At 70.2% G+C, this 56,187-nt stretch carries 57 protein-coding genes and 1 tRNA gene (2 of these 58 running past the window's edge); 24 read left to right on the plus strand and 34 right to left on the minus strand.

What is annotated here, in order from left to right; genetic code table 11:
* Both AB6V31_RS02550 and AB6V31_RS02555 read left to right on the plus strand, forming a co-directional pair.
* A protein-coding gene (locus AB6V31_RS02550) for an AMP-binding protein (RefSeq protein WP_369363842.1) crosses the window boundary here: on the plus strand, positions 1-883 show its 3' end. The gene continues 3,890 nt to the left of window position 1, outside the view; 883 of the gene's 4,773 nt are visible here — the last part of the coding sequence; the start codon falls outside the window, past its left edge; it ends in the stop codon at positions 881-883.
* A complete protein-coding gene (locus tag AB6V31_RS02555) occupies positions 880-1,581 on the plus strand; it encodes a 4'-phosphopantetheinyl transferase superfamily protein (protein WP_369363844.1) in 702 nt (233 codons plus the stop codon). Before AB6V31_RS02550 ends, AB6V31_RS02555 begins: the two co-directional genes overlap by 4 nt.
* Positions 1,582-1,666: 85 nt before the next feature.
* Here AB6V31_RS02555 and AB6V31_RS02560 read toward each other — a convergent pair whose 3' ends face one another.
* The gene (locus tag AB6V31_RS02560) at positions 1,667-2,929 is read right to left on the minus strand and encodes an acyltransferase (RefSeq protein WP_369363845.1); all 1,263 of its coding nucleotides are present in this window, start codon (positions 2,927-2,929) and stop codon (positions 1,667-1,669) included.
* 76 nt (positions 2,930-3,005) lie between these two features.
* Here AB6V31_RS02560 and AB6V31_RS02565 point away from each other — a divergent pair, with 76 nt between their 5' ends.
* The gene (locus tag AB6V31_RS02565) at positions 3,006-3,437 is read left to right on the plus strand and encodes an NUDIX hydrolase (RefSeq protein WP_074694506.1); all 432 of its coding nucleotides are present in this window, start codon (positions 3,006-3,008) and stop codon (positions 3,435-3,437) included.
* A 3-nt stretch (positions 3,438-3,440) separates the two neighbouring features.
* Here the strand turns inward: AB6V31_RS02565 and AB6V31_RS02570 are convergent, their stop codons facing one another.
* Positions 3,441-3,914, minus strand: coding sequence for an aminoacyl-tRNA deacylase (locus AB6V31_RS02570; RefSeq protein WP_369363847.1), 474 nt, complete (start codon positions 3,912-3,914; stop codon positions 3,441-3,443).
* Positions 3,911-4,483, minus strand: a complete 573-nt coding sequence (locus AB6V31_RS02575) for a hypothetical protein (RefSeq protein ID WP_056225083.1) — start codon at positions 4,481-4,483, stop codon at positions 3,911-3,913. The genes AB6V31_RS02570 and AB6V31_RS02575 overlap by 4 nt, the downstream gene beginning before the upstream one ends.
* 100 nt (positions 4,484-4,583) lie before the next feature.
* Here AB6V31_RS02575 and AB6V31_RS02580 point away from each other — a divergent pair, with 100 nt between their 5' ends.
* Positions 4,584-5,141 carry a peptidylprolyl isomerase gene (locus AB6V31_RS02580; protein WP_056225086.1) on the plus strand — a complete coding sequence of 186 codons (558 nt, stop codon included), beginning with the start codon at positions 4,584-4,586 and terminating at the stop codon, positions 5,139-5,141.
* A gap of 18 nt (positions 5,142-5,159) precedes the next feature.
* Positions 5,160-6,086, plus strand: a complete 927-nt coding sequence (locus AB6V31_RS02585; protein ID WP_369363850.1) for a rhomboid family intramembrane serine protease — start codon at positions 5,160-5,162, stop codon at positions 6,084-6,086.
* Between the two features lie 51 nt (positions 6,087-6,137).
* Here AB6V31_RS02585 and AB6V31_RS02590 read toward each other — a convergent pair whose 3' ends face one another.
* Entirely contained in the window at positions 6,138-6,377 is a 240-nt protein-coding gene (locus AB6V31_RS02590) for a cell division protein CrgA (RefSeq protein ID WP_094735171.1), read from the minus strand.
* Between the two features lie 54 nt (positions 6,378-6,431).
* Between AB6V31_RS02590 and AB6V31_RS02595 the strand changes: the two genes are divergently transcribed.
* From AB6V31_RS02595 to AB6V31_RS02605, 3 genes are read left to right on the plus strand one after another with little or no spacing between them, the layout of a single operon-like run.
* The gene (locus AB6V31_RS02595) at positions 6,432-7,226 is read left to right on the plus strand and encodes a class E sortase (protein WP_279365632.1); all 795 of its coding nucleotides are present in this window, start codon (positions 6,432-6,434) and stop codon (positions 7,224-7,226) included.
* On the plus strand, positions 7,226-7,381 hold the full coding sequence (locus AB6V31_RS02600; protein ID WP_164481586.1) for a hypothetical protein: 156 nt from the start codon (positions 7,226-7,228) through the stop codon (positions 7,379-7,381). Before AB6V31_RS02595 ends, AB6V31_RS02600 begins: the two co-directional genes overlap by 1 nt.
* The gene (locus AB6V31_RS02605; RefSeq protein WP_056225097.1) at positions 7,378-8,034 is read left to right on the plus strand and encodes an aminodeoxychorismate/anthranilate synthase component II; all 657 of its coding nucleotides are present in this window, start codon (positions 7,378-7,380) and stop codon (positions 8,032-8,034) included. The genes AB6V31_RS02600 and AB6V31_RS02605 overlap by 4 nt, the downstream gene beginning before the upstream one ends.
* Here the strand turns inward: AB6V31_RS02605 and pknB are convergent.
* Genes pknB through AB6V31_RS02640 form a run of 7 tightly spaced genes read right to left on the minus strand, consistent with a single transcriptional unit; the run spans position 8,006 to position 16,937 of the window.
* Positions 8,006-9,706, minus strand: coding sequence for a Stk1 family PASTA domain-containing Ser/Thr kinase (gene pknB / locus AB6V31_RS02610; protein WP_056225100.1), 1,701 nt, complete (start codon positions 9,704-9,706; stop codon positions 8,006-8,008). The genes AB6V31_RS02605 and pknB overlap by 29 nt on opposite strands.
* A gap of 30 nt (positions 9,707-9,736) precedes the next feature.
* Positions 9,737-11,515 carry a serine/threonine-protein kinase gene (locus AB6V31_RS02615; protein ID WP_369363853.1) on the minus strand — a complete coding sequence of 593 codons (1,779 nt, stop codon included), beginning with the start codon at positions 11,513-11,515 and terminating at the stop codon, positions 9,737-9,739.
* On the minus strand, positions 11,512-12,966 hold the full coding sequence (locus tag AB6V31_RS02620; protein WP_369363855.1) for a peptidoglycan D,D-transpeptidase FtsI family protein: 1,455 nt from the start codon (positions 12,964-12,966) through the stop codon (positions 11,512-11,514). The genes AB6V31_RS02615 and AB6V31_RS02620 overlap by 4 nt, the downstream gene beginning before the upstream one ends.
* A 49-nt stretch (positions 12,967-13,015) precedes the next feature.
* Positions 13,016-14,419: an FtsW/RodA/SpoVE family cell cycle protein gene (locus AB6V31_RS02625; RefSeq protein WP_144783604.1), complete on the minus strand. Its 1,404-nt coding sequence runs from the start codon at positions 14,417-14,419 to the stop codon at positions 13,016-13,018.
* The gene (locus AB6V31_RS02630) at positions 14,416-15,654 is read right to left on the minus strand and encodes a PP2C family serine/threonine-protein phosphatase (RefSeq protein WP_056225112.1); all 1,239 of its coding nucleotides are present in this window, start codon (positions 15,652-15,654) and stop codon (positions 14,416-14,418) included. Before AB6V31_RS02630 ends, AB6V31_RS02625 begins: the two co-directional genes overlap by 4 nt.
* 9 nt (positions 15,655-15,663) lie before the next feature.
* Positions 15,664-16,203: an FHA domain-containing protein gene (locus AB6V31_RS02635; RefSeq protein WP_056225115.1), complete on the minus strand. Its 540-nt coding sequence runs from the start codon at positions 16,201-16,203 to the stop codon at positions 15,664-15,666.
* The gene (locus AB6V31_RS02640) at positions 16,200-16,937 is read right to left on the minus strand and encodes an FhaA domain-containing protein (protein ID WP_369363858.1); all 738 of its coding nucleotides are present in this window, start codon (positions 16,935-16,937) and stop codon (positions 16,200-16,202) included. Before AB6V31_RS02640 ends, AB6V31_RS02635 begins: the two co-directional genes overlap by 4 nt.
* Positions 16,938-17,089: 152 nt before the next feature.
* Between AB6V31_RS02640 and AB6V31_RS02645 the strand changes: the two genes are divergently transcribed.
* A tRNA-Leu gene (locus tag AB6V31_RS02645) sits at positions 17,090-17,176 on the plus strand.
* Positions 17,177-17,244: 68 nt separating this feature from the next.
* On the opposite strand, the gene AB6V31_RS02650 is transcribed toward AB6V31_RS02645, so the two are convergent.
* Positions 17,245-18,168, minus strand: a complete 924-nt coding sequence (locus AB6V31_RS02650; protein WP_369363860.1) for a DUF368 domain-containing protein — start codon at positions 18,166-18,168, stop codon at positions 17,245-17,247.
* 176 nt (positions 18,169-18,344) lie between these two features.
* Between AB6V31_RS02650 and AB6V31_RS02655 the strand changes: the two genes are divergently transcribed.
* The gene (locus AB6V31_RS02655; protein ID WP_369363861.1) at positions 18,345-18,611 is read left to right on the plus strand and encodes a GlsB/YeaQ/YmgE family stress response membrane protein; all 267 of its coding nucleotides are present in this window, start codon (positions 18,345-18,347) and stop codon (positions 18,609-18,611) included.
* Between the two features lie 83 nt (positions 18,612-18,694).
* On the plus strand, positions 18,695-19,693 hold the full coding sequence (locus tag AB6V31_RS02660) for an endonuclease/exonuclease/phosphatase family protein (RefSeq protein WP_369363862.1): 999 nt from the start codon (positions 18,695-18,697) through the stop codon (positions 19,691-19,693).
* Between the two features lie 190 nt (positions 19,694-19,883).
* On the opposite strand, the gene AB6V31_RS02665 is transcribed toward AB6V31_RS02660, so the two are convergent.
* The 4 genes from AB6V31_RS02665 to AB6V31_RS02680 are packed head-to-tail and all read right to left on the minus strand — an operon-like array spanning position 19,884 to position 22,952.
* Complete coding sequence (locus AB6V31_RS02665; protein WP_056225133.1) at positions 19,884-20,561, minus strand: response regulator transcription factor; 678 nt, start codon at positions 20,559-20,561, stop codon at positions 19,884-19,886.
* On the minus strand, positions 20,558-21,862 hold the full coding sequence (locus AB6V31_RS02670; protein WP_369363864.1) for a sensor histidine kinase: 1,305 nt from the start codon (positions 21,860-21,862) through the stop codon (positions 20,558-20,560). The genes AB6V31_RS02665 and AB6V31_RS02670 overlap by 4 nt, the downstream gene beginning before the upstream one ends.
* Before the next feature lie 4 nt (positions 21,863-21,866).
* A complete protein-coding gene (locus AB6V31_RS02675; RefSeq protein WP_369363866.1) occupies positions 21,867-22,295 on the minus strand; it encodes a GNAT family N-acetyltransferase in 429 nt (142 codons plus the stop codon).
* A 48-nt stretch (positions 22,296-22,343) separates the two neighbouring features.
* Positions 22,344-22,952 (minus strand): GntR family transcriptional regulator, encoded by a 609-nt coding sequence (locus AB6V31_RS02680; RefSeq protein ID WP_369363868.1) that lies wholly within the window; start codon positions 22,950-22,952, stop codon positions 22,344-22,346.
* A 308-nt stretch (positions 22,953-23,260) separates the two neighbouring features.
* Between AB6V31_RS02680 and AB6V31_RS02685 the strand changes: the two genes are divergently transcribed.
* Positions 23,261-23,467 carry a cold-shock protein gene (locus tag AB6V31_RS02685; RefSeq protein ID WP_056225145.1) on the plus strand — a complete coding sequence of 69 codons (207 nt, stop codon included), beginning with the start codon at positions 23,261-23,263 and terminating at the stop codon, positions 23,465-23,467.
* 60 nt (positions 23,468-23,527) lie between these two features.
* Here AB6V31_RS02685 and AB6V31_RS02690 read toward each other — a convergent pair whose 3' ends face one another.
* The 5 genes from AB6V31_RS02690 to AB6V31_RS02710 form a co-directional block, all read right to left on the minus strand.
* Complete coding sequence (locus AB6V31_RS02690) at positions 23,528-25,591, minus strand: bifunctional lysylphosphatidylglycerol flippase/synthetase MprF (RefSeq protein WP_369363870.1); 2,064 nt, start codon at positions 25,589-25,591, stop codon at positions 23,528-23,530.
* A 61-nt stretch (positions 25,592-25,652) separates the two neighbouring features.
* Positions 25,653-26,849 (minus strand): hypothetical protein, encoded by a 1,197-nt coding sequence (locus AB6V31_RS02695; protein WP_369363872.1) that lies wholly within the window; start codon positions 26,847-26,849, stop codon positions 25,653-25,655.
* The gene (locus AB6V31_RS02700; protein WP_074694488.1) at positions 26,842-27,546 is read right to left on the minus strand and encodes an HAD hydrolase-like protein; all 705 of its coding nucleotides are present in this window, start codon (positions 27,544-27,546) and stop codon (positions 26,842-26,844) included. The genes AB6V31_RS02695 and AB6V31_RS02700 overlap by 8 nt, the downstream gene beginning before the upstream one ends.
* A 47-nt stretch (positions 27,547-27,593) precedes the next feature.
* Complete coding sequence (gene nucS, locus AB6V31_RS02705; protein ID WP_074694487.1) at positions 27,594-28,292, minus strand: endonuclease NucS; 699 nt, start codon at positions 28,290-28,292, stop codon at positions 27,594-27,596.
* A 9-nt stretch (positions 28,293-28,301) separates the two neighbouring features.
* A complete protein-coding gene (locus AB6V31_RS02710; protein WP_056225160.1) occupies positions 28,302-29,558 on the minus strand; it encodes a sugar MFS transporter in 1,257 nt (418 codons plus the stop codon).
* A 78-nt stretch (positions 29,559-29,636) separates the two neighbouring features.
* On the opposite strand from AB6V31_RS02710, the gene AB6V31_RS02715 reads away from it, so the two are divergent.
* The 7 genes from AB6V31_RS02715 to mnhG all read left to right on the plus strand — a co-directional run bounded on the left by AB6V31_RS02715 (position 29,637) and on the right by mnhG (position 37,106).
* Positions 29,637-30,686: a LacI family DNA-binding transcriptional regulator gene (locus AB6V31_RS02715; protein WP_074694486.1), complete on the plus strand. Its 1,050-nt coding sequence runs from the start codon at positions 29,637-29,639 to the stop codon at positions 30,684-30,686.
* A gap of 95 nt (positions 30,687-30,781) precedes the next feature.
* On the plus strand, positions 30,782-33,709 hold the full coding sequence (locus AB6V31_RS02720; RefSeq protein WP_369363875.1) for a Na+/H+ antiporter subunit A: 2,928 nt from the start codon (positions 30,782-30,784) through the stop codon (positions 33,707-33,709).
* Positions 33,706-34,299 carry a Na(+)/H(+) antiporter subunit C gene (locus tag AB6V31_RS02725; protein ID WP_074694484.1) on the plus strand — a complete coding sequence of 198 codons (594 nt, stop codon included), beginning with the start codon at positions 33,706-33,708 and terminating at the stop codon, positions 34,297-34,299. Before AB6V31_RS02720 ends, AB6V31_RS02725 begins: the two co-directional genes overlap by 4 nt.
* Complete coding sequence (locus AB6V31_RS02730) at positions 34,296-35,852, plus strand: Na+/H+ antiporter subunit D (protein ID WP_074694483.1); 1,557 nt, start codon at positions 34,296-34,298, stop codon at positions 35,850-35,852. The genes AB6V31_RS02725 and AB6V31_RS02730 overlap by 4 nt, the downstream gene beginning before the upstream one ends.
* A complete protein-coding gene (locus tag AB6V31_RS02735; RefSeq protein WP_056225174.1) occupies positions 35,849-36,463 on the plus strand; it encodes a Na+/H+ antiporter subunit E in 615 nt (204 codons plus the stop codon). Before AB6V31_RS02730 ends, AB6V31_RS02735 begins: the two co-directional genes overlap by 4 nt.
* Positions 36,460-36,729 carry a monovalent cation/H+ antiporter complex subunit F gene (locus AB6V31_RS02740; protein ID WP_144783553.1) on the plus strand — a complete coding sequence of 90 codons (270 nt, stop codon included), beginning with the start codon at positions 36,460-36,462 and terminating at the stop codon, positions 36,727-36,729. Before AB6V31_RS02735 ends, AB6V31_RS02740 begins: the two co-directional genes overlap by 4 nt.
* Positions 36,726-37,106, plus strand: a complete 381-nt coding sequence (gene mnhG / locus AB6V31_RS02745) for a monovalent cation/H(+) antiporter subunit G (RefSeq protein WP_369363878.1) — start codon at positions 36,726-36,728, stop codon at positions 37,104-37,106. The genes AB6V31_RS02740 and mnhG overlap by 4 nt, the downstream gene beginning before the upstream one ends.
* 7 nt (positions 37,107-37,113) lie before the next feature.
* On the opposite strand, the gene AB6V31_RS02750 is transcribed toward mnhG, so the two are convergent.
* The 3 genes from AB6V31_RS02750 to AB6V31_RS02760 all read right to left on the minus strand — a co-directional run bounded on the left by AB6V31_RS02750 (position 37,114) and on the right by AB6V31_RS02760 (position 40,053).
* Entirely contained in the window at positions 37,114-37,656 is a 543-nt protein-coding gene (locus AB6V31_RS02750) for an SRPBCC domain-containing protein (RefSeq protein WP_369363880.1), read from the minus strand.
* A 191-nt stretch (positions 37,657-37,847) separates the two neighbouring features.
* Positions 37,848-38,555: an ABC transporter ATP-binding protein gene (locus tag AB6V31_RS02755; RefSeq protein WP_369363882.1), complete on the minus strand. Its 708-nt coding sequence runs from the start codon at positions 38,553-38,555 to the stop codon at positions 37,848-37,850.
* Positions 38,556-38,586: 31 nt separating this feature from the next.
* A complete protein-coding gene (locus AB6V31_RS02760; protein ID WP_369363884.1) occupies positions 38,587-40,053 on the minus strand; it encodes an ABC transporter permease in 1,467 nt (488 codons plus the stop codon).
* Positions 40,054-40,186: 133 nt separating this feature from the next.
* On the opposite strand from AB6V31_RS02760, the gene AB6V31_RS02765 reads away from it, so the two are divergent.
* Entirely contained in the window at positions 40,187-40,909 is a 723-nt protein-coding gene (locus AB6V31_RS02765; RefSeq protein WP_056228148.1) for a response regulator transcription factor, read from the plus strand.
* A complete protein-coding gene (locus tag AB6V31_RS02770) occupies positions 40,906-42,342 on the plus strand; it encodes a sensor histidine kinase (protein WP_369363886.1) in 1,437 nt (478 codons plus the stop codon). Before AB6V31_RS02765 ends, AB6V31_RS02770 begins: the two co-directional genes overlap by 4 nt.
* 122 nt (positions 42,343-42,464) lie before the next feature.
* Here AB6V31_RS02770 and AB6V31_RS02775 read toward each other — a convergent pair whose 3' ends face one another.
* From AB6V31_RS02775 to AB6V31_RS02800, 6 genes are all read right to left on the minus strand, one after another.
* Positions 42,465-44,402, minus strand: coding sequence for a YhgE/Pip family protein (locus AB6V31_RS02775; protein WP_369363888.1), 1,938 nt, complete (start codon positions 44,400-44,402; stop codon positions 42,465-42,467).
* Positions 44,399-45,013 carry a hypothetical protein gene (locus AB6V31_RS02780; protein WP_056225196.1) on the minus strand — a complete coding sequence of 205 codons (615 nt, stop codon included), beginning with the start codon at positions 45,011-45,013 and terminating at the stop codon, positions 44,399-44,401. Before AB6V31_RS02780 ends, AB6V31_RS02775 begins: the two co-directional genes overlap by 4 nt.
* A complete protein-coding gene (locus AB6V31_RS02785; protein ID WP_056225198.1) occupies positions 45,010-45,615 on the minus strand; it encodes a TetR/AcrR family transcriptional regulator in 606 nt (201 codons plus the stop codon). The genes AB6V31_RS02780 and AB6V31_RS02785 overlap by 4 nt, the downstream gene beginning before the upstream one ends.
* 202 nt (positions 45,616-45,817) lie before the next feature.
* On the minus strand, positions 45,818-47,260 hold the full coding sequence (gene argG / locus AB6V31_RS02790; protein ID WP_074694469.1) for an argininosuccinate synthase: 1,443 nt from the start codon (positions 47,258-47,260) through the stop codon (positions 45,818-45,820).
* A gap of 80 nt (positions 47,261-47,340) precedes the next feature.
* A complete protein-coding gene (locus AB6V31_RS02795; protein ID WP_369363890.1) occupies positions 47,341-48,018 on the minus strand; it encodes a peptidylprolyl isomerase in 678 nt (225 codons plus the stop codon).
* 32 nt (positions 48,019-48,050) lie between these two features.
* Positions 48,051-48,776, minus strand: a complete 726-nt coding sequence (locus AB6V31_RS02800; RefSeq protein ID WP_056225206.1) for a Pr6Pr family membrane protein — start codon at positions 48,774-48,776, stop codon at positions 48,051-48,053.
* 104 nt (positions 48,777-48,880) lie between these two features.
* Between AB6V31_RS02800 and AB6V31_RS02805 the strand changes: the two genes are divergently transcribed.
* From AB6V31_RS02805 to AB6V31_RS02815, 3 genes are all read left to right on the plus strand, one after another.
* Positions 48,881-49,666 carry a hypothetical protein gene (locus AB6V31_RS02805; protein ID WP_369363892.1) on the plus strand — a complete coding sequence of 262 codons (786 nt, stop codon included), beginning with the start codon at positions 48,881-48,883 and terminating at the stop codon, positions 49,664-49,666.
* 73 nt (positions 49,667-49,739) lie between these two features.
* Entirely contained in the window at positions 49,740-51,026 is a 1,287-nt protein-coding gene (locus AB6V31_RS02810) for an adenylosuccinate synthase (RefSeq protein WP_056225212.1), read from the plus strand.
* Positions 51,026-52,228 (plus strand): lactonase family protein, encoded by a 1,203-nt coding sequence (locus tag AB6V31_RS02815; protein WP_369363894.1) that lies wholly within the window; start codon positions 51,026-51,028, stop codon positions 52,226-52,228. The genes AB6V31_RS02810 and AB6V31_RS02815 overlap by 1 nt, the downstream gene beginning before the upstream one ends.
* 56 nt (positions 52,229-52,284) lie before the next feature.
* Here AB6V31_RS02815 and AB6V31_RS02820 read toward each other — a convergent pair whose 3' ends face one another.
* The 4 genes in view from AB6V31_RS02820 to AB6V31_RS02835 are tightly spaced (at most 53 nt apart) and all read right to left on the minus strand, a layout consistent with a single transcriptional unit that may run on beyond the window.
* Positions 52,285-54,237 carry a glycoside hydrolase family 127 protein gene (locus AB6V31_RS02820; RefSeq protein ID WP_369363896.1) on the minus strand — a complete coding sequence of 651 codons (1,953 nt, stop codon included), beginning with the start codon at positions 54,235-54,237 and terminating at the stop codon, positions 52,285-52,287.
* A gap of 2 nt (positions 54,238-54,239) precedes the next feature.
* Positions 54,240-55,148 (minus strand): carbohydrate ABC transporter permease, encoded by a 909-nt coding sequence (locus AB6V31_RS02825; protein ID WP_200914114.1) that lies wholly within the window; start codon positions 55,146-55,148, stop codon positions 54,240-54,242.
* A 1-nt stretch (position 55,149) separates the two neighbouring features.
* On the minus strand, positions 55,150-56,055 hold the full coding sequence (locus tag AB6V31_RS02830; RefSeq protein WP_369363898.1) for a carbohydrate ABC transporter permease: 906 nt from the start codon (positions 56,053-56,055) through the stop codon (positions 55,150-55,152).
* Positions 56,056-56,108: 53 nt separating this feature from the next.
* Positions 56,109-56,187: the end of a sugar ABC transporter substrate-binding protein gene (locus AB6V31_RS02835; RefSeq protein WP_056225223.1), read on the minus strand. 1,217 nt of this gene lie beyond the right edge of the window; 79 of the gene's 1,296 nt are visible here — the last part of the coding sequence; its start codon lies beyond the right edge, outside the window — the gene reads right to left on this strand; the stop codon is at positions 56,109-56,111.

Below are 56,187 nucleotides of genomic sequence, written 5' to 3' on the forward strand. Positions count from 1 at the left end.
CGGCGCGAAGCTGCTCGTGATCGATCGCGAGGGTCGGCCGTGCGGACTCGGACAGCCGGGAGAGATCGTGGTGCACGGACAGCTCCTGGCGTCGGGAATCCCCGCGCCCGTGATCGAGCCCGCTCGTGAGGATGGCGACCGGCCCGTGCGAATGCTCGCGACCGGCGACCGGGGAGAGCTCGTCGGGGACGGGCTCGTGCGCTATCTCGGCCGAGTGACGGATCTGGTCTCCGTCAACGGACAGTTGTTTGACCCGGGCGGCGTTGATCGGCTGCTGACCGAGCACCCCGCCGTCGCCGACAGCGCGACCCTGCTGGCAACGGACAACGGTCATGACCGCCTCGTGAGCGCGGTGGTGGTGCGCGGCGATGGCGTGACCGAACTCGAGCTCAAGCGTCGGCTGCGACGCCAGCTGCCGATCGGCCTGATCCCAGCGCGGATCGCGACGATGCCGAGCATCCCGCGCGGTGTCAACGGCAAGGTGGATCGGCAGGCGCTTCGCGAGCGCCTGCAGTCCGCGGCCATTCCCGTCGCACAGAGCCTCCCCCCGCAGACGGAGACCGAGCGTGCTGTCGCGCGAATCTGGCAGCGGCATCTGAGGGTGCCGGCCGTCGGGATCCACGACAACTTCTTCGACCTCGGTGGAACGTCGCTGCTGCTCCTGCACGTCCACGCGGACCTCGGCCGCCGATGGACGCAGCTCCCCGATGTGTTGACGTTTTACGAGCGGCCGACGGTGGCGGGCCTCGCCGCGGAGATCGACGCGGGTACGACGGGGAGCGTCGAACCGCGCGGACATCGACAAGCCTCTCGGCGCGCGGAGCGCGACCGTCGCATGGCCTCCCGTCGAGCGGTATCCGTCCCTCCGGGGTCGGAGGGGTGAATCGGATCGAGCTCGAGATCATCCCGCTCGAGGAGCCGCCCGATGCGCAGATCCTCTTCGACGAGCTGAATCCTTACGAGCAGAGCAGATACAGGTCTATCCGCCGGTCGGACGACCGGCTGCGGTACCTTCTCGGCCACGGTACGCTGCGGCGTCTTCTCGCGTCCCAGGCGGGAGTTGACCCACGTTCGGTCTCCCTGGATGTGACGTGCGGCCGGTGCGGTGGTCCGCACGGGCGCCCCCGCATCGAGGGACCTGCCGGCGGCACGTTTCGCGCGTCGATCAGCCATGCCGGCGGGTACGTGGTGATCGCCGTCGGCGACCGTGGCCTCGTCGGCGTCGACATCGAGCCGCTCGACGCCGCCGACTGGGAGGGTTTCGACGAGACGGCGCTCACCGCCGCGGAGCGCGCCGACGTCGCGGCTCGACGGCGTCCCGGCGACAGGGCCCGGCTCTGGACACGCAAGGAGGCCGTGCTCAAGGCGCTGGGACGGGGTCTTCTCCACCCCTTGCATGGAGTGGACTTCGGCCGCAGCCTCGAGCGCACGTCCGGCACGGTCGCCGTCGCGGGCGACGGCGCGGCCCGGGACGTACGGTGGGCCGAGGTCCCGCGGGTCGAGGGGTACGCGGTCACTGTGGCGGTAGCTGACGGGGGCCGCTTCGCGATGGATGTGCGTACGAACGCGCGCGAACCGTGAAACGCCGGTCACCCGGTGGAGGCCGAGTTCGCCGGCATCCTGTGCTTTGCGAGCAGGATGTCAGGAGTTCGTCTTCTCCGGCGGCTCAGGGAGCGGCGCGACGTCGCCCCGCACGGAGAAGGATCACCGATACCGCGTAGAGCACGGCTCCCGATACCGCCAGCACCGTGTTCATGCCCTCCAGCGTGACGGCGAACGGCGGGAGGAACGCACACACCCACGCGATCGCGAGCACCACAGCGCCCGGAGGCGGGGGCAGCTCGCCCAGCGCCTCGAACCGCACCAGGACCAGCGAGAGCAGCCACAGCACCACGGCCGTCGCGGCGAAGACGGGCGGGCGGGTCGCCCACCACTCCGGGCTCGCCGGGGTCGGCGCAGCACCGGGGATCAGCAGCGCGACACCCGAGACGATGAGGATGACGGGCAGGTGCCACAGGTACACCGTCATCAGCCGGGAGCCGATCACGAACACGACCGCCTGGGCGGCCTTCGTGCGCATCAAGGCGGTGAGAAGGGGCTTGGCCAGACGCAGCAGGCAGGCCTGCGCGAGCCCGAACAGCACGAGCGGGAGCGTCGGCGGGTTGAGGTTGGCGAGCATGTTGTTCGAGTAGGGCCCCCAGACCACGATGGCACCGACGACGAGGTAACTGCCGGCCGCGAGACCGAGAAGAGACAGCGACGAACGGCGGTCGAACCATCCGTCGCGGTACCAGTAGCCCAGCTGCTGGATCAGGGGCCAGACGAACAACAGGTTCACGTACCCCAGCTCTTGGACCCCCGAGGCGAAGCGCAGCGCGTCGACCGCGATCACTGCGACCAGAAGCATCGCGACCGTGCGGCGGGGCGCGACCTCGTGCCAGTGCGTCGTGAGCGGAACCACGGCCTGGCAGAGCAGGTACGCCGCGAGGAACCACAGCGGCATCCCCACTCCCACCACCGCGGCATCGACGAGCGACGGATCCACTCCGACGAGGGCGGCGACCACGAGGACGGCCGCGACGACGAGGAACAGCGGAAGCGCCGGTTGCGCGAGTCGCAGAGCGCGGGAGCGAATGAAGCCGCGCGCGTCGCCACCCCGACTCGTCCACGTCGCCCAGCCGGCGGCGGAGGCGAAACCGCCCACGACGAAGAAGAGCGGCATGATCTGCCCGAACCAGGTCGCGGTGTCGAACCACGGCTGCATCTCGGCGGGTCGCGAGGTCACGATGGCGCCGTCGGGACCCCGACCGACGCCCACCTGGAGCAGGTGCACGACGACCACGAAGCACACGGCCGTGACGCGGGCGAGATCCAGTGTGAGGTCGCGGCGCGAGACGTCGGGCGTCGACGGAGAGAGCTCAGTGCGCATGGGACCATCGTGGCGCGACCCGGACGTCCGTCGTCACCTCCGACACGCGGGTGAAACCCGTCGCTAGAGTTCGGTCATGGACATGCGCGTGGCCGCGTACGCCGTCGTGACCGACGCGGACGACCGCGTGCTGCTCGCCCACTGGATCGACGGACGACGGGGAGCGTGGACCCTGCCGGGCGGCGGCCTCGAGGACGGTGAAGACCCCGCCCAGGCGGTGCGCCGGGAGGTGCGCGAGGAGACGGGGTTTCGTGTCGTGGTCGACGAGCTGCTCGGCATCCATTCTCGAGTCATCCCCGCCGAGGCGCGGCTCGCCGACGGCGCCACAGGCCCTCTGCACGCGCTCCGGATCGTCTACCGGGCTCGCGTCGTGGGCGGTCGCCTGCGGTTCGAGAAGGACGGTTCGACCGATCGCGCGGAGTGGTTCACCCTCGCCGCGACCCGCAAGCTCCGGCGGGTTCAGCTCGTCGACGTGGCTCTGCGGATGGCCGGCATCCTCGGCTCGTGAGCCTCAGGCGCGTTCGGCGGTGATGTCGGCGACCGTCGCGCCGTAGGCGGCGATCAGATCGTCCGCGTCGACGAACAAGCTGTATCCGTGCGCTCCCGCGCCCATGGCGATCCGCGACCCGACGATGCGTTCGTCGGCGTACACGGGCCAGTCGGTCGAGCTGCCGATCGGAACGATGGTGCCCCGTTCATAACCCGTCGCGGCGAGGGCCAGCTCGGGCTCGGGCAGGCGCAGCTTGTTCACGCCGACCACCGCGCGCAGCTTCGGCCACGAGATGGCGCGATCGCCCGGGACCAGCGCGAACAGATAGGTGTCGTCCGAACGCTTGACGACCAGCGTCTTCACGATCGAGGCAGAGGGGATGCCGAGCAACGCGGCCGCCTCGTCGAGGCTCGACGCCGCGGGACGCTCGCGCACATCGACGGAGAGGCCGCGCTCTCGCGCGGCCTCTCTGACTCTGATGGTGGGATCGCTCACGCGTCCGGCGCGCGCAGCGGGTCGTCCGCCACCCACAGCTCGTCGTCGGCGCGCAGCGTCTGCCACGCGGCGTACGCGACGCCGGCAGCGGCGACCACGCCCAGGATGATGGCGATGACGCCGCCGGCGCCGATGCCGTCGTGCTGCGAGGGAAGCTTCTTGGCGAGACGCTTCGACGCCTGCTTGCCGTACTTCTCGGCGCGCTTGGCGTACTTATGGGTGTCGAGCTCGAAGCCGCGACCCTTGGCGAGACGGTCGCGGGTGTCGCCCGCGGCGTCCCACACCGACATCGCTCCGCCGACCACGGCACCGGCCGCGGGGACCACCTTGTGGCTGAGGAAGCGGTTGCTGTACTTCACGCTCTTGTCGACGTACGGAGCGGCGTACTTGTTGTACCCGTCCTGCACGGCGGGGACGAGGTCTTCGCGGCTGAAGCGACCGAGCTGGTGGCCGGCTTCACGAGCGACCTTCCCGCTCTCGCCCAGCAGCACCTGCTGCGACTCCCACACCTTCGCGGCGTGCTTCTGGAGCTTGCGCAGTTCCTTCTTGCTCTTGCGGCTGAGGCCCACGGCTCATCCTCCCTGTCGATGGGATGTACGTTCGTTCATCTTGCCAGAACGGGTCGCTGACGCCGCCGACCCTTGCAGATAACTCTGAGAGAATGTACTCATGGCCAACCACACCGCCGTCGCGACCCTGCACACCAACCACGGCGACATCGTCGTCAACCTGTTCGGAGACCACGCTCCGCGTACCGTCCGTAACTTCGTCGGGCTCTCCGACGGAACCCAGGAGTGGACGAACCCGGCTACGGGCGCCAAGGGTGAGGGTCCTCTGTACAAGGACGTCATCTTCCACCGCATCATCCCCAACTTCATGATCCAGGGCGGCGACCCCCTCGGTCAGGGCATCGGTGGCCCCGGATACAACTTCAACGACGAGATCAGCCCCGAGCTCGACTTCACCCAGCCCTACAAGCTGGCCATGGCCAACGCCGGTCTGCGCCGCAACGCCATCACCGGCCAGGCCGAGGGCACCAACGGCTCGCAGTTCTTCATCACGACCGACCCGACCCCGTGGCTCCAGGGCAAGCACACGATCTTCGGCGAGGTCGCCGACGACGCGTCCAAGGCCGTCGTCGACAAGATCGCCTCCGTCCCCACCGCCGCGGGCGACCGTCCGATCGAGCCCGTCGTGCTCCAGTCGGTCGACGTCGTCTCGGTCTGACCTCTCAGGCGGCGGCGGGTGTCCACGACTGAGGAGTTCCGTCGCAACAGCGACAACTTCTGTTACCGGCATCCCGACCGGCAGAGCTTCGTGCTGTGCCAGCGGTGCATGCGCACCGTGTGTTCGGAGTGCCGCACACCCGCCGCCGTCGGCGTCATCTGCCCGGAGTGCATGGCGCAGCAACGCGCCGCGCAGACCCCCGCGCAGAAGAAGGCTCAGCGCCGCTGGGCCTCTCGGCCCATGTCGGTCGTCTCGTCCGGCCGACCGCAGATGACCCTCGGCATCATCGCCGTCACGGGCCTGGTCTACATCATCGGGCTCATCCCGGGCGTGGGCGGCGTCGTGTCGAACCTGCTCGCGTTCAACAGCCTCTACGTGCTGCCGCAGGCCGGTTTCATCGAGCCGTGGCGCCTGCTCACCGTGGCCCTCGTCCACAGCGGGTTCTTCCACGTGGGCCTGAACATGCTCGCGCTCTGGTTCATCGGGCGCAGCCTCGAGCCGCTCCTCGGTCGCGCGCGGTTCCTGGCGCTCTACCTGATCGGTGCCCTCGGCGGCTCGGTCGCCGTCGCGCTCCTCGCCCCCGGGGTGTGGACCGTGGGAGCGTCCGGCGCGATCTTCGCGCTCTTCGGTGCCCTGCTCGTGATCGGACGCCACATCGGCGCGGACATCCGCGTCATCGCCGTGCTGATCACCATCAACTTCGCGTGGCCGTTCGCGATCGCCGGCATCAACGCGATCGGGTCGGGCGACTTTGCCGGCTCGCTCGCCGCGGTGGGGATCTCGTGGCAGGCGCACCTGGGCGGACTGATCACCGGCGCCGGCGTCGGACTGATCTACGCGCGAACGCGCGCAGCGACGCAGAAGCGGGTACAGATCGTCCTGCTCGTCCTTCTCAGCGTGCTCCTGATCGCACTGCTCGCGATCCCTGCTGTGTTCTACGTCTGAGAGTTATCCACAGCCCCATCCACAGGTGGGGATGAATTACACGTGTGTAAGTCAGCGCCACTTCGTGGTCATGAGGAACCCGACGAACGCGATGCCGAAGCCGATCACGAGGTTCCACGGACCGATGCCGGGGATCGGGAACTGCGAGTTGCTGAGGTAGAACACCAACACCCACACGAGGCCGATGAGCATGAGGCCGATCATGATGGGCAGGAACCACACCGGGTTCGGAGCCGATCCGCCTTCGTTGCGCTCAGCGATCGGGTCTTCGCCTTTGCCAGTTCGAGCCATGCCGGACAGTCTAACGGTCAGGTGCGCGTGGTCCCGCGGAACTAGACTGCCCCCGTGCAGACCGTCGACCAGCCGCAGACCCGCCGGGGATCACGGCGCGGTCGCGCTCCGCGCCGGCGGGTGTCCGTGATCGGGGTCATCGGTGATCTGCTGGTCACCGCGGGCGTTCTCGTCCTGCTCTTCGTCGTCTGGCAGCTCTGGATCGGCGACGCCATCATCGGCGCGCAGTTCAAGGATCAGGGCAGAGAGATCAGCGAGCAGTGGGCCACCAATCCGCCGCCGTCGGCGCCCCTGCCCACGACGACCGCTCCCGCTCAACCGGCAGCACCCCCCACGGCCGACCCGCCCGCCCTGGAGCAATCGAAAGACGCGCAGATCTTCGGCGTCGTCTACATCCCGCGCCTCGGCCCTGATTACCACTTCCCGGTCGCCGGGGGAGTCAGCTCGTCCCGCACCCTCGATCCGATCGGTCTCGGTCACTACCCCGACTCCGCCATGCCCGGGCAGGTGGGCAATTTCGCCATCGCCGGCCACCGCGGCAGCCACGGGGCGCCGTTCGCGGACCTGCCGTCGTTGCGCATCGGCGATGCCATCGTCGTCGAGACCGAGGGCGGGTGGTACACCTACCGGTTCCGCAACATCGAATACGTGCGTCCCGACGGCGTGAACGTCCTGCTGCCGACACCCCAGCAGCCGCAGATCGAGGCGACGGACCGCGTCATCACGATGACCACCTGCAGCCCGCGCTACGGCTTCTCGGAGAGAGCGATCGGCTACGGCGTGTTCGAGTCCTTCACCCCGCGGACCGACGCCGGTCCGCCGACGTCTTTGACCTCTGGAGCAGCCTGATGTACGGAGCCCTGTGGCGCGTCCTCCCCGGTCCGTGGTGGGTGCGTCTGCTGATCGTCCTGGTGCTGCTCGCGGCCGTTCTGTACGGCCTCTTCTTCTACGTCTTCCCCTGGGTGAGCGACCTCGTCTATCCCCAGGAGGTCACGGTCGAGTGAGTCCCTGGCGCGTCGTCGTCGTCGACAATCGCGACAGCTTCGTCCACACCCTCGCCGGCTACGTCCGAGACCTCGGGGCCGAGACCATCATGATCGCGGCGGACGATCCCGGGCTGCCGGATCTCGCCGTGCGTGACGCACAGGCGATCCTCGTCTCACCCGGCCCCGGTCACCCCGACGATGCCGGGCACTCGGTCGCCGTGGTGCACGCGGCGCTGGGTGCCGGCATCCCTCTTCTGGGGGTCTGTCTCGGACATCAGGCCATCGCGACGGCGTTCGGCGGACGCGTCGGGCATGCGCCGGAACTGCTGCACGGGATCACGAGCGTCATCCGGCACGGGGGAGACGGGGTGTTCGCCGATCTTCCCGACGCCTTCGTCGCCACCCGCTACCACTCGCTCTCCGTCGACGCGGAGTCGCTCCCGGCGGAGCTGGAGGTGACGGCGCGGACCGACGCAGGAGTGGTGATGGGCCTCCGGCACCGGACCGCGTCGATCGAGGGCGTGCAATTCCACCCCGAGAGCGTGCTGACCGAGGGCGGACATGTGCTGCTCGGCCGCTGGCTCGAGAACGCCGGACTTTCGGGCGCCGCTGTACGCGGCTCCCGACTTCACCCGCGCGGGGTCAGGCGCCCGAACACACCGTCAGCGTGATCTCGCTGTGCACCGGGACCTCACCCGGGGCGAGAGACTGCGTCTTGACCGTCGGGGGCGTCGCGGCCTTGCAGCCGGGATCCTGTTGCGTCTTGACCGTCAACTGCTTCGCGTCGGACTCCAGCTCGCGCTGGGCCGCCTCGAGGGTGTAGCCGGTGTAGTCGACGATGACCACCTGTCCGCTGGCGACCACGAGGTTCACCGTGGTGCCCTTCGCGACCTCGGCGCCCGACTCGACGCTCGAGGAGATGATCGTTCCGGCGGCGAGAGCGGGATCGTCCTGGCGGCGGATCGAGCCGACTGACAGTCCCGCGTTCTGCAGCGCTGTCCGCGCCTCGCTCTCGGTGATCCCGTCGAGGGTCGGAACCGTGGCCGTATCGGGTCCGGTCGAGACGTAGACCGTGATCCTCTGCCCGGCGGTGACGTTCGTCCCGGCCTCGGGGACCGTGCTCACGACATTTCCGGCGGCGACCTTCTCGTCGGACTCGTTCACGCGACTGGTGGTCAGCTGCTGGCCCTCGAGGGTCTCGACCGCGCGGTCGTACGACATGTCGACGACGTTGGGGACCGTGTACGCGCTGGTGGGCACGTCGTTGCTCGGCTGGATCTGCATGACCCAGATGAGGACGGCCACGAGGAGCACGGCGAGCACGGTGACGCCCGCCCAGATCCAGGCCACCGGGGGGCCGGGCTGCGTGCGGCGCATCGTGGTGTCGGTGCTGAGCTGCCGCAGCGAACGCGCGGTCTCAGCCGCTTGGCGCGGGTTCGGGCCGTACAGTTCGTTCGACAGCGCCGACATCTGGCGCTTGGTGGGGCCCTTGCCGTCGACGGTTTCGTCGAGGGCTTCGCGGAAGCTCGCGGCGTCCTGCGGGCGCTGGAACGGGTCCTTCGCGAGGGCGCGGAGGACGATGGCGTCGAGCGCGCGAGGGACCGTCTCGACGATCTCGCTGGGCGGGACCGGGGCCTCGCTGACGTGTTGGTAGGCGACGGCCACGGGGGTGTCGCCGCGGAACGGGGGTCGACCCGTGAGGAGCTCGTACAGCACGACGCCCGTGGAGTAGAGGTCGGCGCGGGCGTCGACGGACTCGCCCTTGGCCTGCTCGGGCGAGAAGTACGCCGCCGTGCCGACGATGGCCGTGGTCTCGGCGACCGTGGACGAGGAGTCGGACACCGCGCGGGCGATACCGAAGTCCATCACCTTGACGCGTCCGGAGTCGGTGATCATCACGTTTCCGGGCTTGATGTCGCGGTGCACGACGCCGGCACGGTGCGAGTACTCCAGAGCCTCCAGGATGCCGTCGACGTACCGCAGCGCGTCATCGGTGGGCACGGGTCCCTCGGCGATGACGTCCTTGAGCAGACGGCCGTGCACGAGTTCCATGACAATATACGGAACCGGGCGCTCGTGGCCGTCGACGCCCGTCTCGACGTCCTCACCCGCGTCGAAAACCCGCACGATCGTGGGGTGGGCCATGCGCGAGGCCGCCTGCGCCTCGAGCCTGAACCGCGTGCGGAAAGCGGCGTCGCCCGCCAGATCGGCCTTCAGGACCTTGATCGCGACCGTGCGCCCGAGCGTCTGGTCGTACCCGCGATAGACGCTGGCCATGCCGCCGCGACCGATCAGGTCGTCGACGCGGTAGCGCCCGGAAAGGACGCGCGTCTCAGTGGTCACGGGTGGAGCTCCTGGCGTGGGGGATGGGGATCAGGGCTTGACGGTGGGAACCGCCGCGGGCGTCGCCGACGGCGAAGACGAGCTGCCGCCCGTGATCGTCGCCGACGCCTCGCCCGAGGGACCGGCCGACCGGTCGCCGGCGCCCGAGCAGCTGACGGTGTACGTCACCCGCAGGGTCTGACCGGCGGCGTTGTTGACCGTCAGCTTCGCGTTGCGCGCGTCGGGCGCGAACACCGCGGTCGACTGTCCCGTGGCGTCGAAGGTGCCATTGGTGGCGGTGAAGTTATACGACGTGACCGACCCGGTGCCCGAGGGGCACGAGTACTGCTGCCACGAGACCTGGATGTCGCTGCCCGCCGTCACCGAGGTGCCGGGGAGGGTCGGCGTGCCGGGCGTCGAGAGCGGCGTCTCTTCGCCGTAGACCGTGACCTCGATGTTCGTACCCTGCGGGTTGCGTCCCGTCGGATCGACGACGTAGATCTTGCCGACCTGGTCGGCGTTCTCGGCCGCGTTCCCGGTGGTGCAGGTGGCGCCGAGGTTCGCGTTGCGGAGGGCCGTGCGCGCTTCGTCGCAGGTCTTGCCGATGAGGTTGAGGGCATCGACGTCGACGAGGGTGCTGGACGGGGTCGGGCTCGGGGACGGCGAGGACGGCGTCGGAGTCGGCGCCGAGGCGGTCGCGGACGGGCTGGCCGGAGCTGCGTTCGAGTCGCCCTGGTTCGTCAGCAGCGTGACGAGCGTGCCGATCAGCACCAGCGCGAGAAGGGCGATCAACGCGATGAGCGGCCACGTCCAGGGACTGCGCTTCTTCTTCTGCGGCGCGGGGTCCTCTTCGGTGTGCTCCTCGGTGAGAAGCGACGTCGCGGCAGCCGGGGCGGGCATGAGACGCGTGGTCGCCGAGGTCTGCCCCCCGGCCGTGAGCAGCTGGGTCGCGTCGTCGGCGAGAGCAGCACCGGCCGCGATCGCGGGGACGGCGGCCGCCGCGGCCGCGAGGTCGCCACGACGCAGAGCGGTTGCGGCGCGCGAGACGGCGGCCGACGAGGCCGGACGGTCGTCGGGCTTCTTGGCGATCATGGCCATCACGAGGTTCTGGACCGGCTGCGCCACCGTGGGAGGCAGGGGAGCGGGCTGCTCGTTGATCTGCGCCATGGCGATCGCGACCTGCGACTCGCCCGTGAAGGGGCGCTTGCCGGCGAGGCACTCGTACGCGACGATTCCGAGCGAGTAGGTGTCGGTCGCGGGCGACGCGGGGTGACCTGACGCCTGCTCGGGCGAGAGGTACTGCACCGTTCCCATGACCTGACCGGTCGCGGTCAGCGGCACCTGGTCGGCGATACGGGCGATGCCGAAGTCGGTGATCTTGACGCGACCGTCGGGCGTGATCAGCAGGTTGCCCGGCTTGATGTCGCGGTGCACGAGGCCCGCGGCGTGCGCCGCCTGGAGCGCGGCAGCCGTCTGGGCCACGATGTCGAGGGTCTTGTCGGTGGAGAGGGACCCGTCGCGCTCGAGGATCGTCGACAGAGCCTCGCCCGGGACGAGCTCCATCACGAGGAAGGCGCTGCCGTCCTCCTCGCCGTAGTCGAACACGCTGGCGATGCCTTCGTGGTTGACGAGGGCGGCGTGGCGCGCCTCGGCGCGGAAGCGCTCGAGGAAGCCCGGGTCGCCCATGTACTCGTCTTTGAGGATCTTGATGGCGACGGTTCGTCCGATGACGTGATCCGTCGCCTCCCAGACCTCGCCCATACCGCCGATCGCGATCCGCGAATCGAGCTCGTAGCGTCCTCCGAAGGTCACACCTTGCGTCGGTCTCATTTACCCAGCACCGCCTCCATGACCTTCTTCGCTATCGGGGCGGCGATCTCGTTGCCGCTCCCGTTCTGCCCCTGGCCTCCACCGTTTTCGACGACCACGGCGACGGCGACCTTGGGGTCTTCCGCCGGTGCGAAGCCGGTGAACCAGAGAGTGTAGGGACGGGAATCGTTCTCCGCCGTGCCGGTCTTACCCGCCACCGCGACCCCGTCTATTCTTGCATTCGATGCTGCGCCGTCCTGGACGTTCGCCGTCATCATGGTGACCATCTGGGCGGCGATCGAGGAGTCCAGAGCACGTCCGAACTCGCTGCTGCTCGCTTCGTCCTTCACCGAGAGGTTGGGCTCGATCACCCGATCGACCATCCGCGGGTTCATCACCACGCCACCGTTCGCGATGCCGGCCGACACCATCGCCATCTGCAGCGGGGTCGCGCGGACGTCGCCCTGACCGAAGCCGCTGAGGGCGGTCTGCGGAGCGTTCGGCGATGTCGGGTAGGTCGAGGGCGTGGACTCGAGCGGCAGGCTGAACGAGGTGTTGAACCCGTACTTCTCGGCCTCGGCGCGGATCGCGTCGTCGCCGAGCTCGACCGCGAGCTCGGCCATCGGGATGTTGCAGCTCAGCCGCAGTGCCGTCGCGATGGTCACGGTGTCGCCGCCGCCGCAGGTGCCGCCGCCGGCGTTGCTCACGACGTTCGTGGACTGGGGCAGCGTGTACGCGGCGAGGTTCGGGAAGGCCGAGTCCGGCGTGTACCGACCGGATGCCAGCGCCGCCGAGGCGACGACGAGCTTGAAGGTCGAGCCCGGAGGGTTGAGGTTGCCGCCGATCGCGCGGTTGTCCATCGGCTTCGACGGGTCGGCGACCAGCTGGTCGTACGCCGCGTTGACGGCATCCGTGTCGTGGGAGGCGAGGATGTTCGTGTCGTAGCTGGGCTTGGACACCATCGCCAGGATGCGCCCGGTCGAGGGCTCGATCGCCACGACGGCGCCCTGCAGGTCGTCGAGGGCGTCCCACGCGGCCTTCTGCACGTTCGGGTCGACCGAGAGTTCGACGTTCGAACCCCGTGGCGCCTGGCCCGTGATGGCGCGGTCGATGCGCGAGAAGAACTGGTTCGAATCGGACCCGCTCAGCACGCTGTTCTCGGCGGCCTCGATCTGGGTCTTCGCGTCGAGCACCGGGTTCATGTAACCGGTCACGGGCGCCCACATGTCGGCATCCGTGTACTGACGCTGCCAGCTGTAGACGTCGTTCGAGGGAACCGATGACGCGATCGCGGTGCCGCCGGCGATGATCGATCCACGCTGGATCTGGTACGAGTCGTACAGCGCACGCGTGTTGCCGGTGGTGTTGGTCAACGAGTTGGCCTGGGCGACCTGGATGATGCTCGTCGAGGCGAACAGGGCCAGGAACATCGCCAGCATGACGATGCTGAGGCGTCGGAGCTCTTTGGTCACGGTGCCTCCTCGGGAATCGGGGCGTCGACGGGGGCGAACGGGCGGGTCATCAGCCGATCACCACCCGGGGGCGGCTGCGCACCGCGTCGGAGATCCGCAGCAGGAACGCGACGATGATCCAGTTCGCGATGAGCGACGATCCACCGGCCGCGAGGAACGGGGTGGTGAGGCCGGTCAGCGGGATCACGCGGGTGACGCCGCCGACCATGATGAACACCTGCAGGGCGATCGTGAACGAGAAGCCCGTCGCGAGCAGCTTGCCGAAGTCGTCCTGCCCCGCGAGACCGATGCGGATGCCACGGCTGGTGAAGACCATGTAGAGCGCGAGGATCGCGAACAGGCCCACGAGACCGAGCTCTTCGCCGAGGCTCGGCACGATGTAGTCGCTCTGCGACAGCGGCGTGATGTACGGCCGGCCCTGACCGAGACCGGTGCCGAAGAGACCGCCGTGCGCGAGGCCGAAGATGCCCTGCACGAGCTGGTAGCTGCCGCCGTCGCGGTTGATGACCTCGGGGTCGAAGGCGCTCAGCCAGTTGGCGAAGCGCCCGTTGACATAGGGGAGGACCCGGGATGCCAGGAAGGCACCGCTCGCGACCAGCACCAGGCCGATGAGCACCCAGCTCGTCTTGCCGGTGGCGACGTAGAGCATCGCGACGAACATGCCGAAGATCAGCAGGCCCGTGCCGAGGTCGCGCTGCAGCACGATGATGCCGAGCGAGACGAGCCAGATGATCAGCACCGGGCCGAGTTCACGGGCGCGCGGCCACGTCATGAACAGGAACCGCGTGCCGGTCGAGGTGAGGCTCTCGCGAGTGCGGACGAGATAGCCGGCGAAGAAGATCGCCAGACAGATCTTGGCGAGCTCACCCGGCTGGAACGACACGAAGCCCAGCGACACCCACACGTCGGCGTTCTGGTCGGTTCCGAGGCCCGGGACGAAGGGCAGCAGGAGCAGCAGGATGCCGACGAGGCCGAACAGGTACGTGTAGCGGAAGAGCACCCGGTAATTGCGCACGAAGATCAGCACGGCGAGGGCTGCGACCATCGCGATGGCCGCCCAGGCGATCTGGCGGTTGCCCGTGGCATCCCACCCGCTCGCCTTGTCGGCGAGGTCGATGCGATAGATCATCGCGATGCCCAGGCCCGTGAGGACGGTGGCGATGGGAAGCACGAACGGGTCGGCATCGCGGGCGCGCAGGCGCAGCACCACGTGCATGATCAGCGCGAGGACCGCGGGGATCGCGGCGACCGACAGGTAACCGGCTTCGACGGTGTTGTTCACACCGAGCTGCACGAGGACGATGGCGCCGCCGTAGACGGCGATCGCGAACAGGAGCAGGCCGAGCTCGCGGTTGCGCTGCTTGGCGGGGACGCGGATCTTCTTGAGCGCGCGCATCACGGCCGTGTCGGTGGACACGGCGTCGCCCGATCGGGTGAGCTTCTGGTCGGTCATCCGCTTCCCTCCGCCGCGGGACGCAGGCGTTCGACGATCTTCTCCGCGTCGTTCAACGACGGAGCGGAGATGGTGGCCTGGACGGTCTGCCGATCGAAATCGGACAGCTCGGACAGGGGGATGTTCGTGTCCTGGTAGACCGTCGACAGCGAGATCGGACCGATGGACTGCTGGATGCCGCGGTAGATCACGACCGAGTCGCTGTCGGCGCCGACGTAGTAGAGCGTCTGCGTCCAGTTGTAGCCGGCGAACAGACCGACGCCGATGCCGGCCAGCACCAGGATCAGCGCGGCGAGCCAGCCGAAGCGGCGGCGGCGGGCGCGGCGACGGTCTTCTTCGATGAGCTCCTCGAGGAACTCGGCCGCCGGCTCGAAGTGGGTGGGCTCGTTGGCGACCTGGCGGGCGTGGTGCAGCCACCCCGACCGGCTGGGACGGGCGGCGGGCACGACGACGCCGCTGGGGTTGGACGCGGAGCCGACGATCGTGGGGGTTCCGATGAAGACCGGGTGCTGGCCGCCGACGTCGACGAGCACGACCGTCACGTTGTCGGGAGCGCCGCCGTCGAGCGCCTGCTTGAGCAGGGCGTCGGCCGTGCGCGCCGGGGGCATACCGAGGGCCAGCGTCTTGGCGGTGTGGGCGTCGTCGACGACGCCAGACAGGCCGTCGGAGCACAGCAGCCAGCGGTCGCCGTCCTGCGTCGGCATGATGAAGCTGTCGACCTCGGGGTCGGGATCCATGTCGCCGAGTACCCGCATGAGCACCGAGCGCCGCGGGTGGTACCGGGCCTCTTCGGGCGTGATGCGACCCGAGTCGACCAGACGCTGGACGAACGTGTGGTCGGCGGTGATCTGCGTGAGCGTGTCGTCACGGTACAGGTAGATGCGCGAGTCGCCGATGTGGCCGATGACGGCGTAGTCGTCGACCATGACGAGAGCGCTCACCGTCGTTCCCATGCCGGCCAGCTCGGGGCGGCGGGCCACGGTGTCGATGAGCTCCGCCGCCGTGTCGGCGAGGGAGTCGCGGATGGCGTGCTCGGCTTGGGCGGGGGAGCCGAAGGGCTGGTCGAGCTCGGTGAGGCGGCGGATCGCCAGGCTCGAGGCGACGTCACCGCCCGCGTGCCCGCCCATTCCGTCGGCGACCACGAAGAGGTTGGACCCGGCGTAGCCGGAGTCCTGGTTGTTGGAGCGCACCTTGCCCGTGTGGGAGATGGCGGCGCTCGAGCCCTGGAAGACCATGGAGGAGGGTTACTTCCTCAACTCGAACGTCGTCGCGCCGACCTTGATGGGAGCCCCCACCTTGACCTGCACCGGGGCCGCGACGCGGACGCCGTCGTGCGAGGTGCCGTTCGTGGAGTCCAGATCCTGCAGCATCCACTGCTCGCCCCAAAGGACGAGTCGGGCGTGGTGGCTCGAGGTGTAGTCGTCGCGGATGACCAGACCCGACTCGCTGGAGCGACCGATCGTCAGCGGCTCGGTGCCCAGGGGCAGCTCGAGGCCGGCCTTGGGACCACTCGTGATGACGATGCGCGAGACGGCGGACGTGGTCGCCAGACCCCCCGTGGGCGCCGGGGCCGGAGGGGCGGGGCGCTTGACCTGCGTGGTCACGGCGTCAGGCGATGAGGTGGGGGCGGCTGCCGCCGGAGCGGGGGATGCCGTGGGCTCGGGAAGCTTGCGCACTTTGACGCCGAACAGGTCGGCGCGCAGCGAATAGACGACACCGAACACGAAGAACCACAGCAGGACGAGGAAGCCGCCCTGAAGAAGAAGGAGAGTCAGCTGACTCATGAGAGGGGTCCCCGTTCCCGGACGTCGAAGATGCTCGTGGCGTCGGACGCCGAAGGGCGTCGCGGCGGCTGCGCCTGGGCGACCACACGGAACACGATATTGGTGCGGCCGATCGAGATCGTCGAATCGGGCGGAAGAGCGGCCTCCGAGACCTTGCGGCCGTTGAGGGTGGTGCCGTTGGTCGAACCGAGGTCGCGGACCATCGCGCGCTCGCCGTCCCACAGGATCTCGACGTGCTTGCGGCTCGTGCCGGCGTCGGGGATGGTGATGTCGGCGTCGCTGCCGCGGCCGATCACCGTGCGGGCAGCGGTCAAAGGGTGACGAGTGCCGTCGATGTCGACGACTCCGCGCCACGCAACCTGTCCCTCGGTGGTCTGCGAGTCGACACGGAGCGTGCCCGTCGACAGCGACCCGTCGCGTTCGATCGAGATCGCGACCGGACCGGCGAAGGAGTAGCCCTGCGTACGGGCGTGCTTCTTGACCAGAGTGTCGAGCTCGGACACCAGGGTCGAGCCCAGCGCGCTCATCTTCTCGTCGTCGGCGGGCGAGAGGCGCACCGCGAACGTATTGGGCGCGAGGATGCGCTCACGCGTGACGACCACGGCCTTCTTGTCGAGTTCGCTGCGCAGAGCGGACGCGATCTCCACCGGCTGGATGCCACTGCGGAAGGTCTTCGCGAACGCACCGTTGACGGCGCGTTCGAGACCCTTCTCGAAACTGTCGAGTAGCCCCACGAGACTCCTTCAGGCAGGCAGACCAGTAGGCACATCGTAGTCAGCGCGGCTGGGGAGGTCATGGACGCGGGCTTCGGAGCCGCGTTTCGTGACGCGGTCGCGGCCGTGATATTCTCGGGAAGTTGGTCGCGTGGCATCCTGTGTCACGCAACGCGCGAGTGGCGGAATAGGTAGACGCGCTGGCTTCAGGTGCCAGTGCCCGCAAGGGCGTGGGGGTTCAAGTCCCCCCTCGCGCACCACACGACGAAGGCCCCGGGTTCATCCCGGGGCCTTCGTCAATGTGCGCGCACGAGCGCGACAGCCGCGGTCAGGCCGAGCCGCGACCTCGCGCCACCAGCGCCTGCATCGCCACCACGCCGAGCACGACGGCGGCGCCCGCCCCCGCGAGAAGCGCGATGACGCCCGCATCGGTGCCGGGCACCGAGGCCTGACCGAACTCGTCCTGCCAGGGCCAGAGCGCGCGGAGCGAGCCCAATATGAGCCCGGTCATCAGCGCGAGCATGAGGGCGTGGTGCCGGCGCAGCATCACGCGGAGCAGGTTGACGAAGAGGCTGAGGCCCACGACGGCGCCCAGGGCGAAGGCCGCGATGTACGGCAGGTCGCGTTCGTTGAGGGCCACGAGCGTCGTCTCGTAGAGGCCGAACACCAGCAGGAGGAAAGCGCCCGACAGGCCGGGTAGGACGAGGGCGCACACCGCGACCGAGGCCGCGAGGGCGACGATCACCAGCGGCGGCTCCGCGACGGTGGCCGTCGGCAGACCGGTCAGGGCGAACGCCGCAGCGCTCGCGACGAGCGCGATGAGACCGAGACGCCACGTCCAGCCTCGGCCGAGCATGCGGACGGGGATGAGGAGGGATGCCGCGATCATCCCGCCGAACACGGCCCTCGTCTCGGTCGGGTACGCGGACACCAGCGGCGCCAGGACCCGGGCCCCCACGACGACGGCGACCACCATTCCGAGCAGCACCGGGGCGACGACACTCCAGCGCACGGCCCGGAAGTGCGCGGCGGTTCGTGTCGCGCCTCGACCGCGCACGACGTCGGTGCTCGCGACGAGCCCGCGCACGATGTGGCTGGCCGCGTCGATCAACGTCGCGTACACCCCGACGATGAGGGCGACCGTGCCGCCGCTGACCCCGGGGACGACTTCCACCGCCCCGATGAGCGTGCCGCGCACGAGGTTTCCCAGGGGGCGCAGAGGTGAACGTCGGTCGGCAAGGGTGTCGGCCATTCGGACAACGCTATGCGAGACCGCCCGGGAATGCGATTCGCGCGGACGCGTGATCGCACCAGAAATGAGCGGCTTATGCAACCCACCCCGCAAATGTCGTTCCTGAGAGGAAGCTGGATGCAACGAGAGTCCCGCCTCGAGCGGGCATCGGTTCACACTCGCGAAAGGAACACATCATGGGATTCTTCGGATTTCTTCTCCTCGGCCTCATCGCCGGCGCCATCGCCAAGCTGATCCTCCCCGGAAAGCAGGGTGGCGGCTGGATCATCACCCTGGTGCTCGGCGTCGTCGGCGCTCTGCTCGGCGGATTCCTCGGCAGTGTCCTGTTCAACGCCCCGCTGCAGGACTTCTTCTCGCTCCAGACCTGGCTCCTCGCCATCGGTGGTTCGATCATCGTTCTGCTGATCTACGGCCTCATCGTGGGTCGTCGCGCCGCGCGCTGATCGACGAGGAAAGGCCCGGGGCGATTGGACCGCGCCCCGGGCCTTTCCCTGTCTCCGGTCGTCCACCCGCTTTACTGGGCAGGATGCCGAAACACCGCCGCCTCCGCTTCCTCCTCGTTCTCGCGGGGGGATCGGTGGCGGCGTTCCTCATGGTGTGGCCGCAAGGTGTCGGCATCCATCGTCTTCCTCTCATCGCGAATGCGATCTCGCTCCGTGCGCTGCTGGCCCTCGGATTCGGGGTTCTCGCGCTGCTGGTCGCCGGTGCGGCCGTGTGGCGCCGCCGATGGGGAGTGGCCGCGGCTCTCGCGATCGCGCTCGCCGCGGCATCCGTGGGCAACGGCGTCGTGCTGCTGACCCGCGGAGGGGGAGCTCCCGTGCAGCCGGGTGAGTTCACGGTCGCCGCCTGGAACACGTACGGAGGATCGGTCTCTCCCGAGACGATCGCGCGGATGGTGCGCGAGACCGAGGCCGATGTCGTCAGCCTTCCCGAGACCGATGCGATCGCGGCGGCCGAGGTCGTCGGCATCCTGGATCGAGAGGGCATTCCGATGACTCACGACACCGTGGCCGCTGCGCCGGACGGCGAGACCATCCCGACGTCGATCCTCATCTCGCGCGAACTCGGCGACTACGCCCTCGACACCGGGGTCGGTTCGACCGTCGGCCTGCCGAGCGGCGTGTGGAGACCGGTCGACGGCTCAGGACCGATCCTCGTGGCCGCGCACCCCATGCCGCCGCTCCCGGGCGTCACCGACCGTTGGGAACGCGGGCTCGAGTGGATCGCCGGACGCTGCGCCGAGAGCCAGGTCATCGTCGCGGGCGACCTCAACTCCACGGTCGATCACTTCAGCGGCTTCGGACGCGGGGGAGGACTGATCGGCGGATGCCGCGACGCCGCCGCCGACGCGGGCTCGGCCGCCGCGGGAACCTGGCCCGTCCGACTGCCGGTGGGGCTGGCGTCGCCGATCGACCACGTGCTGGTCGGCTCCGCGTGGCGCGTGAACGGCTTCGCCGTGCTCACCGACTTCGACGACGCGGGCAGCGATCACCGCCCCATCGTCGCGACGCTCAGCCGCGGCTGACCGCTCCGGGCAGGCACGGGCGCCTGCCGCGCGGGGCCGCCCCCAATACCCCGACCCCGCGCGGACGCGGCGGCGGAGCCTGCTCACGCCGTGGAAGCAGTCTTGCCCCGGTGCGCGCCCCCCGCGTGCGCGCGCCAGCCGGGGTCGCGGGGCGGCGCGGCACCCCGGTCGGCGATTTCATCCGATCGGACTACGCCCCGGGGCGCGGAAGGCCGTTGCGCGCTCCCCACAGCGCGAGCTGCGTGCGGTCGTCGAGGTCGAGCTTCCGCAGTGCCGACGCGGTCTGGCTGCGCACGGTGTTCACCGACACGCTCAGTCGCTTCGCGATGTCCTCGGTCGAGGTGACCCCGCTGCTGAGCAGCCCCACGACCCGACGCTCCGCCCCGGTCAACAGGGCGACCTGCTCGGGCTCGGCGGGGGTGCTGCGCGCTTCGCGGAGCTCGCGGATCACCCTCGGTGCGACGCGAGGCGAGATCGTGGCCGTTCCCGCGGCCGCGCCGCGGATGACCGGCAGCAACTGGTCGCTGTCGTGACCCTTCAGCAGATACCCGCTGGCGCCGGCTTCGATGGCGTCGACGACGAATGCGTCCGAGACCTCGCTCGTCAGGAGGATGACGCGGCATCCGCTCTGCTCGTCCGCCGTGATCAGGCGCGTGGCTTCGATCCCGTTCATGCCGGGCATGTGCAGGTCCATGAGGACGACGTCCGCGCGCTCGGCGTGCGCGAGGACCACCGCGTCGCGACCGTTCGCGGCTTCTCCGGCCACGCGGATGCCCGTCGCGTTCTCGAGGCGGAGCCGGATCCCCCGGCGCACCGTGCGGTTGTCGTCGACGATGAGCACGCGGATGTCGGCGCCGGGCGTGATCACGGCGTCAGAACGCGGGTCGAGGCCTCTGAGGCGCTGAGCGGGGCCTCCATGATCACAGCCCAGCCGCCCGTGGAGACGGGACCGGCGGTGAGAGTGCCGTGCAGCAGGTCGACGCGCTCCGCCATTCCAGCAAGTCCCCATCCGAGCCCGGTCGGAAGATTGGATGCCACGGCCGCTCGCCCGGGTTCGTTGCCGACGGCCACACGGATCGACGTCGGCGCCACGCGCACGTCGACCGACACGCGAGCGCCGGGGGCGTGCTTGCACGCGTTCGTCAGCGCCTCCTGCACCACGCGGTAGGCGGTGGTGGAGACCATCGCGGGCAGGTCGTCGACCCCGGCGTGAACGCGGACGACGATGTCCATCCCGCGTGACGACCAGTAGTCGAGCAGCGCGTCGAGCGAGCGGAGGTCGAGGGTCGGGTCGGCGCGCGCATCGCTCTCGGCACGCAGGTCGCGCAGGGCCGCGTAGAGGCTGGCCGACGCGAAGCGTCCTTCGGCGCGCATCTCGGCGATGAGGGTCGCGGCCTGGGCGGCGTCCAGGCCGTCGATGTCGACGGCCGCGTCGGCCAGAGACAGCAGGCCGGCGAGGTGTTGTCCGGCGACGTCGTGCAGCTCCTGGGCGATGCGGGCGCGCTCCCGCGTTCTCGCGCGTTCGAGATCGGCTTCGTGCTCGGCGGCGGCTGCGGCGAGCTCCGCGCGCGCACGCCGCAGGCCGGACATGCGCCTCGCCCACCAGATGCCGAGCGCCGCGGCGCCCGCCACCGGTGCGCCGAACGCGAGCCCCGCGCTGAGGACGAAGCTCCACGCGATGGCCGCCGGCGCCCCGGTGGAGGTCGACCACAGGGCCAGGATGCCGACGGCTGCGCCGATCACCACGACCGTCCAGAGGACCGCGACGGCCGCGCGCCGCTGCGCGGCGAGGAGGAAGACGGCGATCCCCACCACCAGGGGGAGGGCCCCCAACCACCGCGGGATGTCGAGACCGGCGACGAGGGCGAGGTAGCACGCGGCCGTGCCCAGGGCGGCGACGACCGGGAAACGGGGAGACAGCAGAAGGAACGCGCTCTGCGCCGCGCACCCGGCGATCACCAGGGCGATGACCACGCCGAAGGGGATGCGGTAGTCCCAGACCACGTCGCCCTGCAGGATCGTCGCGAGGGGATCCGACAGGGACTGGACGACGGTGACGACGAACACGATGACGACGAACGCCGTCATGACGCGAGGACGACTCAGGATGCGGGTGAAGCCCTCGGCACCCGCCGTGCGGGGGTTCGGTTCTTCGTCACTCGTCGGCACCGCGTCACTCTAACGTCGGCGGCAACACGTAGACCACGTCGTCGCCGTCGCGCTCGTGCTCGACGAAACCGATGCGGGCCAGGACCGCGTGCGAGGGCTGATCGTCGACGGAGACGCACGCGTAGAGGGGACGCTCGGCCTCGTGCGACGTGAGTAGCCGCAGCGCTTCGGTCGGGGCGTCGTCGTGCGCCGAGGGCGAGACCGCGAGCAGGATCTCGCGCTCCCCGTCGATGTCGAGTGCGGCGGCGAGCCCGACGACGGCGTCGTCCTCGATGATGACGTGCGCGTCGACCTTCGCGTCGTCGCTCCAGCGGTCGAAGGCCGCCCGATCGTCGAACGCGGCGCGCGGCCACGCGGAGGTGCTCGCCGTCACCGCGCGGAAAGCGGCATCCCGGTCGTCGTCCTGAAGGGCTCGCAGCTCGATGTGGGGCATGGCGTCACGCTAACGGGAGCGGGGGAGCGGGCCACCGCTCTTGTGCGCTCAGGCGAAACCGTGCAGGGCGAGGAAGGTCCACGTGGCGCCGTTTGTGTCGCGACGGGCGATCTGCTCGTGCAGATGGCGGAACAGGGTGTCGCGCGTGCCGTCGTCGACGCTCATCCAGCCCTCGAGATTGCGACGCAGCACGAGATCGATCTGCACGAAGGTCTTCTGGAAGACGACATTGCGCGAAATGGCCACGAGGTGCGAAGCCAGGGCAATCATCGCGTTCACGTATTCGGGCGAGTTTTCGGCGGAATGCAGCTCTTCGACGATGCGCGCCGTTTCGACGAGTTCGTCGTCGGAGCAGCGGGGCAGGGCCACGTGCAGGACGGCGGCGATCGTGTGCGCGGCGTACTCGCGCATGTCGTTGCGAGCGCGATCGGTCAGGGCGGCCACGCGGGTGTACCGGTTCGCCGCGACTTCGACCAGCCCGATGCGCTCCAGCCTCTGTAGGGCCTCGCGCACCGGAGTGCGGGATATGCCCATGAGCGTCGCCAGCTCGATATCCCGCAGCCGGTCACCCGCCTGGAGTCGACCGTCGACGATCGCCTCGCCGAGGGCCCTATAGGCCTCGTCGACGAGGGCGGAAGCACGCCGACGACTATCCATCAGCCGGATTTTACGGCCCTCGGTTACCACAGCACATGGCCAGAACTTGCTGATTCTTCGTTTTCGTGTCGCGCGCGGGCCTCTGCGCCGGTAAAGTGATCGCCGTCACGCCTCGCGTGACATATCCGGGGGGATCCGTCGACGCCCGGGCTTCGAGCTTGCTCAGCCCGGGCGTCGTATGGGCTTACGGCGTATGACGCCGCGCAACGTTTGTGTCACGGACCCGTGCGCGAGAAGAGTCCGGCCGTTACCGTGAAGGCACAGACCGGCGCGCTCGGCGCCGGCTCAAGCGGAAAACGGCACAACGAATGAGCACGCAGGGCACGGTCAAGTGGTTCAACTCCGAAAAGGGCTTCGGCTTCATCGCCCCCGATGACGGCAGCCAGGACGTCTTCGCGCACTACAGCGCGATCCAGTCGGGCGGTTACCGCTCGCTCGAAGAGAACCAGCGCGTCGAGTTCGAGGTCGCCCAGGGCCCCAAGGGCCTGCAGGCGGAGAACATCCGCCCCCTCTGATCTTCATCGGCTCCGGCCGGTCGGGCCCCGGGCGCGCGTTCTTCGCGTCGGCCGGGGCCTTCAGCGTTCGTGGCGCACGAGGTCGACCCCCGCAGCGGCGAACTGGCCCAGCGTCGCGTGCGGAAGGAACGCTCGCGTGAGGGCGGCGCCGATGCGGGTGAGATCCGCCTCGTCGCGGTAGAGCAGGTACATCGTCTCGTAGCGCGGGTGGAACTTCTGCTTGAACCGGTGCAGCGAGGCGAAGCCGTAGACGGGCTCGAGCATCGCGGCCATGCGCTCCTGCAGATCGGCGATGGCGCCGGCATCCGCGGGGTACTCATGCGCCAGCGGAGCACCCGACAGGGACATGATCTGCGCCCCCTCCGCGGAGAACTCCCGGGCGGACGCACCGATCAGGAACTCCATCACGGGCCCGAAACCGCCGTCGCGCCGGCGCATCAGGTCGAGCGTCCACCCGCGGATCCCGCCCTCGCCGTAGATCGGGAGCCACGACAGGAAACCGTCGACGTCGCCCTGTGGTGACACCGCCAACGCGAGGCGCACCTCGGCATCGGCCGCCTCCTGCAGCGTGCCCAGGGTGAAGCCCATCTCGGGCAGCCCCTTATCGCCCACCCAGCTCTCGGAGATCGCGCGAAGCTGCTGGCGCACGCCCCAGGTCTCGTCCGAGAGTCTCGACAGGCGGAACGTCATGCCCTCGCGCTCGCCGCGGTTGAGCGAGGTGCGCACCGCGCCCCACGCCTTTCCGGTGAACTGCAATCCCGGAAGATCGACCACGGTGTCGTCGGCGACGACGATGCGCCGCCAGTCGCCCGGAACGGCGTCGGCCGTGGTGTCTCCGGCGCTGAAGAAGCACGGCGCGAGACCCGCGGCCTCGGCGGCGTCGATGAACGAGCGGACGGTCCGATCGCGGGAGGACGGGGGGCCGAGCGGATCCCCGAGCGCCAGGGCCACCCCGGAGCGTCGCTGGTAGGCCACGATTCCGCGGCCGAAGCGGGCGTACGACATGCCGTCCCACGTCCTCATCCACGACAGTGTGCCCCCGCCGCTCGCGTGCAGCTCCTTCTTCACGTCCTCCACGGTCGGCGCAGGCGTTTCCCCGAGCGCCGCGCGCGGCCGGGCGCGGAACGCGGCCCGCACGAGGAGGAAGTACACGGATGCCACCAGCCACAGCGCCGACGAGGCCAGGACGCTGGTGAAATCGGCATCCAGATCCGCTTCGACCCCGGTGAGGCCCACCAGGAGCAGGACGGCGAAGAGGAGGACCACGAGCAAGAGGTTCAGGGCGCTGTAGAGCATCACGACGACCCACGCCCAGCGGCGGCCGCGGCGCAGGGCGGTTGCCACCACGAGGACGACGAGCGTGTTGACGGCGACGTCGATCCACGAGCCCGAGGTCGCCGCCGACGAGCCGAACGGACCGGTCATCGGGGCGACGTACCCGAGGATCTCGAACGCGCCGAGTGCGCACAGCACCACGAAAGCGATCAGGCGCTGCTCGCGGACGCTCACGCGCTGAGGGCGCAACGACCGGTCGACACCGAGCACGAGGGCGACGGCGAGGACGCGCTCGAGGTCGGGGAGCGAGCCGTAGTAGAGGAACGTGAGGGCCAGACCCGCGATCATGACCGTCCAGCCGCGCAGGCGCCACGGCGAGGGGAGCAGCGCGAGAGCCGCGGCGAGACACGCGAAGACGCCGCCGGACGGACCGACGTCGAGGGCCATGGCCTGCTGCTGCGCCCACGGCCACGGCAGGAAGGCCGCCACCCAGAGGAGCAGCGACGCGGCGAAGATCGAGAAGAGCTGTCCCACGGTGAAGTACGCGGCGGCGACGCGGGTGCCGCGGCGCACCTCGAGGAAGCCCATCCCGACGAGCGTCGGGATGCCGACGAGGTACAACCAGGGCGCACCGACCACGAACGTGCCGGTGACCGGCGTCCACCAGCGACCGGCCTCGAGGGCGGGAAGGCCGTAGGCGAGCGAGGCGAAGGCGTCAGAGGCCGCGAACGGGCTCCAGAGGGCGCCGGTGGCGACACCGACGACCACGAGGATGCCGACCAGGACGAGCGTGGCCGGTAGTCGGCGCGCGAGGTGCGTCGCCCGTCGGAACGTCGAGTTCTCCGCCATGCCGCTCACGATAGGGCACGGTCGACCCGCCCGTTGGGGAGCAGGTGCGGCGGGCGGCGGCTCAGGCCACGGGATCGGAGACGGCGTGCCACCCGGCACGCGCGTGGGCGAGGGCTTGCTCCGCATCGGTCGCCGCCCGAGCCGCGGCCAGCTGCCGACGCGCGTCCTCGAGGCGCAGTCGTTCGCCGATCGCGGCGGTGGACCCGCGTGCCTCGGCGGCGGCCAGAGCGGCGCGCGCGCACGCGAGGGTGCCGGGGAGGGCGGCACGAGCGGCCTCGAGACGCTCGCGGGGGCTCATCGCGTCGCCGAGGGCGTCGTCGCGCGTCTCGCGGACCCGGGCGACGGTCGCGATCGCCCACCGCGGCCGACGGACGGCCTCCGCGGCGGCCAGGTCGAGGTCGCGCGCCGCAGCGCGCAGACGGTCGAGGGCGTCGGGTGCCGCTTCGGCCGGGCGGCGGGATGCCGACGCGGTCGCCGCCTCGATCTCGGCCCGCGCGGCAACGAGTTCGGCGTCCGCGTTCTCGGCCGCCTGCAGGGCGACGCGATGCGCGTCTTCGACGGCGCGCAGCTGCCGTTCGGCGCGCAGGAGCGCGGCGGTGGCCGCGACGAGGTGGCCCCCATCGGGCTCGGAGGCCGCGCGCTCGAGGGCGTCGGCGACCTCACGGAGGGCGTCGGATGCCGCCCGCGCGGCCGTCTCGGCATCGTCTCGGTCTTCGCGCGTGAAGCGATCGCGCAGAGCGGTCACCAAGGGCTCGGGGTCGCCTGTCGTCTCGATCAGCTCGTCGCGTCGACGGCGGGTGAGCTCGAGGAGGTCGGCCGGGGTACGGTGCGCCCGCGCCCACTCCTGCAACTGCTCCCGAGTGCGCTCGACTCGTCGGATCTGATCGTCGAACCCGGCGCGCAGTCTGCGCGCGTCGTCGGCGCGCCGGGCCGCGACGCCCGTGTCGGCCTCGAGCCGCGAGAGGTCGGCGAATCCGCGGTCGCGCGCCCGGACGGCCGCCGCGCGGGCTCGGCGGAGATCGGCCGGCTCGTCCGCGGCATCCATCGCATCGACGGCGCGGAAGGCCACGTCGAGCCGGGACACAGCGTCATCCAGACGCAGGAGCGCCTCGCCCGCTGCGGTCACGGCCCGGGCAGCCGTCGCGCGCGCCCGCGGTGAGCGACGAGAGAACCGCACGGCGATCACGATCACCCCGACGACCAGGGCCGCTACGAGGAGGGCGACCGCCGCGGGGATCACCCCCTCGAGCTCAGACACCGGCGGAGGCGTCCGATTCCGACGAGTCGTCGATCAGCAGGAGGGCGCGGAGCTGGTCGACGTCGTCGACGGCGGCCTGGGCGCCGTCCGCCTCGTGGGGCCAGCTGAAGCCCCAGCGCACGAAGATCACCGGCACCCCGGCATCCGCCCCTCCCTCGACGTCGTGGTGTCGATCGCCGATGAGGATGGGGCGCGAGGTGTCGGCTCCGGCGGCCTCGAGCCGGCGCAGCGCCTCGCGCACGACGTCGGCCTTGGTGCTCAGGGTGCGCTCGTCGAGGGTGGCGCCGACCATGGCCTCGAGGGAGGGGGCGAGACCGAAGTGGTCCATGAGGGCGACGACCTGCACCTCGGGCTTCGAGCTCGCCGTCGACTGCGGGATGCCCGCCGCGTGCAGCTGGTGCACCAGTTCGCCGACACCCGGGTACAGGCGCGCGCTGACCGTGTAGCCCTCGCTCTTGTTCAGCCCGCGGTAGAACGTGACGGCCTCGGTTGCCTGCTCGGGCGTCATGCCCACGTTCACTTGGAACGACTCGTACATCGGCGGACCGATCCAGCGCGACAGCTCTCCGCGCACCGGGGGCGTCCGCCCGAAGTGCTCCAGCGTGATGGTCAACCGGCGGAGGATGCCCTCCGATGCGTCGACGAGGGTTCCGTCGACGTCCCACAGGACGCAGGAGAAGGGAGAGCGTGCAGACATGCGTCCACGCTACCGGCGCAGCATCCGCCCGGCTCGATCCGGCGCGGTCAGAACAGGCGCGGGGCGCCCGACTGCACGCCCTTCATCTCGTCGTAGTCGAGGACCAGGCACCGGATGCCGCGATCGGTGGCGAGGACGCGGGCCTGCGGCTTGATCTCCTGCGCGGCGTAGACGCCCGTGACGGGCGCCAGCAGGGGGTCGCGGTTGAGGAGCTCGAGGTAGCGCGTGAGCTGCTCGACGCCGTCGATGTCGCCGCGACGCTTGACCTCGATCGCCACCGTTCCCTTGCCGTCGTCGTTGCGCAGGAGCAGGTCGACGGGGCCGATGGCGGTGGGGTACTCGCGGCGCACGAGGGTGAGGTTCTCGCCGACGACCGAGACCTGTTCGGCCAGCAGCCGCTGCAGGTCGGCCTCGACGCCGTCCTTGATCAGGCCCGGGTCGACGCCGAGGTCGTGGGCGGTGTCGTGGATGACCTCGTGGATGCGCACCAGCAGCGCATCACCGGTTTTCGCGTGCGTCACGCGCCACCGCTCGATCACGCCGTCTTCGACGTCGACCTCGTCGGGCTGCTCGAGGGTGAGCGAGCACGGCGGGCTCATCCAGTTCAGCGGCTTGTACGAGCCGCCGTCGGAGTGCACCAGCAGACTGCCGTCGTTCTTGTGGACGAGCAGGCGGGTGGCGAGGGGGAGATGCGCGTTGAGGCGGCCGGTGTAATCGACGGAGCAACGGGCGATGACGAGACGCACCCCCTCAGCCTAATTGCGCCCCGCCGCGTCGCGTCGCGCGGGCTCGGCCTCCGCCTTCTCGGAGGCGACGAGCGGCTTGGCCGCGCCGGAGAAGAGTCCGGATGCCACGATCAGGCCGACCACGATGAGCAGGGTGTTGAGCAGGCCGATGTGGTCGCCGATCCATCCGAGGATCGGGGGACCGCAGAGGAAGGCGACATAGCCGATGGTGGCGGCCGCGGCCACGCGGGAGGCGGCCTTGGCGGGGTCGTCGGCGGCGGCGGACATGCCGATCGGGAAGCCCAGCGAGGCGCCGAGGCCCCACAGGGCGGCACCCACGAAGACCAGCGGGCCGTACGGAGCCAGGATGAACAGCAGCAGGCCGGCGGCGGCGGTGCCGGCGAGCACCCGCAGGACGAGCACGCGCCCGAGGCGATCGACGACGGGACCGCCCGCGATGCGGCCGACCGTCATGGCGACGGAGAAGACCGCCAGCACCGCCGGTCCCGCCTCTTCGGGCGCGCCGTGGCCGTAGACCACCGCGGAGGGCAACCAGTCGTTCGCGCTGCCCTCGGCGAAGGCCATGCCGAGCATGATGACGCCGAGCGTGTAGGTGCGCGGCTCACGCCAGGCCTGCAGCGACACCGAGAGGCGCTCGCGCCAGTGGGCGCGCTCCTCGTCGGCGGGGGCGTCCATCGCGACCTCTGCCCGCGGCACGTTCGCGACCGACACGAAGGCGACCACGATGATCACGACCCCCATCGCGACGCAGTGGGCGATCACCGGGATGCCGAGGCTCACCGCGACGAAGCCGAGGCCCGCTCCGATGACGGTGCCGAAGCTGAAGAAGGCGTGCAGCAAGGGCATGATCGTGCGCCCGGTGGCCTTCTCGAGTGCCGCTCCCTCGACGTTCATCATCACGTCGACGGCGCCGTTGCCGAATCCGAAGAGCGCGAGGCCCACGAGGGCGACGGCGAAGAGCTGCAGGGAGTCCGCCCCGAAGCCGATGATCATGAGCCCGATGCCGACGAGCAGCAGGGCCACGAGCATTCCGCGGCGCGCGCCGATGCGCGCCATCACGGCGGGGGCGATCGACAGACCGATGATGGATGCCACGCCCATGCCCAACAGCAGCAGCCCGACGCCGGAGTTCTCGATGCCGAGCGATTCGCGGATCGCGGGCACCCGCGACGCCCAGGTGGAGATGCTGAGCCCGCTCGCGAGGAAGATGGCGCAGATCGCGATGTGCCAGCGGACGAGCTGGGATCGGGTGAGCGTCGAGTGCATGTCGACACTGTACCGAATCGATTCGACGCATATCGAATCGATTCGGCAGGGCGCCCGGTCGGCAGGTACGATCGGCCCGTGAGCACCCGTCGCGCGACCATCAGCGATGTCGCCCGTGAGGCCGGCGTCTCGGCGTCGACCGCCTCGGTGGTGTTCAGCGGCAAGACGCCCACCTCGCCGGCGACCCGGGCCCGCGTGCTGGCCGCCGCCGAGAGCCTGGGCTACACCGGACCGGATCCGCGCGCGGCCTCGCTGCGTCGCGGACGTTCGGGCATCGTCGGCGTGGTCTTCGACCAGCACCTCGGGACCGCGTTCCTCGATCCCGTGACCACCCACATGATGGACGGACTGGCCGACGGCGTCTCGCGCCTGGGTGCCGCGCTCCTGTTGCTGCGCGACGACGGCGAGACGGTGAGCGAACCCTCGTTGCACACCGCCCCCATCGACGCCGCCGTCCTGATCGGCTGCAGCCCGCGCATGCGCGATTCGCTAGAGATCGTCCGAGGCCGCGGCATCCCGGTCGTGGTCGTGGAAGGCGACGCGGGTGAGGGCGTGCCGCAGGTGCTGCTCGACAACACCGAGGCCCAGAGCGCGGCCGCGCGCCACCTGTCGGCGCTCGGCCATCACGACGTCGTCATCGTCACCCTCCCCACCGACACCGCTCGTCGTCGCGGCTGGATCGCCGACGACGCCGAGGTGCGCGTCGACGTGACCGCCGACCGTCTGGCCGGAGCCCGCGCGGTGTTCCCCGACGCGCCCGCGGTGGCCGCCGCCACCAGTTCGATCGACGAGGGCACCATCGCCGGTCGGGCGATCTTCGCCGATCCCGACCACCGCCCGACCGCTGTCATCGCCCAGAGTGATCTGCTCGCGGCCGGGGTGATCCGCGCGGCCGAAGAGGCGGGGCTCCGCGTCCCCGATGACGTGAGCGTCACCGGATTCGACGGCGTGGTCGTCGACGGCCTCGCCCCGCACGTGCTGACCACGCTCGTCCAACCCGCCACCGCCAAGGGTCGGGCGGCCGGTGAGGCGGTCGCCGCGATGCTCGAGGACGAGACGCCCTCGGGGCTCGACCTGCGGTGCACCTTCCGCGAGGGGACCACGACCGCTCCGCCGCGTACCACATGAGTCGACGGGTGCTGGGACTCTCATGCTCCGCATAGAATAGGGACGACACCCCGAGAGCCCGGGCACCCGCCCGTCGACCCCGAGGAGGCCCGACCGTGCTGATCTTCCTCGGCGCCTTCGCGGCCGTGCCCCTTCTTCTGCCGTGGCTCGTCTCGCGCATCGGTGCCCGCGCCTTCTACGTGGCGGCGGTGCTCCCGGCTCTCGCTTTCGCGCACGCTATCGTCCTCGCCCCCGCGGTGTTCGCGGGGGACATTCCCTTCGAGGAATATCGCTGGATTCCGGCGATCGACGTCTCGCTGTCGATGCGCATGGACGTGCTCGGCTGGTTGCTGACGCTCGTCGTAACCGGCGTCGGTGCGCTGGTGATGCTCTACTGCCGGTGGTACTTCCGCGGCAAGACCGCCGGTGTCGGGCAGTTCTCCGCCGTGCTGCTCGGCTTCGCCGGCGCCATGTACGGCCTCGTCCTCACCGACGACATCGTCGTCCTCGTCATGCTGTGGGAAGCGACGAGCGTGCTGTCGTACCTGCTCATCGGGTACTACCACAGCCGTTCCGCGAGCCGTCGAGCCGCCCTGCAGGCGCTGCTAGTCACCACGCTCGGCGGACTCGTCATGCTCATCGGCGTGGTTCTGCTCGTCGTCCAGGCGGGCACCTCGAGCCTGTCGACGATCCTCGCCGACCCGCCCACGGGCGCCGTCGTCGACATCGCCGTCCTGCTGCTGCTGGTGGGAGCGCTCAGCAAGTCGGCGATCTTCCCGTTCCACTTCTGGCTCCCCGGGGCCATGGCCGCCCCCACCCCGGTCAGTGCGTACCTGCACGCCGCTGCCATGGTCAAGGCCGGCATCTACTTGGTCGCCCGCCTCGCCCCCGGCTTCGCCGATACGCCGTTCTGGCGGCCCACCCTCATCGCCCTCGGTGTCTTCACGATGCTGCTCGGCGGGTTCCAGGCTCTGCGTGAGCGCGACCTCAAGCGCATCCTCGCCTTCGGCACGGTGAGCCAGCTCGGCTTCCTCACCGTGATGCTCGGATACGGGACGAGGGATGCCGCTCTCGCCGGCGCCGCGCTCCTGCTCAGCCACGCGCTGTTCAAGTCGTGTCTCTTTCTCGTCGTCGGTGTGATCGACCGTCAGCTGAACACCCGTGACATCGGCCAGCTCTCCGGCCTGGGCCGACAGGCGCCGGTCATGGCCACCGCGTCGTTCATCGCGATCTTCTCGATGGCGGGGGTCATCCCCACTCTCGGGTTCGTCGCGAAAGAGACCGCGCTGACGGCCCTGCTGCACGAAGCCGAAGGCGGAGCTGCGTGGGGATGGGTCGCTCTGATCGGCATCGTGCTGGGCTCGGCGCTGACGGCGGCGTACGGCATCCGCTTCCTGTGGGGGGCGTATGGGACCAAGCGCGACGTCGAGACCACCGAGTGGCCCGACCCGCCGATCGGCTTCCTGTCGGCGCCGGTGCTCCTCGCGGCGACGTCACTGGGGCTCGGATTCCTCGCCCCGATCGTCGACCACTGGCTCGCGCCCTACGCCGACGGCCTGCCCGAAGCGACCGCGGGCGTCTCCGCTCCCGCGTACCCGTACCACCTGGCGCTCTGGCACGGCCTCGAGCCGGCGCTGTTCATCTCGCTCGGCACGCTCGCACTCGGCGCCGGCATCTTCTGGGTCGTGCGCAAGACGCAGCTGCACAAGCGCCGTCGCGTGCTGCCCTTCACGGCGAACGACGCCTACAACGTGGCCCTGCGCGGGATCGACCACTCGTCCGAGTGGGTGACCGCCCGCTTCCAGCGCGGTTCTCTGCCGTTCTACGTCGGAACGATCTTCGTCGTGCTCGTCGTCGCCGAAGGCACGGCGCTGCTCGCCTCGAGCGAGTGGCGCGCCCAGCTCGCCGCGTGGCAGTCGCCGGCGCAGCTGATCTCGGCACCGATCATGATCGCCGCCGGCATCCTGGCCGTCCGCGCCCGCAAGCGGTACACCGGTGTCGCCCTCGTCTCGGTGACGGGCCTGGGCATGGTGGTGCTCTTCGCCACCAGCGGCGCCCCCGACCTCGCCCTCACGCAGGTGCTCATCGAAACCGTGACCCTCGTGGTGTTCGCGCTGGTGCTCCGGCGTCTGCCGGCCCGCATGGGCGAGCAGAACGAGTCGGTCGCCCCGCTGGCGCGTGCCGTCCTCGGTGCGGGCGTGGGCCTCACGATGGCCCTCGTGGCGATCGTGGCGACCGGCGCGCGGCAGGACCTCCCCGTCTCGCTCGAGTGGCCGCCCCTCGCCTACGAGATCGGTCACGGTCGCAACGTCGTCAACGTCGCTCTCGTCGACCTCCGCGGCTGGGACACGATGGGCGAGCTCTCGGTGCTGGTCCTCGCCGCCACCGGCGTGGCGTCCCTCGTCTTCATCACCAACCGCAGCGACAATCTCGCACGTCGATCGGGCACCGCCCGCGCACGGGTGGGACTCGGCCGTCGTCGCCCCCTCGTCGAGACCGGCAGTGGCGTGCGTGCGCAGCGCGTGGGCGAAACCGGTGCCCCGCGCGCGTGGCTCATCTCGGGTGCGAAGGTGCAGCCCGAGAACCGTTCGATCCTGCTCGAGATCATCATCCGGGTGCTCTTCCACTCGATCATGATCGTGTCGCTCTACCTGCTCTTCGCGGGCCACAACCTGCCCGGCGGAGGGTTCGCCGGTGGCCTGGTCGCGGGTATGGGCCTGGTCATGCGCTACATCGCGGGCGGTCGCTGGGAGCTCGGCGCCGCCGCCCCCACCGACGCGGGTCGCTTGCTCGGGGCGGGCATGGCGATCGCCGTGCTGTGCGCCCTCGTTCCGATGGTGTTCGGCTTCGCGCCGCTGCAGAGCTTCACCTTCGAGGGTGAACTGCCGATCATCGGTCACTGGGAGTTCGTGACCAGCACGATCTTCGACGTCGGCGTCTACCTCGTCGTCATCGGCCTCGTTCTCGACGTGCTCCGCAGCCTCGGCGCCGAGGTCGACCGCCAGTCGCAACTCCCCGAGGACGCGGAGGTGGTGGCCTCATGACCATCTCGCTGGTCCTCGTCATCGTCATGGCCGTGCTCTTCGCCTGCGGTGTCTACGCCATGCTCGAGCGCAGCCTCACCCGCGTGCTGATCGGCTTCCTTCTGCTCGGGAACGCCGCGAACCTGCTGCTCCTCATCGTCATGGGCGCGCCCGGCCGGGCCCCGTTCTACGACGGAGGGCAGACGGATGCCGCGGACATGTCCGACGCTCTTCCCCAGGCCCTGACGCTCACCGCGATCGTCATCACGTTCGGCATCTCGGCGTTCCTGCTCGCCCTGATCTACCGCTCCTGGCAGCTCGGTCAGGCCGACACGGTCATCGACGACGCGGACGACGTGGCGCTGCGCGCCCGCACGGCGAACGAGCCCGAGGACGCGATGGACGAAGAGTCCCGCTCCGACGACGAGGACGTCACCACCGACTTCGTCGGCGACGTCGCCTCGCCCATCCGCGTGCTGCACCAGGGCGACCTGTCGCAGCTCGTCGACGACGCCCCGGTCGATCGCGTCGCCGTCTCGCGCGAGTCCGACCCGGCGCGAGACGACGACACCGACGCCCCCCGCGACCCCCAGGACGGTGATCGCTCGTGAGCGCCCTCGTGCCCCTGCTCGTCGGCATCCCTCTCATCGGTGCCGCGATCAACCTCATCTTCGGTCGGCGCAAGAAGACGCAGATCGTCGTGTCGGTCGCCTCCCTCGCGGCCGTGCTCGTGCTCGGTGCGATCCTTCTCGTCACCGTCGACACGAGCGGGCCCATCGCGGTGGCGATCGCCGCGTGGGACATCCCGTTCGGCATCGTGCTCTACGTCGACGTGCTCGCGGCTCTTCTCGTCGTCGTCACGAGCATCGTGCTACTCGCGGTCCTGCTCTTCTCGATCGGGCAGGGCGCGGCCGACAACGACGAAGACACCCCGGTCTCGATCTTCTACCCGGCGTACCTGATCCTGGGCGCGGGCATCTTCAACGCCTTCATCGCCGGCGACCTGTTCAACCTCTACGTGGGCTTCGAGATCCTGCTCGTCGCCTCGTACGTGCTGATCACCCTGGGCGGTACCGAGTCGCGCATCCGCACCGGCGTCGTCTACATCGTCGTCTCGCTGGTGTCGTCGATCCTGTTCCTCGCGGCGATCGCGATGGTCTACGGGGCGCTCGGCACGGTCAACATGGTCCAGATCAGCGAACGGATGGCCCTGCTCCCGCAGGACACGCAGACGATCCTGCACCTCATGCTGCTGCTCGCCTTCGCGATCAAGGCGGCGGTGTTCCCGCTGTCGTTCTGGCTGCCCGACTCGTATCCGACGGCTCCCGCTCCCGTCACGGCGGTGTTCGCGGGTCTGCTGACCAAGGTCGGCGTGTACGCGATCATCCGCACCGAGACGCAGCTCTTCGTCGCCAACGACCTCAACTTCCTGCTGATGATGGTCGCTCTGTCGACGATGATCGTCGGCATCCTGGGTGCCGTCGCGCAGGCCGAGCTCAAGCGCATCCTGTCGTTCACGCTGGTGAGCCACATCGGCTACATGATCTTCGGGCTGGCGATCAACACGCCGCTCGCGGTGGGGGCGACGATCTACTACATCGTCCACCACATCATCGTGCAGACGACCCTGTTCCTGGCCGTCGGTCTCATCGAGCGCCGGGCGGGCAGCACCTCGATCCTCAAGGTGAAGGGTCTCATGCGCGCGGCGCCCCTGCTCGCGGTGCTGTACTTCATCCCGGCGATCAACCTCGGCGGTCTGCCGCCGTTCTCGGGCTTCATCGGCAAGTACGCCCTGTTCGACGCGGCGGCGCAGGTGGGCACCCCCGTGATGATGGTGCTGATCGTCGGCGGCGTCGTCACTTCGATCCTCACGCTCTACGCCCTGATGCGCGCGTGGAACCTGTCGTTCTGGCGCGAAGACGACGACTCCGCCGAGACGACCGAGCGCATCGCCTACCTCGGCAACGCCCCGGCCGCGACCATCTCGACCGAGCGCCGCACGACGCCGAAGATCATGACCCTCGCCACGGTCGGCATGGTGGCCGTCACGGTGTCGCTGACCGTGTTCGCCGGACCCCTGCTCGACATGTGCCTGCGGGCGGGCGTCGACATCACCGACGGCGTGAGCCTCGTGCAGATCCAGGAACAGGTGGGTCAAGGATGAGCCCCTCCCGCCGATCGCAGGTATCGCTGTTCCTGCACCAGCTGCCGTTCCTGGTGTGGCTGGTCGCTCTGTGGATGCTGCTGTGGGGTCAGTTCACCTGGCTGGCGTTCCTCACCGGTCTGGTCATGGCGGTCTTCGTCACGCGCGTCTTCCGCCTGCCCCCGGTCGAACTCTCGGGTCGCATCAACCTCTGGTACGGCCTCGTGTTCGTCGTCACCTTCCTGGGCGCGGTCATCAAGGGATCGCTCATCGTCGCGTGGCAGGTGATCGACGTCCGCCGTCAGCCCGGCGCCGCCATCATCGCCGTCCCGCTGCGCGTCGACGACGACGTGATCATGGCGCACACCGCCGTCACGGCATCCCTCATTCCGGGATCGCTCATCGTCGACGTCGACCGCGAGAACCGCACCCTGTTCCTTCACACCATCGGCGTCAGAAGCGACGCGGATGCCGAACACCAGCGCCGCGTCGTGCTCGGGTGGGAAGCCCGCATCACGCGTGCCGTGGGCTCGAAGGAAGAGTTGCAGGAGCTGCGGGCCAAGATCGCCGAGTCCGACGCCGACGCACGTCACGGCGCCGAGACGCCGCGCGACGGGAGGACCCTGCTGTGAACACCGCCCTCGTCGCCGTCATCCTCGTCGTCTTCGCCGTCGCCGCCGTGCTGGCGCTGATCCGTCTGGTCATCGGCCCCTCGATCCTCGACCGAGCCGTGGCCGCCGACGTGCTGCTCACCGAGGTGCTCTGCATCCTCGGCGCCGACATGGTCATCAACCACCACACGCGCTCGTTGCCGGCGATGCTCATCATCGCCGCCGTCGGGGTGTTCGGCTCGATCGCCGTGGCCCGCTTCGTCGCGCGGAAGGAGAACCCGAGATGACCCTCGACGACGTTCTCGACACGGTCGCGCTCGTGCTCGTCCTGCTCGGCGCGATCCTCTGCCTGACCGCGACGATGGGACTGCTCCGGTGGCGGGACGTGCCCACACGTCTGCACGCGGCGACCAAGCCGCAGGTGCTGGGTGTGCTGCTCATCGTCGCGGCGGTCGCGCTGTCGACGCGCACGTGGGAGGCCCTGGCCTTCGGCATCCCGATCATCCTCATCCAGTTCGCGACCGCGCCGCTCGCCGCGCACATGGTCGGGCGGGCCGCGTACCGCAACCGGACGACCGACGAAGAGAACCTCTTCATCGACGAACTCCACCACAGCACCGAGCAACCCGGCTCCACCGGGGCGCAGTCGCGACCCGAGAGCTGACCCGCGCTCAGATCCCCGCTTCGCGCACGTCGTCCTGCGCCTGCGGTGAGGCGGTGCCCTCGGCCGGGTCGGGTGTCGAGGTGCGGTGGTCGAGTTCGCGTGCCGCGCGTTCTTCCCGTCGCCCCTCTGCGAGGAAGGCCAGGCGGTTCAGGCACTCGTGGTTGCGGGCCACGAGCATCGCCTTCCAGGCACGTCGGGGCAGAAGCGAGGCGGCTCCCGAGAGGGGTTCTTCGACGATCGTGACCGCCGTGCCGCCGGCGTGAGGGCGGGCGTCGATGCGGATCACGCCGCGACCCAGGATGCCGGCCTCGGGCCTCAGCCGCATCCGGCGCGGGGGATCCCACTCGACGATCTCGGTCTCGTCGTGGATCATCACGGGCCACACTCCGAGGGAGTGGTGGATGCGCGAGCCCTCTCGCGGCCACTGCTCGTCGACGTCGCGCATGCGCGCGGCACCGACCACCCAGACCGGGTAGAGCCACCCGTCCGAGAGGACGGCGAACAGATCGTCGGGCGTGCAGCGCATCAGTCGCGTGTTGCGGGCGGCCATGGCATCCCTCCAGTCGGCGTGCTCCGACCTTATTCGGCCGCCTCGATCCCGCCCGTGCCCCTTGACGCACTGCCCCTTCTCCTCGCGTGAGGGGTCGAGAACTGTCGCCTGGGAGGTGCCCGAGGCGACAGAAACTGACCCCTCACGCGTGTGGCACCAGGCACGGCCCGGGGCGGGCGGGAGGCACCCGCTCAGCCGCGGGTGATGTCGGTCACGATCCCCTTGTCGAGGCGCAGGCGACGGCGCGCGCGGCGCGCCACCGCCGAATCGTGGGTGACCACGATGAGGGTGAGCCCCTCGGTGTTCAGTGCCTCGAGCACGTCGAGGATCTCGTCGCGCATGCGCTCGTCGAGATTGCCGGTGGGCTCGTCGGCGAGCAGCACCCGCGGCTGCTTGGCGACGGCGCGGGCGATCGCGACGCGCTGCTGCTGTCCGCCCGAGAGCTCGCCGGGTCGGTGCTCGGCGCGGTCGGCGAGCCCGACGCGGGTGAGCGCCTCGGTCACCCGGCGGCGGCGTTCGTCACGATCCAGACCGAGGGGCTCGAGCCCCATGTCGACGTTCTCGGCGGCGGTCAAGGTGGGGATGAGGTTGAACCCGTGGAAGACGAAGCCGATCTCCTCGGCGCGCAGTCGGGCGAGCTGCGCGTTCGAGGCCCGGGCGACATCGAGGTCACCCAGCACCACCGACCCGGCGGACGGGCGGTCGAGGGCGCCGAGCATCTGCAGCAGCGTCGATTTGCCGCCGCCGGTCGGGCCCTGGATGGTGACGAAGTCGCCCGCGGCGATCTCGAGATCGACGCCCGCCAACGCCTGGACCGTGCGGTCGCGCTGGCGGTAGGTGCGGGTGACGCCCTCGAGGCGGTACGCGGTGGTGACGGACGGGGGAGCGGTGAGGGTCATGATGTCTCCTTCGGAGGATGGGGGATGCCGCTCACGCGACGGAACGGAGGGCGGCGGCCGGGCTGAGACGAGCGGCACGCCACCCGCCGAAGGCACCCGCGAGGACCCCGCCGAGGACGGCGATCCCGACCGCGGCGACGATGACCACCGGGGTGAGGGGCGCGTGGAGGACGATGTCGGTCGCCTGAGCCGCGGCCTGGCCGAAGCCGCCGCCGCGTCCGCCCTGGCCGCCCTGGCCGCCGGGTCCCGCCGTGGCCGCGCCGACCGACACCGTGGGCGCGATGACGTTGACGAGCAGGATGCCGCCGAGCCCGAGCACCAGTCCCACCGCACCGCCGATGAGACCCTGAACGAGCGACTCTCCCGCGACCTGGCGCACGATGCGGCCGTTCGACCAGCCGATCGCCTTCAGCGTTCCGAACTCCCGCGTGCGCCGCGCGACACCCGAGATGGTGAACAGCACGGCCAGGGCCAGCGCGACCAGCAGCACGACGACCGACAGCCAGGTTCCGAGGTTCGAGATCAACGACGACGCGCTCGAGAGGGATCCCGAGACGCTCGAGGCGAGCTGCGCCTGCGAGCTCACGGTCGCGTCGGGGAGAGCCGCCGAGATCTTCGACTGCACCGCGTCGATGGCATCCGCCGACTCCGCCTGTACGTAGACGGTCGACACGACGTTCCCGGCGCCCGAGAGGGCCTGCGCGACGGCGAGGGGGAGGTACACGTTGGCCGCGGTGTCGGCGTCCGCCGAGGTCGAGGCGACGATCCCCACGATCTGCATGGCGGTTCCGCCGACGTCGATCGTGCCGCCGACGCTCAGGCTCGCGCTCGCCGCGTACGTGGCGTCGACCACGGCCACGTGGGTGCCGGCGTCGCTCGCGGCGAGGGCGCGCCCCGCGCTGACTGTGACCGACGAGAGCGGACCGACGGAAGCCGAGGGGTCGACGCCGAGGACGCTGAAGGAGTCCACGCCGAAGGCGCTGCCCCCGTCGCCGGTCGGCCCGCCCGCGGGGGGCTCGCCCGTCCCGCTTCCGGGCGCTGTGCCCGTGCCGGTGTCGGTTCCGGACTGCGAGCGGCGCTCGGGAACCTGACCCGAGAACGTCGTGTTGGTGAGAGCGAGGGCTCCGGTCGCGGCCGAGACGCCGTCCACGCCGCTCACCGTGCTGACGGTCGACGCGTCGAGGGGCGCTCGACGGCGCTCGGTGAGGAGGCGCGATTGGTTGAGGGTGGTCGTACCGTCGGAGGTGGCGCCCTCGCCGGCGCCGAAGTCGAAGCGCGCCCCGCCGCCCTGACCCGGTTCGGTCTGCGCACCGGTGACCGTCAGGTCGGTGCCCACGCCGTAGACCGACGAGAGGGCCTGCGACTGCGCGTCTCGCACCCCGGCCGAGAGGGCGTTCACGACGATCACGAGCGCGATGGCGATCGCGAGGCCGACCGCGACGATCACGGTCTGTTTGGTGCGGCCGGCGAGTTCGCGCCGTAGGTAGGTGCCGTACATGCTTCTCCTTCCGGACGCGGGGTGCGGCCGTCGGACCGACCGTAGGAACGGCACCCTCACCGCTCCCTCACCGTTCCTATGAAGCGCGTATGCCGGGTGACGGGGGCCTCATCGACAGGGCATGCTGGCTGTCATGGCATCCCGCCCCGCCCCCCTCACCCGCCCCGACGGCTCCCCCGTCCGCGCGCTCATCGTCGACGACGAGGCCAACCTGAGCGACCTGCTGCGCATGGCCCTGCAGAACGAGGGGTGGGAGGCCCGCACGGCCGCCAACGGGCACGAGGCTCTGGGAGCCATCCGCGAGTTCGGCCCCGACCTGCTCGTGCTGGACATCATGATGCCCGGGCTCGACGGCATGGAACTGCTGACCCGCATCCGCGCGGCCGGCAACGACGCCCCCGTGCTGTTCCTCACGGCGAAGGATGCCGTAGAGGACCGCATCGCCGGGATCTCCGCCGGAGCCGACGACTACGTGACGAAGCCTTTCAACCTCGAGGAGGTCGTCGTCCGGCTGCGCGGAATGGCCCGCCGCCACGTCGCCGCCGCAGCCGACGCCGACCCCCGCCTGCGCGTGGGCGACCTCACGCTCGACGAGGAGTCGTACGAGGTCGAGCGCGGCGGCATCCCGATCAAACTCACCGCGAGGGAGTTCGAGCTGCTCCGCTATCTGATGCAGAACCCGCGCCGCGTGCTCAGCAAAGCGCAGATCCTCGACCAGGTGTGGAGCTACGACTTCGGGGGCGACGGCAGTGTCGTCGAGATCTACATCTCGTACCTGCGCAAGAAGGTCGACACCCTCGGCGATCCGCTGATCCACACCGTGCGGGGCGTGGGCTACTCGATCAAGGCGTCATGACGCGCCGCCGCTGGACGCTGCGTCGCACCCTGGTCGTCGGCACGAGCGTGCTGGTGGCGCTGGCCTTCGTCGTCATGAGCATCGCCACGATCGTCGCCCTGCGCTCGTTCGCTCTCGACCGCCTCGACGCCCAGGTGCGCGAGGGCCTGAGCTTCTCGGCGGGGTTCGCCGGGCGCGACGGCGGCTCCACGCGCCCTCCGGGGTCGAACACCGATCGTCCGGCGGGGCGGATCGGGTCGTTGCAGCTCGTCCTCGCCGGTGACGGGTCGGTGCAGCGCTCGGGATACACGCGCTCCGACGGCACGCAGGTGTCGCTCTCGACGGACCAGATCGCCCTGCTGCGCTCCTCGGTGTCGACCGACCGGCAGCCGACCACGGTCGATCTGGGCGGTGACCTCGGTGCCTTCCGCGTGGCCGCCGCCGAGAACTCCGGCGCGACCGTGTTCGCGGGGGAGTCCGAGGCCGACGTCAGCGCCACGACGACCGCGCTCACGGTCATCTTGGCGGCGGTCAGCGCTCTCGTCCTGCTCGCCGCGGTGGTCGGGTTGTCGGTGTTCGTCCGCAGGAGTCTTCGCCCTCTCGACCGCGTCGCCGCCGTCGCCGGGCGCGTGTCGACCCTCTCGCTCGGGGCGGGGGCCGTCGAGATCCCCGATCGGGTCGCGACCGTCGACACCGATCCCGACACCGAGGTGGGAAGGGTCGGGGCATCGCTCAACGACCTGCTCGGGCACGTGCAGTCCTCGCTCGCCGCGCGTCAGCACAGCGAGGATCGACTGCGACGCTTCATCGCGGACGCCAGTCACGAGTTGCGCACGCCCCTGGCCAGTATCCGCGGCTACGCGCAGCTCTCGCTGGGCGAGGACGCCCCGATGACGCCGACCCAGGCGCGCTCGTTCGACCGCATCGAGTCCGAGGCGCAACGGATGGCCTCGCTCGTCGACGATCTGCTGTTGCTGGCCCGCCTGGATGCCGGTCAGCCCCTGCGCCGCGAAGAGGTCGAGCTGACGCTGCTCGCCGTCGACGCCGTGAGCGACGCGCAGGCGGCGGCGACGACGCACGAGTGGCGGCTCGACGTCAGCGAGGACCTCATCTCGGTCACGGGCGATGAGAACCGCCTGCGCCAGGTCGTCGCCAACCTGCTGCGGAACGCCCAGGTGCACACCCCGCCCGGCACCAGGGTGACGCTCTCGCTCGCGCGCGACGGCGCCGAGGCCGTGCTGCGGGTGACCGACACCGGACCCGGGATCGACCCCGGCGTCGCAGAGCGCCTGTTCGATCGCTTCGCCCGCGCCGACGACGCGCGCAACCGCGACGAGGGCAGCACGGGCCTCGGCCTCTCGATCGCCCAGGCGATCGTGACCGCCCACGGCGGTTCGATCAGGGTCGACAGCGTGCCGGGGCGGACAGCGTTCGAGGTGCGGCTGCCGGCGTGAGGCGTCCGTCGAGGTGTGCGTAGGTGGCCCCGGGGCCTCTTTCGCCGCCCCCGGGGCCACGCGCGCGCAGGGGTCGCGGTGCCGCCCGGCCACGGGGCCCTTGCGCCGCCCCCGCCCGCGCCTCAGCCGATCAGGCTCGGCTGCAGGTCGCGCAGGGTGCGGTGGTGCGTCATGCGCGTCACGCCGATCGCCGCGACCAGCACGCCGCCGACCATCCACGCGCCCAGCACCAGCAGGTCCTGACCGACCCTCGAGACGTCTCCGCCGTACATGACCTGGCGCATGGCATCCACCACGTAACCCATGGGCAGCACGTGGTGCAGCGCCGCGAGGGGCCCGGGCAGGGTCTGCCAGGGGAAGGTGCCCCCGGCGGTGACGAGCTGGAGCACCATCAGCACGAGGCCGAGGAACTGACCCACCGACCCGAGCCAGACGTTCAGCGCGAGGACGATCGCCGCGTACGTCGCCGAGGCGAAGAGCAGGATGCCGAGCGCTGCCCACGGGTTCGCGAACGAGAACTGCAGCGCGAACGCGAGGATCGTGAACAGCCCCACCATCTGCAGGGCCCCCAGGCCCGCGGGCGTGAGCCACCCGGCGAGGGTGACGCGGAAGGGCGAGCGCAGCGCCGTCACGGCGCGCTTCGACACCGGCTTGACGATGAGGAACAACGCGTAGATGCCGATCCATCCGGCCAGCGCGGCGAAGAACGGCGCCAGCCCCGCACCGTAGTTCTGCGCCTTCGTGACCGAACTCGTGCCCACGGCGACGGGGTCCGAGATGGCCGAGGCCTGCGCCTGGCGCGTGGCGTCGTCGGAGTCGGGGATCTGCTGGACGCCCGCGCTGAGACCGCCGCGCAGCTGGGTGGCGCCGGTCGAGAGCTGCCCGATGCCGTCATCCAGCTGGGTCGCTCCGTCGCGCAGCTGAGCGGATCCGTCGCGGAGCTGGGAGGCCCCGGATGCCGCGGTGGCGGCGCCGTCGGCGAGGGCCGATGCACCATCGGCCGCGGTGGCGGCGCCGGTGGCCAGGGCGGCACTTCCCGAGGCGACCTGGCGGGCGCCGTCGTCGAGCTGATCGATCTGCTTCACCGTGTCCTGCACGCGCGAGTTCGCGGTCGTGAGGCGCTCGCCCACCGGGTCGAGGCGCGAGAGGATCTCGTCGATGCGGGACTGGTCGAGGCCGGCGTCGGCCAGCGCCTTCGCGATGTCCGTTCGGGCCTGTGGCAGCTGCGATGCGGCATCGCCCGCGACCGAGCCCACCTGACGGGCCGCGGCGTCGAGGCGGTCCACGCCACCGGCGACCTGCTGGGCGCCGTCAGCCACGCGGGCCGAGCCGTCGCGGAGCTGAGCGGTTCCGTCGCGCAGTTGATCGGCGCCCGCCGCCAGTCGCGCGTTGCCGTCAGCGAGGGTCGCGGCGCCGTCGGCGAGGGTGGTCGAGCCGCTCGCGAGCTGCGACGACCCGTTCTTCGCGGTCGCGAGGCCGTCGACGAGCTGGGTCGCCCCGTTCGTGGCATCCACGAGCTTGACGCGGATGGTGTGCAGGGCGTCGAGAAGCGAGAGACCCGCCTCGTTGACGACCTTCTTCGCCACCGACTCCTGGATCTTCGCCACCGCCTGCGTGCCGATCGTCGAGGCGAGATAGTTGTTCGCGTCGTTGGTGCGCAGCTCGATGTCGGCCTGGCGAGGAGCGTTGCTCGACAGCGTCGCGACGGCCTCGGAGAAGTCGGCCGGCAGGGTCACGATGAAGTCGAAGTCGCCCGCTTGCAGACCGGCGTCGGCCTGGTCGGACGAGACCCGGTGCCACTCGAAGGTGTCGCTGTCGAGCAGCTGCTCGGCGGCTTCGTCGCCGAGGTTGCGTTGCTGACCGTTCACGTCGGCGCCCTGGTCGTCGACCACGAGAGCGACCGGCACGCTCGAGAGGTTGCCGTAGGGGTCCTGGTTGGCCCAGAGGTACAGGCCGCCGTACAGGATCGGCACGGCGAGCAGCGCGATCAACGCGATCACCGACATGCGCGTCGAGGTGAGTCGGCGCAGTTCGGCCGTGATCATCTGCGGGATCTTCATCGGGCGGCCTCCACCGTCTCGTCGAGGGCGTCGATCGTCGTCTTCGACGCGTGGCCGGCGATCACCAGCACCGCGTAGCCGCGCTCGGCGAACTCCTGCGCGATCCGCCACCAGGCGAGGGGTTCTCCGCCGTGGCGATCGGGGGCGACCAGGACGAGCCCCTCGACGTCCTTTCGGAGTGCCGCGAGCTCGAGCAGCAGACGCACGCGGGCGGCCGGCTCGACGTTGCCGATCGCCGTGGTGGCGAGCGACTCGAGCCCGACGCCCTCGAGCCACCGCGCGGCGGCGAACGGGTTGGGGGCGTGTCCGGCGAACATCAGCTCTTCGGCGACGACACCGGTCACGGTGACGTTCGACTCGGGTTCCGACACCACGGGGGCGTCCACGAGGGCGACACGTCGGCGGATGGCCGACGCGTCGGCGCGACCGTCGATCGTGACCGTTCCGCTGTCGACTTTCATGCGACCGGATGCCACCAGGCCCAGCACCGTGGGACGCTGCTCGGTCTCGGCGACCACCAGGGTCGCGCCGCCGGTCTCATACGCGGTGGACGTCTCGGGCAGGGCGCTCTGCGCGCGGCCCTTGGCGACGGCGGTCAGGACGATTCTCACTGCGCCTCCAGGTCGGGGTGCTGTTCCAGCAGGGCGCGCGCTTCGATCCACGACAGGCCGGCGATGCTCAGAACCGCGCACACCGCGATCGAGCGGGCCGTCGAGGAGCCGGCATCCACTCGGGCGACGACCATGCGGCCAGTCTCTTCGAGCAGGCGGGCGAGGGTCGGCGCGGGAAGGTCCGTCCGCAGCTCTCCCGCTTCTTGTCCGCGGCGCACGATCTGGTCGATACGGCGGCGGAGCGGGGCGAGCGCGTCGGAGGTCTCGGCGAGGTGCGCGTCGTCGAGGGCGAGCGCAGCGGCGGCCTGCACGTGGGCGGCTTCGCGCCAGAGTTCGGATGCCAGACGAGCGAGCGCGACGCGGGAGTCCTGGTCGTCGACGCGGGCGGCGATGGCGTTGAAGCGGGTCGCTCCGGCGGCGATGACCTCGCGCACGATGGCGTTGCGGTCGTCGAAGTGGCCGTAGAGGGCGCGGCGCGAGAGGCCGGCGCGGCGGGCGATCGTGTCGATCGAGGCGCGCGGGTCGTGGCCGATGGCCGCGGTCGCGGCGTCGAGGATGCCGGCGCGGTTCTCGACGGCATCGCGGCGGGTGGGGGTACTCACGAGTGATCAGTGTACGCCTAAAGTGCACGCTCGTGTGCAACTTACTGCCACCGCGTCAGCGTCCCCGCGCGTGAGGGGTCACGTTCTGTCGCCTGGCGTCGCCGTCGGCGACAATTTCCGACCCCTCACGCAACGCGCCCCCCTGACACGAAAGAGCCCGCGGTGCCGGAGGGGCACCGCGGGCTCTTTCCGAGAGGAAGCGTCAGTCAGTGCCGGCGTCGAACGCGGCGCCCTCGCCCGCGGCATCCGTCGCGTCGGCGAGGCGCTCGCCGGCCGCGTCGAGCGGCGAGGCCGACTCGATGATGTCCTGCGCGCCGCCGGCGGCCACGTCGCCGACGAGCTCGCCGGTCGGTCCGCCGAGCAGGCCCATCGCGGCGTACTGCTCGAGGCGCGCGCGCGAGTCGGCGATGTCGAGATTGCGCATGGTGAGCTGACCGATGCGGTCGACCGGGCCGAACGCGGCGTCGCCCACGCGCTCCATCGAGAGCTTCTCGGGCGAGTACGACATTCCGGATGCCACGGTGTTGAGGATCGTGTAGTCCTCACCGCGGCGCAGGCGCACGGTGACCGACCCGGTGATGGTCGACCCGACCCACTTCTGGATCGACTCGCGCAGCATGAGCGACTGCGGCTCGAGCCAGCGGCCCTCGTACATGAGGCGACCGAGGCGGCGGCCCTGCTCGTGGTACGTGGCGAGGGTGTCTTCGTTCAGGATGCTGTTGACCAGGCGCTCGTAGGTCAGGAACAGCAGGGCCATGCCCGGGGCCTCGTAGACGCCGCGCGACTTGGCCTCGATGATGCGGTTCTCGATCTGGTCGCTCATGCCCAGGCCGTGACGGCCGCCGATGGTGTTGACCTCGCGCACGAGCTCGACGGGGTCGGCGAATCGCGTGCCGTTGACGGCGACGGGGCGACCGGCCTCGAACTCCACGGTGACGTCTTCGGTCTCGATCTCGACCTCGGGGTCCCAGAAGCGCACGCCCATGATGGGCTCGACGATCTCGAGCGAGACGTCGAGGTGCTCGAGGGTCTTGGCCTCGTGCGTGGCGCCCCAGATGTTGGCATCCGTCGAGTACGCCTTCTCGACGCTGTCGCGGTAGGGGAAGTCGTGCGCGACGAGCCACTCGCTCATCTCTTTGCGCCCGCCCAGCTCGGTGACGAAGTCGGCGTCGAGCCAGGGCTTGTAGATGCGCAGCGCGGGGTTGGCGAGCAGGCCGTAGCGGTAGAACCGCTCGATGTCGTTGCCCTTGTAGGTGGAGCCGTCGCCCCAGATGTCGACGCCGTCTTCTTTCATCGCGCGCACGAGCAGGGTGCCGGTGACGGCGCGGCCCAGCGGCGTGGTGTTGAAGTAGGTGCGTCCGCCCGAGCGGATGTGGAACGCGCCACACGCGAGGGCGACGAAGCCCTCTTCGACGAGCGCCGTCTTGCAGTCGACGAGGCGCGAGACCTCGGCGCCGTACTGCGTCGCGCGGCCCGGGATCGACGCGATGTCGTCTTCGTCGTACTGCCCGAGGTCGCCCGTGTAGGTGCAGGGGACGGCGCCCTTGTCGCGCATCCACGCGACGGCCACCGAGGTGTCGAGACCACCCGAGAAGGCGATGCCGACGCGCTCGCCGACGGGAAGGGACTGCAAGACCTTGGACATGCCCTCGATTCTAGAGCGGAGGGATGCCGAGCCCCGACTCCGGGGGAGGATCGGGCGCCCCAAAGCGATGGGGAGGAGCGTCAGCCGATCGTCACGGCGCTGATCGTCACCGGGGTGGCGGGGGCGCCGTCGGGCGAGCCGCCGGCCGTACCCGCCGCGGCGATGTTCTTCACGACCTGCAGCCCCTCGGGCGACATCGTGCCGAACACTGTGTAGTCCGGGGGCAGCTGGGAGTCGGAGTACACCAGGAAGAACTGCGAGCCGTTCGTGCCGGGGCCCGCGTTCGCCATCGCGACCGTGCCCGCGGGGTAGGTCTCGCTGCCGTCGAGCTCGTCGGCGAAGCGGTACCCGGGGCCACCGCGGCCCGTGCCGGTCGGGTCACCGCACTGCAGGACGAAGATGCCCTGGGTGGTGAGGCGGTGGCACTCGGTGTTGCTGAAGTACTGCTGCTGGGCCAGCGAGACGAAGCTCTCGACCGTGCAGGGGGTGCGCTCGCCGCTGAGGGTCATCGGGATCGCCCCGGCCGAGGTCTCGAGCGTCGCGTCGACGGTGCCCGTGGGACGCTCGGTGCCCGCCGAGGGGGGAGTCACGTCGACGGACGGCTGTCCCGAGGCGGGGTACGAGCACTCGCCCGAGGCGGTGCTCGCGCTCGATGCGCTCGCCGCGGGGGCGGGGGCGGGCGACGTGCCACCGGCGCAGCCGGCGAGCAGGAGCAGGGTGGAGGCGGCGAGGGCCGCAGACATCAGTCGAGTGCGCACGGGTTCCAGGGTAGGGCGTCGACGTCGACTCGTCAGGGCCGTGCGCGCGTCGCGGGCGTCGGGTCGATCGGCATCCGGATGCCACGTGCCCGACCGATCGCGACGACACCGACCGCGAGGGCGATGATGGCCACGGCGATGACGACGATGTAGACCGCGACGCTGCCCCACCCGCCGGTGTTCGGGTCGAGGAAGGGGTAGGGGTACCAGAACGGCGCCCCCGTGGTCGGGTTCGTGATCAGGGGCGCGCGCAGGAGCGTGTAGACGATCCACACGATGGGGAAGATCGCCGCGGCGAACGCCGCCGACCAGGGCAAGCGGCGTCGCGTCGGCCCGAGCAGCACGTCGAGCAGGAGGAAGAGCGGACCCCAGACGTGCATGATCTCGTTCGACCAGGGCACGGTCTCGGGCTGGAGGGGGATGCCGCGCAGCAGCAGGTTGTAAACGATGCCGGTCACGATCATGTACGTGGAGACGAAGGCGAGAGCGGTCGCGAGGGCCGGCGGATCGACCTCGACCCGGCGGCCGCGTGCGAAGAACCGCACGCCCAGAAGCACCAACACGACGGCCGACGAGACGTTGGACAGGATCGTGAAGAAGCTGAAGAAATTCGCGGTCACGGTCGCCACGTCGCGGTCGCGCGCCACCGCCTCGGCCACCGACGACGAGAACTGCGCCCCCACCGCGACGAGGATGAGCACCGCGATCGCCACGCGTGCCGCGTTCCACCCGGTCGTCCACCCGCGCGATGTCTGCATCGCCCCAGGCTAGTGAGTGGCCGCACGCGGGGGCAGGGGTTGCGGCGGGGCGGCCCGCGCGAGCGGGCCGCTAGGGTGGTCGCACCCCGACCCAGGAGTGCGACGTGAGCTACGACATCCACGTGTTCGACCCCGCCGCCGCCCCCATCGGACGAGAGGCGCTGCGGGCATGGCTCGCTGGACCCGCCCGCGACGAGCAGCCCAGCGCGCTCATCACCCGGGCCGTCGGTGTCCTGCAGCAGTTCTACCGGCCCCTGTCCGAGGCCCCTGACACCCTGACGGAGGGGGAGCACTTCGCCGACTACGCCCCCGAGGGTGCGCTCCTGTCCCTCTCCGCGCCGTGGTACGACGCCGAAGACCTCACCGCCGTCGTCCACCGTCTTGCCACGGAGCACGGATGGGGCTTCGACGACGTCAGCGTGACGGACGGAATGCTCTGGCGTCCGGATCCCGCGCGTCAGGTCGATCCCACCCCCCTGGTGGGAGCGAGCCTGACGGTCGAGAACGGGGGAACCCATGCCGATCCGAGCCCCGCGCTGCTGGCGGCGTCGGTCGATTGGATCGCCGACCACCGCGGGCCTGCATTCGCGATCCTCAACCTCGGCGAGGACGACTACGTCCAGTACGCGGGTGGGCGCGACGGTCTCACCGTGGAGAGGCGCACGCCGGCAGCCACACCGCCCGGGTTCCGGCACACGGTCGCCGCCACCTCGGCCAGCACCGCGGGCGACCTCGTCGATCTCCCGGGCGCGACGCGCTCGTTCCGCGTCCTGCCGAACGAGGTCCTGTCGGCTCCGGATGCCGTGACCCTGGTGCTCGCATCGGCGCAGGGCGCGAGCGTCCCGGCGTCGATCGCCTGGCACGACATCACGAGCACCTTCGGCGCATAGGGCGCGCGCGGGCCGTATCGGACCCGCTCGATAGGATGGGGTGTACCGCCGGAATCAGACGCGAGGAGCGCACATGCCCGGAATCGTGATCGTCGGCGTCCAGTGGGGCGACGAAGGCAAGGGCAAGGCCACCGACTTGCTCGGTGAGCGCACCGACTGGGTGGTGAAGTTCAACGGCGGCAACAACGCCGGGCACACCGTCGTCATCGGAGACGAGAAGTACGCGCTGCACCTGCTGCCCAGCGGCATCCTGTCTCCGGGGGTCACCCCCGTGATCGGCAACGGCGTCGTGGTCGACCTCGAGGTGCTCTTCAACGAGCTCGAGGCCCTCAACGCCCGTGGCCTCGACACGAGCCGCCTCAAGATCAGCGCCAACGCGCACATCATCACGCAGTACCACCGCACGCTCGATAAGGTCACCGAGCGCTTCCTCGGAAAGCGCATGATCGGCACCACCGGTCGCGGCATCGGCCCGGCCTACGCCGACAAGATCAACCGCGTCGGCATCCGCGTGCAGGACCTCTTCGACGAGAACATCCTGCGTCAGAAGGTCGAAGGTGCCCTCGACCAGAAGAACCACCTGCTGGTGAAGATCTTCAACCGTCGCTCCATCACGGCCGACGAGATCGTCGACGACCTGCTCTCGTACGCCGAGCGCGTGCGCCCGATGGTCGCCGACACCTCGCTCCTGCTGAACGACGCGCTCGAGGCCGGCGACGTCGTCGTCTTCGAGGGCGGCCAGGCCACCATGCTCGATGTCGACCACGGCACCTACCCGTTCGTGACGTCGTCGTCGGCGACGGCCGGCGGCGCCTCGACGGGTTCGGGCGTCGGTCCCAACCGTCTCGACCGCATCGTCGGCATCGTCAAGGCGTACACGACGCGCGTCGGCTCGGGTCCCTTCCCGACCGAGCTGTTCGACGAGAGCGGCGACTGGCTGCGCTCGCGCGGCTTCGAGTTCGGGACGACCACCGGACGCCCCCGTCGCGTCGGCTGGTACGACGCGCCCATCACGCGCTACGCGACGCGGATCAACGGCATCACCGACCTCGTGCTGACCAAGCTCGACATCCTCGGCGGGCTCGAGCAGATCCCCGTCTGCGTCGCCTACGACGTCGACGGTGAGCGCTTCGACGACCTGCCCGTCAATCAGACGGACTTCCACCACGCGAAGCCGATCCTCGAGTACTACCCGGGCTGGAGCGAGGACATCTCGACCGCGCGGGCCTTCGAGGACCTGCCGCAGAACGCGCAGGACTACGTGCTCGCGCTCGAGAAGATGAGCGGCACGCGGATCTCGGTCATCGGTGTGGGCCCGGCCCGCGACCAGGTGATCGTGCGCCACGACCTGATCGACTGATGCGGTTCTGGGTCGGCGCCTACGCCCCCGACACCGGGGTGGCCGAGGGCATCGGCATCCTGCAGGCCGGCGAATCCGACTCGCTCGGGGCCGGCGGTCCCCTCGGCATGGTCGCGACCGCCGCCGCCGTGCCGGGCTCCGCCTCGTGGGTGGCCGCGCACCCGTCGAATGACGACATCGTCTACGCCGCTGTCGAGTTCGACGGGACCGTGCAGGCGTTCCGACGGACCGCCGAGACCCGCCTGACACCTCTCGGACCGCCCGTCGAGGCGGGTGGTGCCGTCTGCCACATCGCGGTCGCGTCCGACGCCTCGTTCCTCGTGGCGAGCTGCTGGGGGGACGGCCGGATCGTCCGCATCGCGCTCGACGCCCAGGGTCGGCCGTCGCGCCCGGTCGTCGCCGCCGAGGCCGCGGATCCGCACGGGGCGGCATCGGACGAGGGCACCGTCTCGACCGGCGCCCGGGTCTCGGGCGCGGTGGTGCCCGACCTGGCCGCCGCGGCACGGGCTCTTCGAGACGCAGCCGGGGAGGAGTACTCCCACCTCGTGCCCGCGTACGACGATGTCCCCGTCACCGACGCCGAGTCGGAAGAGGCCGTCGCGGGAGCCCGCGTGTCGCGTGCTCACCAGGCGGTGTTCCTGCCCGGCGGCCTGATCGCGACGACCGACATGGGCTTCGACCTCGTGCGGTTCTGGCGCACGCACGAGGGCGGGCTACGGCTCGCGCAAGAGGTCGCCCTCCCCAAGGGCAGCGGTCCACGCCACGGTCTGTGGCATCCCTCGGGTCATCTCTACGTCGTGACCGAGCTGAGCTGCGAGGTCTTCGTCCTCGCGCCCGACCGCGCGGGACGGTGGCACCTCGTCTCGGGTCAGCCGCTGCTCGGCACCCTCGACACCGACACCGCCGCCGAGCTGTCGAGCAGTCGCGACGGGTCGACGCTGTACGCCGGCGTGCGCGGCAGCGACACCGTGGGCGTGCTCTCGGTGCGCGGGCACGGTGAAGAGCTGCAGCTGCTCGCTCTCGCTGAGACGGGCACCCGTTGGCCGCGACATCACGTCGTCGTCGACGACACCCTGCTCGTCGCGGGTCAGCTGGCGCACGAGATCGTCTCGCTGCCGCTCGATGGCCGCACCGGCATCCCCGGCAAGGTGCGCCACCGCACCCCGTCTCCGTCTCCGACGCGCCTGCTGCCGATGCGCTGAACCGGCGCCCCACTGCTGCGGGACGTCGGTTCAGCCTCGGTCGAGTGGACGCGCGCTCAGGCGATCGGCATCCATACCCGCATCGTCGACGGGCCGCGGTTACCCCAGTCGTGATAGGCGACGAGAGCGACACGTCCCGCGGCGGCGGGGGCCACGGTCGCCTCGGTGCCGTAGGGCCAGCCGTCGGGCGCGGAGCCTCGAGTGGTGACGCTCATCCAGACGCGTCCTCCGTCTTCGACCGGCGGGACGTCGGGAAGCACGGCCACCTCGCCCACGTCGTGGCCTCCGTCGAGGTCGACGGATTCCAGGGCGAGCACCTCGGGTCCACGTTCCACGGCCACGCAGCCGCGGACGGCGTCGATACGCGGGTCGGGGACGACGACGCGGGGGGCCATCGGCAGTTCGAGCTCGACGACGTCGCCCGCTCGGAAGGCGCGATGCACTCGAGCCCATCCCCCCGCGGTCGGTGCCTCCTGCGTCACTCCGTCGGCACCCTCGACGCGAAGCCGCGCGCCGTCTGCCCACTCCGGGACGCGCAACGACAGGGTCCAGGGCTCGTCCGCGCTGTCGATGACGCTCACACGGATGCTCCCTTCGCTCGGGTAGCGAGTAGCGACGTCGAGAGACACGGCCCTCCCATCGGAGAGGGCCGTTCGAATCTCGCTCGGCGCGTACTGATGGATCTGGATGCCGTGGTCATCGGCGGTCGCGATGTAGGCGTCGAGGCTGGCCAGGGTGCGGGCCACGTTCGGAGGGCAGCACGACACGTCGAACCACGGCGCACGCAGCGATGAGGAGGCGCGCGGGGAGGTGGCGTCGGGGTCTGCGACGATGCCGGGAACGCGCTGGTGGAGTGTGTTCGCGTAGAAGAAGCTGCGCCCGTCGGCGGCCGGTGAGGTGGCCACGACGTTGAACAGCGTCCGCTCGATCAGGTCGGCGTACGCCGACTCTCCGCCCGCCAGAAGAAGACGCCACGAGAACATGACCGAGGCGATCCCGGCGCAGGTCTCGGAGTAGGCACGGTCCGACGGGAGCTCCCAGTCGTCGCCGAACGCCTCGTCCTGGTGATGCGATCCCTGACCGCCGGTGATGTAGGTGCGGCGTCCGCGCGTCCGCGCCCACTGCCGTCGTAACGACGTCAGCAGCTCGTGGTCGTCGCTCTCGACGGCGACGTCGACGGCACCCGCCGCGAGGTAGTTGGCGCGTACGGCATGGCCGCTCAACGCCTCGGCATCGCGGACCGGGACGTCGTCCTGGAAGTACCGGCGACCCCACTCGATGTCGGCGAGCGTCTCGTGCCCGCGCCGGGCGACGAAGAGAGCGGCCTGCTCGGCGTAGCGCGCGTCACCGGTCACGCGCGCCAACTCCGCCAGTGCGGTCTCCACCTCGGGGTGGCCGCAGAACGCCGGGATGCCATCGGGCCCGAAGACCTCGCAGACAAGGTCGGCCGCGCGCCGGGCGATGAGCAGCAGTCCGTCGTCGGCCCCGGGTCGCGTGCGCTCACGAGCCACCGCCGCCTGGAAGAGGTGACCGAGACAGTACAACTCGTGACCCCACTCGAGATCCGACCATCGGGGCTGCTGTCCCTCCCGTCCGAACTCGGTATTGAGGTACCCGTCGTCCTCCTGAGCCGCGGCGACGCGATCGACGACCGCCCGGAAGGTGGCCTCCAGGGCGGTGTCGTCGCTGCGGCCGATCTCCCACGCAGCCGCTTCGAGGTACTTGTAGACCTCGGAGTCGCTGAACTCCCGACCGCGGCGGCCGAGGGGGAGGGTACCGGCGGTGGCACGGTCGAAGTTGGGGAGCCATCCCTCCGACTCCAGTCGTCCGAGGATGTGGGCGAGGGTGTGCCGCGCGTTGACGCCCTGTCGCTCGCCCCAGAACCCGCCGGTGATGCGCACGTCGCCCAAACCGAGCGGGCGCAGCCGGGAGTGCGAGGGGACGACGGGGGCGGCGACGGTGCGGGCCGTGTCGGGGTCGAGGGGACGGGCGGGGAGAGTGGTCGACATGGTCATCCCTTGAAGGCGCCGGACATGAAGCCGCGCACGTAGTGACGTTGGAGGATCAGGAACAGCACGATGCACGGCAGCGCGAGCACGACGACACCGGCTTCGGTGACCCCGTAGTCGATGACGCCCATCGTCTGGCCGCGGAGGTTCGCCACCGCGAGCGGCAGCGTGATGCGCGATTGGTCGTTGATGAGGATCAGGGGGGCGATGAAGTCGTTCCACGCGGTCAGGAAGGCGAACAATCCCACCGTGATCAGCCCCGGTTTCACCGCGGGCAGCAGAACACGCCAGAGAGCGCTGAAACTCGTGCACCCGTCGACCAGTGCTGCCTCGTCGAGTTCGCGCGGCACGGACTCGAACGAGATGCGCATCATGAACATCGAGAAGGGCAGTTGGAACATCGTCAGCACGAGCGCAACGCCCACGAGGGAATTCTGAAGACCGACGGCGTTGAGGATCACGTACAGCGGGATGAGGAGCGTCGCGTACGGGACCATGAGGATCGCCAGGACCGAGAGGAACAACAGGTTCTTGCCCGGGAACTGGAAGCGGGCGAAAGCGTATCCACCGAGGAACGACACCAGCAGCGTGAGAACCACGGTCAGCACCGAGACGAAGATCGAGTTTCCGAGGTAGACCCAGATGCCGGACTGGAAGTTCGACAGCTTCACGTAGTTGCCGAACCCCCAGCCCTCGGACTGCGTGGTGCCCGCCTGCGGGCTCACCGAGGCGACCCCGGTCCATACCAGGGGGTAGAGGAAGATGATCGCGAGCGCCCCGGTGAACACCTTCGAGGGAACGCCCCACAACAGGCGTCCGGTGGGGCGACGGCGATCGCGGAAGCCGGGGGCGACGATCGCGCGAGTGCTTCCGGTGGCGGCCGCGCGGGGGCGGATGTCGGTCGTGGCCATCTCAGGACTCCTCGGGACGACGGAACGCGCGCAGCTGCACGACGTTGATGATGACCAGGGCGAGGAGGACGATCACCGACAGCGCGGCGGCGATGCCGAGGCTGTTCTGCCCCTGGAAGGCGATGTTGTAGATGAGCTGCACCACGGTCATGGTGCTGTTGTCGGGCCCGCCCTTGGTGAGGATGTAGAACTGATCGAACGCCAGCAGCGACCCCGTCACGCACATCACGGTGGTCAGGGCGAAGGTGGGGCGCAGCAGCGGCACGGTGATGTCGCGGAAGATCTGCCACCGCGAACCGCCGTCGATGCGCGCGGCCTCGTAGATGTCCTCGGGGATGCCCTGGAGGCCCACGAGCAGCAGAAGCATGTAGAACCCGGCGAAGCGCCACACGATGAGGAACACCGTGGACCACAGAGCCCCCTCCGGAGAGCCCAGGAAGGTGATTCCCCACGACTCCATGAGGTTCGAGAAGGGTCCGGCGATGGGGGAGTACAGCACGTAGAAGAGGAGGGATGCCGAGGCCAGGCCCAGGGCGCTCGGCAGCAGGAACGCTGTGCGGAGGAATCCCTTCCAGGCCGTGGACTCCTGGACGAGCAACGCGAGACCGAGACCGAGGCCGATCAACAGGACCGTGGTGATCACGGTGTAGAGGACCGTGAACTGCACCGAATCCCAGAAGAGACGGTGGGTCGCGGCATCCACGAAGTTCTCGGGGAAGTTGAGGCCCTTGTTGCCGCGCAGAAGCGGCCAATCCGAGCCCGACATCTGCAGGACGAGCAGCAGCGGGATGACGAAGAGGGCGATGACGAAGATCGCCGTCGGCGCGGCGTACAGCCAGCCCTGAACGGGGCCGCCGAGCGCGGAGCGCCCGTAGCGTGAGCGCCGGGATGAGGTGGAGAGAGCCACGTTGTTCCTTCCGGGGGTGTGGGGGTGCCGGAGGACCGGCACCCCCACGGGGATCACTGGGACAGGACCGCGGAGATCTCGTCGTTGTCGGCGTCGACGGTGCTCGTACCGTTCAAGACGGCGTTGCGCACG

Source organism: Microbacterium sp. 16-032 (assembly GCF_041079455.1).
Taxonomy (GTDB): domain Bacteria; phylum Actinomycetota; class Actinomycetes; order Actinomycetales; family Microbacteriaceae; genus Microbacterium; species Microbacterium testaceum_A.

Coding starts and splice junctions, on each gene's coding strand:
- AB6V31_RS02710 (WP_056225160.1), bottom strand. CDS start 29,558: ATGCACTCGACGCTCACCCGATCCCAGCTCGTCCGCTGGCACATCGCG.
- AB6V31_RS02750 (WP_369363880.1), bottom strand. CDS start 37,656: ATGGCCGCCCGCAACACGCGACTGATGCGCTGCACGCCCGACGATCTG.
- AB6V31_RS02810 (WP_056225212.1), top strand. CDS start 49,740: ATGCCCGGAATCGTGATCGTCGGCGTCCAGTGGGGCGACGAAGGCAAG.
- argG (WP_074694469.1), bottom strand. CDS start 47,260: ATGTCCAAGGTCTTGCAGTCCCTTCCCGTCGGCGAGCGCGTCGGCATC.
- AB6V31_RS02765 (WP_056228148.1), top strand. CDS start 40,187: ATGGCATCCCGCCCCGCCCCCCTCACCCGCCCCGACGGCTCCCCCGTC.
- AB6V31_RS02725 (WP_074694484.1), top strand. CDS start 33,706: ATGACCATCTCGCTGGTCCTCGTCATCGTCATGGCCGTGCTCTTCGCC.
- AB6V31_RS02820 (WP_369363896.1), bottom strand. CDS start 54,237: ATGTCGACCACTCTCCCCGCCCGTCCCCTCGACCCCGACACGGCCCGC.
- AB6V31_RS02580 (WP_056225086.1), top strand. CDS start 4,584: ATGGCCAACCACACCGCCGTCGCGACCCTGCACACCAACCACGGCGAC.
- AB6V31_RS02800 (WP_056225206.1), bottom strand. CDS start 48,776: ATGCAGACATCGCGCGGGTGGACGACCGGGTGGAACGCGGCACGCGTG.
- AB6V31_RS02770 (WP_369363886.1), top strand. CDS start 40,906: ATGACGCGCCGCCGCTGGACGCTGCGTCGCACCCTGGTCGTCGGCACG.
- AB6V31_RS02635 (WP_056225115.1), bottom strand. CDS start 16,203: ATGAGTCAGCTGACTCTCCTTCTTCTTCAGGGCGGCTTCCTCGTCCTG.
- AB6V31_RS02565 (WP_074694506.1), top strand. CDS start 3,006: ATGGACATGCGCGTGGCCGCGTACGCCGTCGTGACCGACGCGGACGAC.
- mnhG (WP_369363878.1), top strand. CDS start 36,726: ATGACCCTCGACGACGTTCTCGACACGGTCGCGCTCGTGCTCGTCCTG.
- AB6V31_RS02615 (WP_369363853.1), bottom strand. CDS start 11,515: ATGAGACCGACGCAAGGTGTGACCTTCGGAGGACGCTACGAGCTCGAT.
- AB6V31_RS02690 (WP_369363870.1), bottom strand. CDS start 25,591: ATGGCGGAGAACTCGACGTTCCGACGGGCGACGCACCTCGCGCGCCGA.
- AB6V31_RS02675 (WP_369363866.1), bottom strand. CDS start 22,295: ATGCCCCACATCGAGCTGCGAGCCCTTCAGGACGACGACCGGGATGCC.
- AB6V31_RS02775 (WP_369363888.1), bottom strand. CDS start 44,402: ATGAAGATCCCGCAGATGATCACGGCCGAACTGCGCCGACTCACCTCG.
- AB6V31_RS02655 (WP_369363861.1), top strand. CDS start 18,345: ATGGGATTCTTCGGATTTCTTCTCCTCGGCCTCATCGCCGGCGCCATC.
- AB6V31_RS02815 (WP_369363894.1), top strand. CDS start 51,026: ATGCGGTTCTGGGTCGGCGCCTACGCCCCCGACACCGGGGTGGCCGAG.
- AB6V31_RS02600 (WP_164481586.1), top strand. CDS start 7,226: ATGTACGGAGCCCTGTGGCGCGTCCTCCCCGGTCCGTGGTGGGTGCGT.
- AB6V31_RS02630 (WP_056225112.1), bottom strand. CDS start 15,654: ATGGTCTTCCAGGGCTCGAGCGCCGCCATCTCCCACACGGGCAAGGTG.
- AB6V31_RS02625 (WP_144783604.1), bottom strand. CDS start 14,419: ATGACCGACCAGAAGCTCACCCGATCGGGCGACGCCGTGTCCACCGAC.
- AB6V31_RS02700 (WP_074694488.1), bottom strand. CDS start 27,546: ATGTCTGCACGCTCTCCCTTCTCCTGCGTCCTGTGGGACGTCGACGGA.
- AB6V31_RS02825 (WP_200914114.1), bottom strand. CDS start 55,148: ATGGCCACGACCGACATCCGCCCCCGCGCGGCCGCCACCGGAAGCACT.
- AB6V31_RS02560 (WP_369363845.1), bottom strand. CDS start 2,929: ATGCGCACTGAGCTCTCTCCGTCGACGCCCGACGTCTCGCGCCGCGAC.
- AB6V31_RS02685 (WP_056225145.1), top strand. CDS start 23,261: ATGAGCACGCAGGGCACGGTCAAGTGGTTCAACTCCGAAAAGGGCTTC.
- AB6V31_RS02735 (WP_056225174.1), top strand. CDS start 35,849: ATGAGCCCCTCCCGCCGATCGCAGGTATCGCTGTTCCTGCACCAGCTG.
- AB6V31_RS02650 (WP_369363860.1), bottom strand. CDS start 18,168: ATGGCCGACACCCTTGCCGACCGACGTTCACCTCTGCGCCCCCTGGGA.
- AB6V31_RS02660 (WP_369363862.1), top strand. CDS start 18,695: ATGCCGAAACACCGCCGCCTCCGCTTCCTCCTCGTTCTCGCGGGGGGA.
- AB6V31_RS02760 (WP_369363884.1), bottom strand. CDS start 40,053: ATGTACGGCACCTACCTACGGCGCGAACTCGCCGGCCGCACCAAACAG.
- AB6V31_RS02590 (WP_094735171.1), bottom strand. CDS start 6,377: ATGGCTCGAACTGGCAAAGGCGAAGACCCGATCGCTGAGCGCAACGAA.
- AB6V31_RS02680 (WP_369363868.1), bottom strand. CDS start 22,952: ATGGATAGTCGTCGGCGTGCTTCCGCCCTCGTCGACGAGGCCTATAGG.
- AB6V31_RS02755 (WP_369363882.1), bottom strand. CDS start 38,555: ATGACCCTCACCGCTCCCCCGTCCGTCACCACCGCGTACCGCCTCGAG.